The following is a 42,185-nucleotide window of genomic DNA, read 5'->3' as shown; positions in this document are numbered from 1 at the left end:
GGTGACGGGCAACGCCGAACTCGTCCGAGATACCGTTGCCACCCAGCATGTCGCGAGCCATACGGGCGATGTCCAGGGCCTTGCCGCAGGAGTTGCGCTTCATGATCGAGGTGATTTCGACCGCAGCGGTGCCCTCGTCCTTCATCCGGCCCAGGCGCAGGCAGCCTTGCAGCGCCAAGGTGATTTCGGTCTGCATGTCGGCCAGTTTCTTCTGGATCAGCTGGTTGGCAGCCAACGGGCGACCGAACTGCTTGCGGTCCAGGGTGTATTGGCGCGCGGTGTGCCAGCAGGCTTCAGCGGCGCCCAGGGCACCCCAGGAGATGCCATAGCGTGCGGAGTTCAGGCAGGTGAACGGACCCTTCAGGCCGCGCACATCCGGGAAGATGTTCTCTTCGGGCACGAACACGTTGTCCATGACGATTTCGCCGGTGATGGAAGCGCGCAGGCCGACCTTGCCGTGAATCGCCGGGGCACTCAGGCCCTGCCAGCCCTTTTCCAGGACGAAGCCGCGGATGTCGCCAGCATCATCCTTGGCCCAGACCACGAACACGTCGGCAATCGGGCTGTTGGTGATCCACATCTTGCTGCCGCTCAGGCGATAGCCGCCGTCGACCTTCTTGGCGCGGGTGATCATCGAGCCCGGATCGGAGCCGTGGTCGGGTTCGGTCAGGCCGAAGCAGCCGATCCACTCGCCGCTGGCGAGCTTGGGCAGATACTTCTGCTTCTGCGCCTCGGTACCGAATTCGTTGATCGGCACCATGACCAGGGAGGACTGCACGCTCATCATTGAGCGGTAGCCGGAATCGATACGCTCCACTTCCCGGGCAATCAGGCCGTAGCACACGTAATTCAGGCCGCTGCCGCCGTATTGCTCGGGGATGGTTGCGCCAAGCAGGCCGACTTCGCCCATCTCGCGGAAGATCGCAGGGTCGGTCTGCTCGTGACGGAACGCTTCCAGCACGCGCGGGGCCAGCTTGTCCTGGGCGAACTGATAAGCGCTGTCACGCACCATGCGCTCTTCTTCAGTGAGCTGTTGGTCGAGCAACAGCGGGTCGATCCAGTTGAAGCTTGCTTTACCGGCCATGAGCGAATCCTCGAGAAATGGGACCAGAGTTGTTGTGCATTGATCCTAGGCCCGTTCAGGCGACGAGACAAACGAGGATTGCGCATGCTCTTGTGATAATTTCTCACTTCGTAATGGTCACAAAGGCCATCTTTACGCCTTATTAGTGAGGTTGATGTACATGCGGCGCAAGATCCCCAGTACCGCGGCCCTGGTCTGCTTCGAGGCAGCCGCCCGCCACGAGAGCTTTACCAAGGCTTCCCAGGAGCTATCCCTGACCCAGGGCGCCGTATGTCGGCAAATCGCCGGGCTGGAGGAGTTTCTTAATGTCGAACTGTTTCGCCGCTCCCGCCGCGGGGTGAAGCTCACCGAAGCCGGGCTTTCCTATAGCCGCCGGGTCGCCACCCAGCTCGATGCGGTGGAGCGCGACACCTTGTCGGTGATGGGCCAGCAGGGCGCCAACGTCATCGAGCTGGCAGTGGTACCAACCTTCGGCACCCAATGGCTGCTACCGCGGCTAAAGGACTTCCAGCAGCGCCACCCCGAGGTCACGGTCAACCTGACCAACCGCACCCGGCCGTTCCTGTTTGCCGATACCAGCTTTGACGCGGCGATCTACTTCGGTGACGCCGACTGGTCGGGCACCGAGTCCCATCGGCTGATGGGCGAAAATCCGGTGCCGGTGTGCAGCCCGGCGCTGCTGGCTGACAACCAGCAACTCACACCCGAGCAGATCGCCCAACTGCCACTGCTGCAGCAGACCACCCGGCCCTACGCCTGGCGCCAGTGGTTCAACAGCCTGGAAATGAGCGTCGCCCGCGACATGACCGGCCCGCGCTATGAGCTATTCTCGATGTTGGCACAGGCTGCCATGCACGAGATGGGCGTGGCGCTGATTCCACCCTTCCTGATCCAGCGCGAACTGGCAGAGGGGCGCCTGGTAGTGGCCAGTCCGCACGCGCTGTCGAGCATCAAGGCTTACTACCTGATGATCCCCGAGCGCAAGGTGGAATCCGCTTCGCTGCGGGCCTTCCGCGACTGGTTGGTAGGGGAGGCGAGCCGCTACGCTGCAGCCCATAAGGATGACAGTTATAACCTGACCCCGTAGTCAATTAAATTGAAACCCTACAGATATAAGGAAATGTCGCATTTTCACCAACTGTTTCAGACAGCCCCGCGAAAGCCCTTAACCCTGCTGTTTATGCGGCTTTCACAGCATAAATCGCGCTTTGCGCCAGGCATTCAGCAAATTCGGCGGAAAATTTTCAATTTTTACCGTAATCTCCCTGAAGCCCGCGTTTGGCGGGCTCCAGGCCTGTTCTTGCGACATTCGGTCACAGGGTGACTTGTAGTTTGATTGCCGTCACCCTTCAAAACTGGTTGAAGCGATTCAGGAATCACCTGCAAAATGCCGCGCCCCGCCTGAATTCGGCGGGATCGTGCTGATCGGCCGCCCCAACGCACCATCCGCAGTGCGCTGGTTTACCAACAAAAGATCACGCAGGAGAAATGACGTGCACATTGGTGTTCCTCTCGAAACGCAGACGGGCGAAACACGGGTTGCTGCAACCCCGGAAACCATCAAGAAACTGATTGGCCAGGGGCATCAGGTCACCGTCCAGAGCGGCGCCGGCATCAACGCCAGCGTTCCGGACAGTGCCTATGAAGCAGCAGGCGCCACTATTGGCAGCGCTGCCGATGCGTTTGGAGCTCAGCTGGTTCTGAAAGTTGTAGCCCCTGACGATAGCGAACTGGCCCAGATCAAGAGCGGCACCGTCCTGGTGGGCATGCTCAATCCATTCAATAACGAAACCATCGCCAAGATGGCCGAGCGCGGCATTACCGCCTTTGCCCTTGAAGCCGCGCCGCGCACCTCGCGGGCACAAAGCCTCGATGTGTTGTCGTCGCAAGCCAACATTGCCGGTTACAAGGCCGTCTTGCTGGCCGCTCACCACTATCCGCGCTTCATGCCGATGCTGATGACGGCCGCCGGGACCGTCAAGGCTGCCCGCGTGCTGATCCTCGGTGCCGGTGTCGCGGGGCTGCAGGCCATCGCCACGGCCAAGCGCCTGGGTGCGGTGATCGAAGCGTCGGACGTGCGTCCGGCGGTGAAGGAGCAGATCGAATCGCTGGGCGCCAAGTTCATCGATGTCCCTTACGAGACCGATGAAGAGCGCGAGTGCGCCGAAGGTGTCGGCGGCTATGCGCGGCCCATGCCGGCCAGCTGGATGCAGCGCCAGGCCCTGGCGGTGCACGAGCGCGCCAAACAGGCCGATATCGTCATTACCACCGCACTGATCCCCGGCCGCAAGGCACCGACCTTGCTCAGCGCCGAAACCGTGGCGCAGATGAAACCTGGCTCGGTGGTCATTGACCTGGCCGCGGCCCAAGGTGGCAACTGCCCGCTGACCGTCGCTGACCAGGTGGTGGTGGAGCAGGGCGTGACCATCGTCGGCCCGACCAACCTGCCAGCCCAGGTCGGCGCTGATGCCTCGGCCCTGTATGCACGCAACCTGCTCGACTTCATGAAGCTGCTGTTCGACAAGGACGGCGCGCTGACGATCAACCTCGAAGACGACATCGTCGCCGCGTGCCTGATGTGCCGCGACGGCCAGGTCATCCGCAAGAACGGATAAGGAGCCAGACAATGGAAGACATGCTGATCTCTCACAACGTCTATAACCTGATCATCTTCGTGCTGGCGATCTATGTCGGTTACCACGTGGTCTGGAACGTCACCCCGGCGCTGCACACACCGCTGATGGCGGTCACCAACGCCATCTCCGCCATCGTCATCGTCGGCGCCATGCTGGCCGCCGCGCTGACCGTCACGCCGCTGGGCAAGACCATGGGCACCCTCGCGGTGGCCCTGGCAGCGGTCAACGTATTCGGTGGTTTCCTCGTCACCCGGCGCATGCTGGAGATGTTCAAGAAGAAAGCCCCAGGCAAGGGCGCAGCGAAGCAAGAGGGGCAGAAGTAAACATGAGCATGAACCTGGTAACACTTCTCTACCTTGTCGCCTCGGTGTGCTTCATCCAGGCGCTCAAGGGCCTGTCGCACCCGACCACGTCACGGCGCGGCAATCTGTTCGGCATGCTCGGCATGGCCCTGGCGATCATCACCACCATCGGCCTCATCTATAAGCTGGGCGCAGAGCTGGCTACCGATGGCATCGGCTACGTGATCGTCGGCCTGCTGGTCGGCGGTACCGCCGGCTCGATCATGGCCAAGCGCGTTGAAATGACCAAGATGCCCGAGCTGGTTGCCTTCATGCACAGCATGATCGGTCTGGCGGCAGTGTTCATCGCCGTTGCCGCGGTGGTCGAGCCGCAATCGCTGGGCATCGTTGCCAGCATCAGCGACCCGATCCCTAGTGGTAACCGCCTGGAGCTGTTCCTCGGCGCCGCCATTGGTGCGATCACCTTCTCAGGTTCGGTCATTGCCTTCGGCAAGCTGTCGGGCAAGTACAAGTTTCGCCTGTTCCAGGGCGCACCGGTACAGTTCAGCGGCCAGCACAAGCTGAACCTGATCCTCGGCCTTGCCACCATCGGCCTGGGCCTGATGTTTACCTTCACCGGCAGCTACAGCGCCTTTGCCCTGATGCTGATCCTGGCGTTCGTCATGGGCGTGCTGATCATCATCCCGATTGGCGGCGCCGACATGCCGGTGGTGGTGTCGATGCTCAACAGCTACTCGGGCTGGGCTGCGGCGGGTATCGGCTTCTCGCTGAACAACTCAATGCTGATCATCGCCGGCTCCCTGGTCGGTTCGTCCGGTGCGATCCTCTCGTACATCATGTGCAAGGCGATGAACCGCTCGTTCTTCAATGTGATCCTCGGCGGTTTCGGCGGCGCGGCAGAAGCGGCCGGCCCGGCTGGCGCCAAGGAAGCCCGTCCGGTGAAATCCGGTTCGGCCGATGACGCGACCTTCCTGCTCAGCAACGCCGACACCGTGATCATCGTTCCTGGCTACGGCCTGGCAGTAGCGCGCGCCCAGCACGCACTGAAAGAGCTGACCGAGAAACTAACCCACAACGGCGTGACCGTGAAGTACGCGATCCACCCGGTAGCGGGGCGCATGCCCGGGCACATGAACGTACTGCTGGCCGAAGCCGAAGTGCCGTACGACCAGGTGTTCGAGATGGACGACATCAACTCCGAGTTCGGCCAGGCCGACGTGGTCCTGGTGCTGGGCGCCAACGATGTGGTCAACCCGGCGGCGAAGAACGATCCGAAATCGCCGATTGCCGGCATGCCGATCCTCGAAGCCTTCAAGGCCAAGACCATCATCGTCAACAAGCGCTCGATGGCCAGCGGCTATGCCGGCCTGGATAACGAACTGTTCTACCTGGACAAGACCATGATGGTCTTCGGCGACGCCAAGAAGGTCATCGAAGACATGGTCAAAGCGGTCGAATAAGCCGTTCAATCCGCTGTGACAAATAGCCCCAGTGCGGTACCGGCTGGGGCTTTTTCATGCCCGGCCAGCCGACAGAAGGCTCTATTTCAGGGCTTCGCATTCGACCTTGGTCGCGGGACGAAGCCAGGCGAAAACACTAGACTGCGCATCTAGCTTTAGTAGCCCGAGATAACAATCCATGTACCGTGATCGTATCCGCTTGTCCTCCCTGCACAGCAAGGTAATGAGTGCGGCTGATGCCGCTGGCCTGATCGAGGACGGCATGACCGTCGGCATGAGCGGTTTTACCCGTGCCGGTGAAGCCAAGGCCGTGCCCCATGCACTGGCCGAACGCGCCAAGCAGTCGCCCCTGAAAATCAGCCTGATGACCGGCGCAAGCCTGGGCAACGACCTCGACAAACAGCTGACCGAGGCCGGTGTACTGGCCCGTCGCATGCCGTTCCAGGTCGACAGCACCCTGCGCAAGGCCATCAACGACGGCAAGGTCATGTTCATCGACCAACACCTGTCGGAAACCGTCGAGCAGCTGCGCAACCAGCAGCTCAAGCTGCCGGACATCGCGGTCATCGAAGCGGTCGCCATCACCGAGCAAGGCCACATCGTGCCGACCACCTCGGTGGGCAACTCGGCCAGCTTCGCGATTTTCGCCAAACAGGTGATCGTCGAGATCAACCTGGCGCACAACGCCAACCTGGAAGGTCTGCACGACATCTATATCCCGACCTACCGCCCGACCCGTACGCCGATCCCGCTGGTAAAGGTCGATGACCGCATCGGCAGCACCGCGATCCCGATCGACCCGGCCAAGATTGTCGGTATCGTCATCACCGAGCAGTCGGACTCGCCGTCCACCGTGCTGCCGCCAGACGACGAAACCCAGGGCATCGCCAACCACCTGATCAACTTCCTCAAGCAGGAAGTGGACGCCGGGCGCATGACCAACAAGCTCGGCCCGCTGCAGGCCGGCATCGGCAGCATTGCCAACGCGGTAATGTGCGGCCTGATCGATTCCCCATTCGAAGACCTGACCATGTACTCCGAAGTACTGCAGGACTCGACCTTCGACCTGATCGACGCCGGCAAGCTGAGCTTCGCCTCGGGCAGCTCGATCACCCTGTCGACCCGTCGTAACGCCGACGTGTTCGGCAACCTGGAGCGCTACAAGGACAAGCTGGTCCTGCGCCCGCAGGAAATCTCCAACCACCCTGAAGTGGTCCGCCGCCTGGGCATCATCGGTATCAACACTGCCCTTGAGTTCGACCTGTACGGCAACGTCAACTCCACTCACGTCTGCGGCACGCGGATGATGAACGGCATCGGTGGCTCGGGTGACTTCGCCCGCAACGCGCACCTGGCGATCTTCGTCACCAAGTCGATTGCCAAGGGCGGGGCGATTTCCAGCGTGGTGCCAATGGTCAGCCACGTCGACCACACCGAGCACGACGTCGACATCCTCGTCACCGAGCAGGGCCTGGCTGACCTGCGCGGCCTGGCGCCACGCGAACGTGCCCGGGTGATCATCGACAACTGCGTGCACCCGGATTACCGCGACGCGCTGAACGACTATTTCACCCGCGCCTGCGAACGCGGCGGCCACACGCCGCACATCCTGCGCGAAGCCCTGGCCTGGCACGAAAACCTGGAAGAAACCGGGCGCATGCTCGCCAGCTGACCTGCACAGTGACCCGCCGGTTGTGTGCAATGCCAACCGGCCGGGCAACTGATTTATTTATCCAGGCAAAAACTGTTCTACTGTACCGGTGATTTCACCGCCTTTTTCCGCTTCGTCATCCCTCTCTTGATCAAGAATGCACCATTTCAGTGCCGACCAGTACAGTTGCGCCTATTCTGAGTGCAACAGTCGCTTAAAACAGTTAACTGGCCCATCACAATGTAGGTGAACTGTATCTACTGTTATGGACGACAGAGGAGGATCATTGGCATCAGTTAAATCACTACCTAATGCCGCCACAAGCGGAAGGATGACATCATGGAACGTACCCTCAGTTCCGATCTGGTTTTCGAAAACACCGCCGAACAATCCAAGGCCTCGCTGCCACTGCGCCTGCTGGCCAACCTGATGCTGTGGCAACGCCGCATTGCCAGCCGCCACCAACTGGCTCGCCTGGATTCGCGTCTGCTGGCTGACGCCGGTATCAGCGAAGCACAACGCTACGAAGAGCTGAGCAAGCCGTTCTGGCGTTAATGCAGGGCTCGCCGGCCAAGGCCGGCACCTCGAATTCCCCAAAACCCGTCGCAGGTGACTGCTGACGGGTTTTGTCGTTTAAAGGCCCGGGCTAGAGCGGCTGACGCCACGACATGTACAGTTTTACATTTAAAAAATACGACCAGTACAGTTGATAAATCTTGCGATGACGTGGTCCAACCCTCAGGTTCCTATCGCGTGATACCCTTAGCGTACCCAGCTTGGTAAAAAGTAGCGCAACAAGCTGAGTGTGCGTCTGACATAAGAACCACCAAAGCCTATCCAGGAGATCGACCATGTTCCATTCACGCTTGTTTGGCGCCGCGCTGCTGCTGGCCCTGGCTTCCACTGCCAACGCCACCAGCTTTGTCGTCACCACCGATACCGTCGTTCGTGGTGTCGCCGCCTCCACTGATGCCACCTCCGACGTGTCGTCCTCCTTCCGTGACGACAAAATTGTCCAGGCCGCTCGTGACGACGCGGCCAGCTTCGTTGCCAGCCACGGTGATATCCGCGGTGCGAAACTGGAAAGCGCTTTCGCCCATATTCGCCAGCAGACCCCAACGCTGCAGGCCAGCGACGCGCAACTGGCACAGGCCATCCTGGCGCTCTGAAGTCGCTCGCTTCCGGCAGCATGTAACACCATGCAACCAAGCCGGGCCCTCTGCGCTGGTCCTCACCGGCGCATTGGGATAGCCTTTGGCGCTTGATTCAGCTGCCGTTCGAGACCCATGCGTTATCTGTCATTGCTGTTGCTCGTGTCCTGTTGGTGTGGTGCCGCCCTGGCGCTGGACCTGACCACCAACAACCTTGTCGTCAGTGGTTACGTCACCAGCAAAGTGACCTCAGTGCCCTTCGATCGCAAATTGCTGCTGGCCGCCCATGACGATGCTGCGGCCTTTGTGGCCAGCGATGGCCAGTGGCGGGGCGCTCGCCTTGAGGCGGTATTGAACCGGCTGCGTCAGGCCAACCCACAACTTCATGCCAGCGACCTTGAACTGGCGCAGGCAATTCTCGTCCAATGATTACTTCTGTTCTCCCGGAGATGCTCCATGCGTAACCCGCTGATTGCCGCCACCCTTGGCCTTCTGTTGCTGGCCGATGTAGCCCAGGCACAAACCCTGGTGGCCACCAGCAACATTATCGTTCGCGCCTTTGGCCGCTCGATCGACTTCACCTCCGACACCACCACTTCGATTCGCGATTCCAAAGTCGTGCGCGAAGCCCGTGACGATGCCGCCAGCTATGTCGCCAGCCGTGGCGAGATCCGTGGCGCGCAGCTAGAAGCGGCCTTCGACACCCTGCGCCAGCGTGTTCCAGAAGCACGCCAGGCCAGCGACCAGGTCCTGGCTGAAGCCATTCTCGCCCTGTGAAACCGCTACGTGCCTGGCTGCTGGGCTGCTTGCTGACACTGTTCGGCAGCCCGGCACTGGCCGACCTGCAGCTGGTGCTGCAGGCCGATGGCCTGAGCCCGCAACAACAGCGGGCCAGCCAGGCATTGCTGGATGAAGCCCTGCAGGCACTGCCGCCGAGCTTCAAGACCCGCCTTGACCGACGCATCCAGGTCAGCTGGAGCAGCCGCATGCCAGAGGACGCCTATGGCCAGGCGTCGCTGGTCTCCACCCTGGAGCTCAACAGCCGCCTGCTGCCAGGCCTCACCGATGGCAGCGCCGCCACGCAAAAAACCAGCCGCCCCCATGGCAGCGTACGCCAGGAACTGCTGGCCACCGTCCTGCATGAACTGACCCACATTTATGACCGCGCCCGCCTATGGCAGGGTGCGCAGCGCCGGCTGATCACCCAGTGCAGCCGGCAGCAGAACAGTCAGGGCAAAGTCGGTCTGCCCGAGCAGTGCCGTGGCCAGACCGAACGCCGCTTCACCCTCAGCGACGACCCGCGCCTGCTCGACCTGGCCGGCTGGCAGCAGTATGTAGGCCGTCGCGGCGAGCGTGAGCAGCACAACCGCCAGGTGGCGCGCAGCCCCGACAGCTATGAACTGAGCAGCCCCAAGGAATTCATTGCGGTCAACATGGAGTACTTCCTGCTTGACCCCAGTTTTGCCTGCCGGCGCCCGGCCCTGCAGGCTTACCTGAAGGGGCATTTCGACTGGGCGCCCGAGCATCCGCCATGCCCGAGCGCATTGCCATTTCTCAACGCTGGCAATGACTTTGCCAAATCGCCGCTGGGCGAGATCGACCCCGAGCGGGTCTACGCCGTGGATTACCTGCTGGCCGAAGCCAACCAGAACTGGGTCAGCCGCTGGGGCCACAGCATGTTGCGCCTGGTGATCTGCGCCCCGGGGCGCCCGCGCGGGCCGGACTGCCGCCTGGACCTGGACCAGCACCTGGTGCTGTCGTACCGGGCCTTCGTCAATGACGTGCAGCTGTCGAGCTGGGACGGTTTGACCGGCGCCTATCCGTCGCGGCTGTTCGTCTTGCCACTGGCACAGGTGATCGACGAGTACACCAAGACCGAACTGCGCAGCCTCGCCTCGATCCCGCTCAGGCTCAACCGCGACGAACTGGAAAGCCTGGTGCGCCAGGCCGCCGAGATGCACTGGAGCTACGACGGCAACTACTACTTCCTGTCCAACAACTGTGCGGTCGAAACCCTCAAGCTATTGCGCAGCGGTACCGCCAACCCACGCCTGAACGATCTGGACAGCATCGTCCCCAATGGCTTGCTCGAAGTGCTCGAAGGCCGTGGCCTGGCGGATGTCAGCGTACTCGACGACCCGCGCGAGGCCTTGCGCCTGGGTTACCGCTTCGACTCCTATCGGGACCGTTACCAGGCGATGTTCCTGGTGTTGAAGAAGCAACTGCCGATCCAGCAGAACAACGTGGAAGCCTGGCTGGAGCAGTCCGCCGAGCAACGCCAGCAGTGGTTTGCCCAGGCTGATCTGCGCACCAGCGCGGCGTTGCTGCTCCTGGAGCAAGCCAGCCTGCGCCGGCAACTGTTGCTGGCCCAGGACGAGGTGAAACAACGCTATCTCACCGGGCGTGAGCTCAACGACGCCAGCGTCGGCAAGGCTAACAACACCCTGCAGCAGATCCTCGCCAACAGCGGTTTTCTCAGCCGCCCGGCAGAACTGCTGGGCAGCAGCGGTTACGGCCTGCCCCAGGCCAGCGAGCGCGAAAAGCTGCTGAGTGCAACCAGCCAGCGGCAAAAACAGCTGCAAACCCTCAGCGCCGACCTCGACAAGGAGGTCCGAGCCTTGCTCGGCCCGGCCCGTGCGGCTGAAATCAAGGCGGTCGAGGCCAACATCAAGCAGGTGGGCGAACACTTGCGTGCGCTGCACAAGGCCGGCGGCGGCCTGCAACTGCCCTGATCACAGGGTTTCGCCGTGCTCCGCAGGCAACTGTTCATCCAGATGCAGCCAGGGCAGGCGGCTGTCGATCCAGATGTGCCGGTTCGGCGGCGCCAGTTCGGGCTGGTCGAGCGTGGTGACCGTGACATCGATGCTCTGTGGGCTCAGATCAGTGGTCAGCGCCACATGGGCACCACAACGGCTACAGAAATAGCGCACGCAACTGGCCGACGAGTCGTAGCGTTGCGGCGTGCCGCTCAACCATTGGAAATCATCGCAATCCACCGTCAACCAGGTGATCAGTAAACCACCACTGACCCGACGGCAAACCGAACAATGGCAGTGGGCAACATCCGTCAATGGACCTTGAATCCGGTAGCGCAGGGCGCCGCAATGGCAGCCGCCTTCGTACGAATCACGCATCGCTCCCTCCTGATACCTACTGGCCGATAGCCAACAATGCACCTCTCGTCGGCTTTGGGCCAGCGAAAGCTGGCTGAAAGCTTCCCGCCTTAGAATTGCCCCACTACCGGCACAAGACCGGTCAGCCAGGGCCCGGTGTGTTGCATGCGGCGCCCGGCCCAATTAACAACAACAATGGTGATACTGATGCTTTCCTACGCCCGCCTCCCAGCAGCAATCCCTCCGCTACTCCACGCGCCGCGCCCCGTGCGCTGATCCGCCCGAATCGTTCTTCCTTCGACGCGCTACGCCTGGAGTACTCCCATGCTGACCTTCCTCGGCTTTGCCATGGTCATCACCTTCATGTACCTGATCATGACCAAGCGCCTGTCGGCCTTGATCGCGCTGATCCTGATACCGATCCTGTTCGCCCTGTTCGGTGGTTTTTCCGCCAAGATCGGCCCGATGATGCTCGAAGGCATCAGCAAACTGGCGCCGACCGGGGTCATGCTGATGTTTGCGATCCTGTATTTCGCCCTGATGATCGACTCCGGCCTGTTTGACCCTGCCGTGCGCAAGATCCTCAAGCTGGTCAAGGGTGATCCGCTGAAAGTCTCGGTCGGCACCGCAGTACTGGCCCTGGTGGTGTCAATGGATGGCGATGGCGCCACCACTTACATGATCTGCGTGGCAGCCATGCTGCCGCTGTACAGCCGCCTGGGCATGAGCCCACGGATCATGGCTGGCCTGATCATCCTCGCCGGCGGCATCATGAACATGACCCCCTGGGGCGGCCCGACCGCTCGCGCCGCCAGCGCCCTGCATGTCGACCCGTCAGCGATCTTCGTACCGATGATTCCAGCCATGCTCGCCGGTGTCGTCGCCCTCCTGGCAATTGCCTATGCGTACGGCAAGCGTGAACGTGCGCGCCTGGGTGAACTGCACCTGCCGGGTGATGAAATCGATCACAGCGAAATCAGCGTTTCGCAGTTCCCGGACGCCCGCCGCCCTAAACTGCTGTGGTTCAACGGCGCCCTGACCGCTCTGCTGATGGTCTCGCTGATCATGGGCCTGCTGCCGTTGCCGGTGCTGTTCATGATCGCCTTCAGTATCGCCATGATCGTCAACTACCCGTGCCTGCAGCAGCAGAAAGACCGCATCGCCGCCCATGCCGGTAGCGTACTGGCAGTGACAGGGCTGATTTTCGCGGCGGGCATCTTCACCGGCATCCTCTCCGGCACCGGCATGGTCGATGCCATGTCCAAAAGCCTGTTGGCGGTCATCCCGGATGCGCTGGGCCCTTACCTGGCGGTCATTACCGCGATCGTGAGCATGCCGTTCACCTTCTTCATGTCCAACGACGCCTTCTACTACGGGGTCTTGCCGGTGCTCTCGGAAGCAGCCAGCCATTACGGCATCTCGCCGGTGGAGATGGCCCGCGCGTCGATCGTCGGCCAGCCCGTGCATCTGCTCAGCCCGCTGGTACCCTCTACGTACCTGTTGGTGGCCCTGGCCGGCATCGAGTTCGGCGATCATCAGCGCTTCACCTTGAAGTGGGCAGTGCTGATCTGCCTGTGCATAATGCTCGCCGCGCTGCTCATGGGAATTTTCCCCCTGTTCAGTAGCCTATAAAACAACAGAATCACCTAACCGTAGCCGCGCCCCATTGCCTGGGGCGCTCTGCTTACATCGTTCGAAGGAATACACATGGAATGGCTGACCAGCCCAGAGATCTGGGTTGCCTTTTTTACTCTGACGGCGCTTGAGATCGTTCTCGGTATCGACAACATCATCATGATCTCGATCCTGGTCAGCCGCATGCCCAAGCACATGCAACAGCGCACCCGGATCTTCGGCCTGGCACTGGCCATGGTCACCCGGATCCTGCTGCTGCTGTCGATCACCTGGGTAATGCGCCTGACCGCCGATCTGTTCGTAGTGTTCGACCAGGGCATTTCCGGGCGCGACCTGATCCTGTTCTTCGGCGGCCTGTTCCTCTTGTGGAAAAGCTCTCAGGAGATCTACCACGGCCTGGAAGGTGAAGACGAAACCAGCGACGAGCCAGGCGGCGCCGGCGGCAAGTTCTTCTACACCATCATCCAGATCGCGATCATCGACATCGTCTTCTCCCTCGACTCGGTGATCACTGCCGTGGGCATGGTTTCCCACGTACCGGTGATGATCGCCGCGATTATCGTCGCCGTGCTGGTGATGATGCTGTGCGCCGGCGCCATCAGTAACTTCATCGACAAGCACCCGTCGCTGAAGATGCTCGCCCTGTCGTTCCTGATCGTGGTCGGTACCGTGCTGATCGCCGAAGCCTTCGACGTACACGTACCGAAAGGCTACGTCTACTTCGCCATGGCGTTCTCGCTGGCAGTCGAAGCGATCAACATCAAGATGCGCACGGCCATGGCCAAGAAGAAGCAACAGAGCGATCCGGTGAAACTTCGCAAGGACATTCCGGGTCAGTAATCCCGGTGCTGTTGAAAAGGGCCCTGCGGGGCCCTTTTTTCATTAAGCGCCATGACAGTTTTGTTTCAAAGGCTGCCGTGGCTATGCGATGCTGGCGCCACGGCCGTTGGCCGACTACAGCTTAAGTGAGCACTGGGAAAAACCGCCTGGTAGCAGGACAGGCTCACAGCATTATCCATTTGCCCCGCTGGGGCGCATTACAGGGGGCCTTTTCAATGCTGACCCTGCTCAATCTGCTTTCCGCCGTGGCGTTGCTGATCTGGGGCACGCACATCGTGCGTACCGGTATCTTGCGGGTGTATGGCTCAAACCTGCGTCGGGTACTGAGCCAGAACATGTCCAAGCGGCCGCTGGCGTTTGTCGCCGGTATCCTGGTGACGGCAATGGTGCAAAGCAGCAACGCCACGGCGATGCTGGTGACCTCGTTCGTTGGCCAGAGCCTGATGGGCCTGACCCCAGCGCTGGCGATCATGCTCGGCGCCGATGTCGGTACGGCACTGATGGCGCGGGTGCTGACGTTTGATCTGTCGTGGCTGTCGCCGCTGCTGATATTTCTCGGGGTGATTTTCTTCCTTTCCCGCAAGCAGACCCGCGCCGGCCAACTGGGCCGCGTCGGTATCGGCCTGGGCCTGATCATCCTCGCCCTGCAGTTGATCGTCGAAGCGGCAGCGCCGATCACCCATGCCCAGGGCGTGAAAGTGCTGTTCGCCTCACTGACCGGCGATATCCTCCTCGATGCCCTGGTCGGCGCCTTGTTTGCGCTGATTTCCTACTCAAGCCTTGCCGCCGTGCTGCTCACCGCAACCCTGGCCGGCGCCGAGCTGATCAGCCTGCCGGTGGCCATCGGCCTGGTGATCGGCGCCAACATCGGCAGCGGCCTGCTGGCCTTTCTCAGCACCAGCATGCAAAACGCCGCCGGCCGCCAAGTGGCGCTGGGCAGTTTGCTGTACAAGCTGATCGGCCTGGTGCTGATCATCCCAGTGCTGCATCCGCTGGTGGCGTGGATGGACAGCCTGAGCCTCAGCCCACAAGAGCTGGTGATCGGCTTTCACCTGCTCTACAACACCCTGCGCTGCCTGATCTTGTTGCCCACGGTTGCCCCGATGGGGCGTCTGTGCGGCTGGCTGCTGCCCGAGCGCGAAGAAGCCAACGGCCGAGCCCGCCCACGGCACCTGGATGCCACCGCACTGACCACGCCCAGCCTGGCCCTGGCCAACGCGGTGCGCGAAACCCTGCGCATGGGCGACCTGGTCGACAGCATGCTCGATGCCATGCTCAATGTGCTGCGCGGTACCCAGACCGCCATGACCCAGCAAATGCGCGGCCTCAACGAAGACGTCGAGGCCCTGTACAACGCCATCAAACTGTACCTGGCGCAGATGCCGCGCGAAGACCTCAGCGAGCAGGACAGCCGGCGCTGGGCCGAAATTATCGAGCTTGCAATCAACCTCAAGCTGGCCAGCGACCTGATCGAGCGCATGCTGCGCAAGGTTCAGCAGCAGAAGACCTCCCAGCGCCGGGAGTTTTCCGACGTTGGCCTGGAAGAACTCACCGGTCTGCACAGCCAGTTGCTGGCCAATCTGCGCCTGGGCCTTTCAGTGTTTCTCAGCGCCGACCCGGAAAGCGCCCGCCAGCTGCTGCGGGAAAAACGCCGCTTCCGCGCCCAGGAACGGCGCCTGGCCCACGCCCATGTCAGCCGACTGCAACGTAAAGTGGTGCAAAGTATCGAGACCAGCTCGTTGCACCTGGAACTGATCGCCGACATGAAACGATTGAACTCCTTGTTCTGCAGCAGTGCCTATGTCGTATTGGGCGGTTCCGATACCGGCGGCCTACTGCTCGACAGTGTGCCGGACGACGCCCATTCACCCTGATCGCTTGACCCCAAGAACTCCCGCAAGGAAGCTCGCCATGCGTTGCCTGATATTCATTTGCCTGCTGCTGGGCTGCGTGCCCGGCTTTGCCCTCGACCGCTCCCAGGTCGAAGGCTACCTGCTGCCCAACGGCCTGCAGGTAGTACTCAAGTCAGGTTATGAACGCAACCATGTGTCGATCCGCCTGGTGGTGGGTGTCGGCTTCGATGACTTCCCGTGCGAGCGCCAGGAGTTGCCCCACCTGCTCGAACACTTGCTGTTCAGTGGTATCGACGACCGCGGCGAGGGTGGCCTGGAAGAACGCATGCAGGCGCTGGGCGGGGAGTGGAACGCCTACACCAGCAGCGCCGATACCACCTTCGTCATCGAAGCGCCGGCGCGCAACCAGCGCAAGGTGCTCGACCTGCTGCTGGCCATGATCAACGACACCCGGATCGATGAAAAAGCCCTGGAACTGTCCAAGCGCATCGTCGAACGCGAAGACGGTGGCCATTACTCCCACCTGCAACGCTGGCTCGACCGCCAGGACCTCGGCCACCGCGCCAGCGACCAGTTGGCGGTGGAACTGGGGCTCAAGTGCGCCGAGCGCTCCTCCATCGAGGACATGACCCTGGAGGAGGTCAACGACCTGCGCCAGCACTGGTACGCCGCCAACAACATGACCCTGATCGTCGTTGGCGGCCTCGACCGCCTGCTACCGGCCTACCTGGAGCGCACCTATGGCGAGCTGCCCGCGGTCGAGCCAGGTGAGCGGCGGGTGCTTGACGGCGTTACCCACAAAGCCGAACCCCGCCGGGAACTGACCCGCGGCTGGCTGGGCGACAGCGCACGCTTGCACTGGCTGTTCCTGGAGCCGGTGCTGGACCATGACCATGGTCAGACCTACGACCTGCTGCAGCGCTATCTGGACTGGGCGCTGTATGACGAGTTGCGGCTCAGGCACGGCTTTTCCTATGGCCCGTCCAGCCAGCGCGAAAGCTTTGGTGACACCGGGTTGATGGCGCTCAATGCCGACCTGGACCGTGCCGATGTCGATGCCGCCGAGCAGGCCCTGGCCGCCATGCTTGAGCGCTTGCGCAAGGATGGCCTGGACCCGGTCACCTTCCAGCGCATCAAGCAGGCTGCCATCGACCGCGAAACCTGGGCCACGCAGGGCGATAGCGCCTTGGCTGATTATTACTGGGGGGCCCTGAACAGCTACAGCGACGGGCGCTTTACTGATCCGGGGCGGGCGTTGCGCAGGATCAGCCTCGACGATGCCAACCGGGCCCTGAAGCAGTTGCTGGCCGAACCTGGCTATGTGCGGATCGAGAAGCCGCTGCTCAGTTATGACGAGCTGTATGGATGGGTGGCGCTGGCGGTGGCGGTGTTGTTGGCCGGGGTGCTGATCTGGGGGCGGCGCCGCCGCTAGAACCGATCAGCAAGGCTTTGCCCTAGATGGGTGGGCGCCCGCAGTAACAGCACAAGGCCAGCTCAAACCAGAGTATCCTGTGCCAGTTTTTACCTGACCTTGCGAACACCTTCATGCCTCTCTACCTCCAGCGCCTGATCGAGCTGATCAAGCGCTACCCCGGGGTCATCGCCCTCGGCGGTTTCATCTCCGGTGTCGGCAGCTTCATCCTGGTCGATCGCCAGGAAAGCCTGGCCAGCTGGATTGCCATCGTCATGCTCATCAGCTGGATCTGGCTGATGATGGAGAACACCTTCACCAAGGTCTTTGCCAAGGTCTTCAAGCGCGAAATTCCCCAACCGCTGCTGCGCTACGCGACGCAGATGATCCACCAGGAAAGCCTGTTCTTCGTCTTGCCGTTCTTCTTCGTGACCACCACCTGGAACAGCGGCCAACTGGTGTTTACCGGCATCCTGGCCGCCGCCGGGCTGATCTCGATTATCGACCCGCTGTACTACAAGTGGCTGGCCCCACGGCGCTGGCTGTACCTGGCGCTGCACACCCTGACCCTGTTCGCCGCGCTGCTCACCGCGCTGCCGATCATCCTGCACCTGACCACCTCGCAAAGCTTCAAGCTGGCCCTGGGCATCGCCATGTTGCTGTCGTTCCCGAGCCTGGCCAGCAGCTTCCCGATCAGCCACTGGCGCCGAGGCCTGATGCTGGTGGTAATGACCCTGGCGGTCGGCGCCGGCGGCTGGATGCTGCGTTCCTGGGTACCGCCGGCAACGCTGTGGATGGCCGAAGTGGCGGTCAGCACCCAAGTCGAGAACCGCACCCCGGGCAACAGCCTTAAGCAGATCAACGCCAGTGAAATACGCGCTGGCCTCTACGCGTTTACCGCCATCAATGCCCCTCGCGGGCTGAACGAGCGGATCTATCATGTCTGGCAGTTCGAGGGCAAAGAGGTCGACCGCATCGCCCTGGATATCCACGGCGGGCGCAAGGAAGGCTACCGCGCCTGGACCCACAAGCAGAACTTCCCCGGCAACCCGGTGGGGCGCTGGCAGGTGCGGGTGCTGACCGAAGACGGCCAGGTCATCGGTGTGCTGCGCTTTCGGGTGGTTGACGATGGTCAAGCGCCCGCAGCCGAGTAACGCTATGCTCTGAGGCTGCGAACCGTTGGTCGGACAGCATGGAGCCTATGACTACACACGCTAGCGCCACCCTGGATACTGCAAGCAGCCCGCCACGGCTGCACATCGCCGGTGACTGGACCCTGGCCAACTACGCCAGCCTCAAGCGCAGCAGCGACAGCCTGGTGGGCCAGTACGATTCGTCCACCGAAGTCGACCTCGACCAGCTCGGCAAACTGGACACCGCCGGAGCGGCGTTGCTGGTCGAGCTGCTCGGCGCCGAGCGCCTGGCGCGGCTGACCGAAACCGCCACGCACCTGCCCGCCGCCAGCCAGGCATTGCTCAAGACCGTGTATTGCTCGGTGCAGGACTTCTGCATCCCGGAAAAACAGACCGAATGCTCGGTGCTGATTCAACTGCTCAGCCGTATCGGCCGTGCGGTCGACACCCTGTGGCAAGACACCCAGCAGATCCTCGGCTTCGTCGGCCTGATCCTGCAAACCCTGTTCCTGCGCCTGTTCCAGCCTAAGCGCTGGCGGGTTACCTCGGTGGTCGCGCATATCGAACAGACCGGCCTGGACGCCGCGCCCATCGTCGCTTTGCTGACCTTCCTGGTCGGTGCGGTGGTGGCCTTTCTCGGCGCCACGGTACTGGCCAGCTTTGGTGCCAGCATCTTTACCGTCGACCTGGTGGCATTCTCGTTCCTGCGGGAGTTCGGCGTGCTGCTGACCGCGATTCTGATGGCCGGACGCACCGCCAGTGCCTTTACCGCGCAAATCGGCTCGATGAAAGCCAATGAAGAGATCGATGCCATCCGCACCCTGGGCCTCGATCCGGTGGAACTGCTGGTGGTGCCACGGGTGCTGGCGCTGCTGATCGCGCTACCGTTGCTGACCTTTGTCGCCATGCTCTGCGGCATTATCGGCGGGGCGGTGGTCTGCGCGCTGTCGCTGGGTATCTCGCCGGCGATGTTCCTGTCGCTGCTGCAAAGCGATATTGGTGTGCAGCACTTTCTGGTCGGGCTGGTCAAAGCACCGTTCTTTGCGTTCTTGATCGCCGCCATCGGTTGCCTGGAAGGCTTCAAGGTCAGCGGCAGCGCCGAATCGGTCGGCGCCCACACCACCTCCAGCGTGGTGCAGTCGATCTTCGTGGTGATCGTTCTGGATGCCGTGGCGGCGCTGTTCTTCATGGAGATGGGCTGGTGAACGAAGCCAACAGCAACGCCCGCAAGGCGGTGATCGAAGCCCGTGGCATCTGCAACCGCTTCGGCACCCAGAGCGTGCACGAGCAACTCGACCTGGACCTGTACCGCGGCGAGATCCTCGCCGTGGTAGGCGGCTCGGGCAGCGGCAAGTCGGTGTTGCTGCGCAGCATCGTCGGCCTGCGCCGGCCCAATGAAGGCCAGGTGCAGGTGTTCGGCCAGGACCTGAGCAGCGCCAGCGACGAGCAGCGTTCGCGGGTCGAGCGGCGGTTCGGCGTGCTGTTCCAGAAGGGCGCATTGTTCTCCTCGCTGACCGTCACCGAGAACGTCGCCTTGCCGCTGATCGAGCACGCGGGCCTTAGCCGCGCCGATGCCGAGCACCTGGCCGGGGTCAAGCTGGCCCTGGCCGGATTGCCGATTTCCGCAGCAGATAAATACCCCTCATCGCTGTCCGGCGGGATGATCAAGCGCGCGGCATTGGCCCGGGCGCTGGCCCTGGACCCGGACATCCTGTTTCTCGACGAACCCACTGCCGGCCTCGATCCGATTGGCGCGGCGGCCTTCGACCAGCTCATCCTGACCCTGCGCGACGCCCTGGGCCTGAGCGTGTTCCTGATTACCCACGACCTGGACACCCTCTACACCATCACCGACCGCGTCGCCGTGCTGTCGCAAAAGAAGGTGCTGGTGGCCGGGCCCATTGCCCAGGTCGAAGACACCGACGACGCCTGGATTCACGACTACTTTCATGGCCCGCGTGGCCGCGCGGCGTACCAGGCCGCTACAGCGCCCAAGGAGCTCTGAGATGGAAACCCGTGCACATCATGTCCTGATCGGCCTGGTCACCGTGCTGGTGGTGGCGGGCGCCATGCTGTTCGGCCTGTGGCTGACCAAATCCAGCGTCGACAGCACCTTCAAGGACTACGAAGTGGTATTCAACGAAGCCGTTTCCGGGTTGTCCCGGGGCAGTTCGGTGCAGTACAGCGGCATCAAGGTCGGCGACGTCACCAGCCTGCGCCTTGACCCCAATGATCCGCGCCGGGTACTGGCCCAGGTGCGCCTGAGCGCCGATACCCCCATCAAGGAGGACACTCAGGCCAAACTGACCCTCACCGGCATCACCGGCACCTCGTTCATCCAGCTCAGCGGTGGTACGCCGCAAAGCCCGGAGCTCAAGGGCAAGGATGGCAAGCTGCCCGTGATCATCGCCTCGCCGTCGCCGATTGCCCGCTTGCTGGATGACGGCAGCGACCTGATGACCAACATCAACGCCCTGGTGCACAACGCCAACGCATTGTTCTCCCAGGACAACGTCGCCCGCCTGAGCAACACCCTGAACAACCTCGAACAGACCACCGGGGCTTTCAACGACCAGCGGGGCGACATTCGCGAGGCCATCCAGCAACTGGCCCAGGTCGGCAAGCAGGCCGGGGCCATGCTCGAGCAGACCAGCGAACTGATGCGCAACGCCAACGGCCTGCTCAGCAACCAGGGCAAGCAGATGTTCGGCAGCGCAGAGCAAGCCATGCAGTCGCTGGCGCAAAGCACCGCGACCATCAACAGCCTGCTCAATGACAACCGCGAAGCCATCGACGGCGGTGCCCAGGGTTTCAATCAACTGGCGCCGGCAATCCGCGAGCTGCGCGATACCCTGACTTCGCTCAAGGCCATCTCTCAACGCCTGGAAGCCAACCCCAGCGGCTACCTGCTGGGCCGTGACAAAAACAAGGAGTTCGAGCCATGATCCGTACCTGCCGCTACCTTGCCCTGGCCACCGCGCTGAGCCTGAGCAGTGCCTGCTCGATCCTGCCCCAGGCCGAGCCTGCCGACGTCTACCGTCTGCCTTCGGCGCAAAGCACCCGGACTGTGACGCAAAGCGCGCTGTGGTCGCTGCGGGTGAACAAGCCGATCGCCAGCGAAGCCTTGAACAGCCCACGTATCGCCGTAGTGCCGCAAGGCAACCAGATCAGCAGCTACAAGGGCGCACGCTGGAGCGACCCGGCGCCAACCCTGCTGCGCAACCGCATGCTCGATGCCTTCCAGCGGGATGGCCGGGTACAGCGCCTCAGTGCCGACGACAGCAACCTGCAAAGCGACTATGAAATTGCTGGCGAGCTGCAGGCGTTCCAGAGCGAGTACAGCGCCGACGGCCTGGTCGTGGTGGTCCGCTATGACGCCCGCCTGGTGCAGGGCCGCAGCCAGCGCATCCTCGCCAGCCGGCGCTTTGAGGTACGCCAGCCGCTAAGCGACAAACAGGTTTCAGCGGTGGTCAACGGCTTTGGCACGGCCAGTGACCAGTTGATGAAACAACTGGTCGATTGGACGGTGAGCCAGGCTAGCCAGCTTCAGGCGAAGAACCAGTAGCAGACGAAGATTGCCGAGACCACCCCGGCCAGCTCCGCCAACAGGGCGCAGCCCACCGCATGGCGGGCGCGCTGGATACCGACGGCGCCGAAGTACACCGCCAGCACGTAGAAGGTGGTTTCGGTACTGCCCTGGATAGTTGCCGCCACCAGGGCCGGGAAACTGTCCACGCCGTGGGTCTGCATGGTTTCAATCAGCATCGCCCGCGCTGCGCTGCCGGAGAACGGTTTGACCAGCGCCGTCGGCAGGCCTTCGACGAAGCGGGTATCCCAGCCCAGCCACTCGACCGCATGGCGGATGCCATCCAGGGCCAGCTCCAGGGCCCCTGAGGCGCGTAGCACGCCGACCGCGCAAAGCATGGCAACCAGATAGGGCAACAGGCTCTTGGCGACGTCAAAGCCCTCCTTGGCGCCTTCTACGAAGGTTTCATAGACCTTCACCCGCTTCAGCGCGCCGATCACCAGGAAGACGATGATCAGGCCGAACAGGGTCAGGTTGCCGAGAATCGACGACAGGCCCGCCAGCGCAGTGGCCGACAGGGTGCCGAGAAACGCCATGAAACCGCCCAACAGCAAAGCGCCGGGAATCAGGTAAGCCAGCACCACCGGGTCCCACAGGCGCAGGCGCTGCATCACAGCCACCGACAGCAGGCCGACCAGGGTCGAGCCACTGGTGGCGAGCAGGATCGGCAGGAACACCAGGGTTGGGTCCATCGCTCCTTGCTGGGCGCGGTACATGAAAATGGTCACCGGCAGCAGGGTCAGCGACGAGGCATTGAGCACCAGGAAGAGGATTTGCGCGTTGCTGGCGGTAGTCGAGCTGGGGTTGAGCTCCTGTAGCGCACGCATGGCCTTGAGGCCGATAGGCGTGGCGGCATTGTCCAGGCCCAGGCCATTGGCGGCGAAGTTGAGGGTGATCAGGCCCAGGGCCGGGTGGCCGGGCGGGACTTCCGGCATCAGGCGGGCGAACAACGGGCCGAGGACCTTGGCCAGCCATTCGACCACGCCGGCCTTTTCGGCGATCTTGAGAAAACCGAGCCACAGGGTCAGGGTGCCGAACAGCAGGACCATGACCTCGACCGAGAGCTTGGCCATGGCAAAGATGCTCTCAACCATTGCCGCGAAGATCCCGGCGTTACCGCCCACCAGCCATTGCACCAGCGCCGAGACGGCAGCGACAATGAAAAATCCAAGCCAAAGGCCGTTGAGCATCCGTTGTTCCCCCCAAAGATGGCGCAAATGATAGCGGGCCGGGTTGGCTTCGCGCCATAAACCTTGATGTTTGTAACGCCCTCATCGCGGGTCAAGCCCGCTCCCGCACTGTAGGAGCGGGCTTGACCTGCGATTGGGCCAACAAAAAAGCCCCGACCAGGTCGGGGCTTTTCGTGCAGCCAGGTTGGCGCTTACTTGCTGGCAGGCTTGCCAGCCGGTACGGCTTCCTTGCTGCGCCAGTGCGGCAGCGAGTTCCAGTAGCGCTGACCCTTGGCGTCGTCGTACATGCCTTCCCAACGCGCGATAACCAGGACCGCCAGGGCGTTGCCGATCACGTTCAGGGCGGTACGGGCCATGTCCATGATACGGTCGACACCGGCGATGAAGGCCAGGCCTTCCAGCGGGATGCCAACGCTGCCCAGGGTGGCCAGCAAGACCACGAAGGACACGCCCGGGACACCCGCGATGCCTTTGGAGGTGACCATCAGGGTCAGCACCAGCAGCAGCTGCTGGCTCAGCGACAGGTCGATACCGTACAGCTGGGCGATGAAAATTGCCGCGATGCTCTGGTACAGGGTCGAACCGTCAAGGTTGAACGAGTAGCCGGTCGGTACCACGAAGCTGCAGATGGCTTTCGGCGCACCGTAGGCTTCCATCTTCTCGATCACGCGCGGCAGCACGGTCTCGGAGCTGGCGGTGGAGTAGGCCAGGACCAGTTCGTCCTTGAAGATACGCATCAGCTTGATCACCGAGAAGCCGAACAGGCGGGCAACCAGGCCGAGGACCATGAAGGCGAAGAAGGCGATGGCGAAGTACACCAGCAGCACCAGCTTGGCCAGCGGCAGCAGCGAGGCGAAGCCGAAGTTGGCGACGGTCACGGCGATCAGCGCGAACACACCGATTGGCGCGTAGTTCATGATCATGTGAGTGACCTTGAACATGGCTTCGGAGACGCCCTGGAAAGTTTTCACCAGCGGGTCGCGGATCTCTGCCTGCAGGCTCGACAGGCCAAGGCCGAACAGCACCGAGAAGAAAATGATCGGCAGCATCTCACCGCGCATCAGCGCTGCAAAGATGTTCGACGGGATCAGGTTGAGGATGGTCTCGATGAACGCATGCTCATGCTGGACTTCGGCCGCCGTAGCCTGGTACTTGGAGATATCGACGGTACCCAGGGTGCTCATGTCGATGCCGGCGCCCGGGTGGAACAGGTTGGCCAGCACCAGACCGACGACGATGGCGATAGTGGTCACCACCTCGAAATAGATAATGGTCTTGAGGCCGATACTGCCGAGTTTTTTCGCGTCGCCAACCCCGGCGATCCCCACGATCAGCGACGAAATCACGATCGGGATGACGATCATCTTGATCAGGCGAATGAAGATGTCACCCGCAGGTTGCAAGACGTTGCTGATCCACCATGCCTTTTCTGCACTGAAATGGTTCAGTAAAGCGCCGATTGCAATCCCCAGTACCAGACCGATGAGGATCTGCCAGGCGAGGCTTAGCTTTGCCTTCTTCATGTCGTTACCTTTTCTTCAGGTGGAAACGGCCACCAGACGGATAACCGCGACCCAGAGCCATTGCCAGCGATCCGCATCGTTTTTGTTATCTGCCGATGACATCGTAAAAGGTCACCGCAAGCGAGCGTAATAACGCTCAGGCCAGCGAAAAAAGGCGCAACTATTCCGACGTGGGGGGGCTCCGTCTAATGCCGTAAACGACTACCCCATGCCGAATCGGCATGAGGTTTATCGGCCAAAACGTACGTCACAATGGGTCATTCGTCGGCCGTTCGGAATTCCGACGATGGCCAAAGCGCCATAATCCGGCCGATATAGAGGTATCCACCTGCGGGTCAAACGCCCTTGTTCGACAATCCGAATGCGTGAAATTGCTGCGACTTTGGTAGCGCGCAGGGGTGAAAAAATATCGATGTACGGTCGGGCAAAAATATGCGTCGACAGCTTCGGTAGGAAAAACGAATTTGTTGCGAGGGAAAGGCGCTTGCCTCAAAGAGTGCTACGGAAGTCCGGTCGGACACCTCTGCCTGAAGGCAGTTGTCCGACCCGCAACTTCCGTTACCGCTTCACCTGACCCGGCCCTCATCGGAGGTACTCCCTGTACCCCTAGGCCCCTCCGATCCTGAAACAATCAGAGCAGCCCGGCCCCCTGGTCATACACCTGCCTTCCTCGGGCGGTGCAGCATAGAAGCCTGAAATGGAAAAAGGTTCAGCCTCTATATATGTACCAAGGTGTGAGCAGCGCCTCAGTACCTGTTCGGATCACGCTTGAGTTGCTCCTTGAGCAGGGCTTGCCTGCCTTCGTCCCAACTGAAGGCAACGATCAGGCGTTGGTTCAGGCACTTCTGCCCGGACTCGCACAACGGCCCGCCCCGTGGAACTGTCCCTTGGCAGCGGACGCCAAGAATCTGGTTGGCCCGAACCTGGCCGCCATTGCCGCTGCGCTGCCACCCATCATCAGAACGGCAACCAGGGCTCTGCCTAGCGTTGTGCTCATACTCAGCCCCTACCGCGGCGACCAAAGAAGAAGGACACCACGAACAGCACCAGGAAGATAATGAACAGAATCTTCGCGATGCCAGTAGCGGCGCCGGCGATACCACCGAAGCCCAGCACGGCAGCGACAATGGCGATAATCAGGAAGGTAATGGCCCAACTCAACATGGTGATTCTCCTTGCTGTTTTTCGAAGAAGTCCTTGGGCGTTCGCTCAGAACACCCAGCGATCTCGTGGGGCAGCGGTGTCAACAACGGCTGCAGTGGTCCCTGGCGAAGACAGTGCGACCCGGGCCTGCAGCGGCGCAACCGAGCGTTGCGCCTGAACCTGCGCCACCATTGCCGCCTGGGCAGCGAGCTGCTCGGCACTGCGCGCGGTTTCCCAGCTGTTATAGAGCTGCCCGGCAATCAGGGTCAGCAGCAACGCCAGGCTGAAGAACAGGCTCTGGCGCAGTTGAAGCGAAGAAACCTGCATTAGGGTGGCGGGGTAGCGGTTCATGCCGTGCTCCTCCTGCTGCGTTTATTGCTGACTTTGATGTAGTCATTGCAGCCTGCATGCCAGCCCTTGAAACGATTTTTTATCTTTAAAAATCAGATAGTTAAATAAAATTATCGATATCAACCGAAACGTATCCTGCACGATCGGGCTCAAGCGTTCGTGCGTTTTGCATGATCAGCCCTGCACCTTGTCGTTGATTCAGGCGTCACTGTGCGGCGGATTGGTAACCAGAGCGCCTTGGCTTCGGCGCTGCAGCCCAACGGCAGCAGCAGGACGCCCGCCACAGCGCCTTCCCGGCAAGCAATCGGTGATTTTTCAGTGGGTTAGATAACTGCTGGGCGAGGCACTACCATGCAGGTAACGGAATGAATCAGAATGAACCATGCAACTTGCCCGATTTTTCCGACACTAACCTAGATCATTCTTAAAGGAGCGTAGGAAATGGAGCCAGCTCAGGAGCATCAAGGCCGTATTCTGCTGGTCGACGATGAGTCCGCCATCCTGCGAACCTTCCGTTACTGTCTTGAAGATGAAGGCTACAGCGTTGCCACTGCCAACAGTGCGGCGCAGGCCGAAACCCTGCTGCAACGGCAAGTCTTCGATCTGTGTTTCCTCGACCTGCGCCTGGGCGAAGACAATGGTCTGGATGTACTGGCGCAAATGCGTATTCAAGCGCCATGGATGCGCGTGGTGATCGTCACTGCGCATTCGGCGGTCGACACTGCCGTTGACGCAATCCGGGCCGGCGCCGCCGATTACCTGGTCAAGCCCTGCAGCCCGGACCAGCTGCGTCTGGCCACCGCCAAGCAACTGGAGGTACGCCAGCTGTCGGCGCGTCTTGAAGCGCTGGAAGGTGAAGTACGCAAACCCAAGGACGGCCTCGACTCGCACAGCCCGGCCATGATGGTGGTGCTGGAAACCGCCCGCCAGGTTGCCAGCACCGACGCCAACATCCTCATTCTCGGTGAATCCGGTACCGGTAAAGGCGAGCTGGCCCGCGCCATTCACGGCTGGAGCAAGCGCGCACGCAAGGCCTGCGTCACCATCAACTGCCCGTCGCTGACCACCGAGCTGATGGAAAGCGAGTTGTTCGGCCACAGCCGCGGCGCCTTTACCGGCGCCAGCGAAAGCACCCTGGGCCGGGTCAACCAGGCCGACGGCGGTACCTTGTTCCTCGACGAAATCGGCGATTTCCCGCTGCCCCTGCAACCCAAACTGCTGCGTTTTATCCAGGACAAGGAATACGAACGCGTCGGCGATCCAGTCACCCGCCGCGCCGATGTGCGAATCCTGGCCGCAACCAACCTCAACCTCGAGGATATGGTCCGCGAAGGACGCTTCCGTGAAGACCTGCTGTACCGTCTGAATGTCATCACCCTGCACCTGCCACCGCTTCGCGAACGCAGCGAAGACATCCTCACCCTGGCCGATCGCTTCCTCGCCCGCTTCGTCAAGGAGTACTCGCGCCCGGCACGGGCGTTCAGCGACGACGCCCGCGCCGCGCTGCTCAACTACCGCTGGCCAGGCAATATTCGTGAACTGCGCAACGTGGTCGAACGAGCCAGCATCATCTGTGCCCAGGAGCGCGTCGAGATCAGCCACCTGGGCATGGCCGAACAGCCGGCCAGCAACGCCCCGCGCATTGGCGCGGCGCTGAGCCTGGATGAACTGGAACGTGCCCATATCGGCGCGGTGCTGGCCACCAGCGAAACCCTCGACCAGGCCGCCAAGACCCTGGGTATTGATGCCTCGACCCTATACCGCAAGCGCAAGCAGTACAACTTATGAAACTGGCGATGAAACTGCGCACGCGGCTTTTCCTCAGCATTTCGGCGCTGATCACCGTTGCGCTGTTAGGCGTGCTGCTGGGCCTGGCCAGCGTGCTGCAGATGGCCAACGCGCAACAGGCGCTGGTGCGGGAGAACGCGCTGACCCTCGACCTGGGCCTGAAACTGCGGCAAAACCTGGGTGAACAACTGTCCCTGCTGCTTGACGATACCCTGGACAAACCGGCTCTCGAAGCGTTGCAACACCAGTTCCAGCAATTGCTGGAGGAGGGCGTCAACCATGACGATGACAGCCCTGGCGATCAGGGCTTTGCCAAGGCCAGCATCGATTATCAAGCGTTCCTGCAGGCCTATCGCAGTAGCAGTTCACCGTCGCAAAGCCTTGGCGCAGGCCAGCCGCTGGGGCAGGCCTTCAATCTGTTGCGGGCCGACCTGGTCGAATCGCACCGACGTGCGTTGCAGCACATTAGCGAAAGCGAACAGCAAGCCCATGACCGCGCCCTGTTGATTGGTGGCTTGTTGGGCCTGGTGGGCCTGGCAGTATTGATTCTCGGTTTTGTCACCGCGCATGGCATCGCCCGCCGGGTCGGCCAGCCGATCGAAGCGCTGGCCAAGGCTGCCGACCAGATTGGCCAGGGTAACTTCGACGTCACCTTGCCGGTGTCCCACGCCTTGGAATTGAACCAGCTGACCCGCCGCTTTGGCCTGATGGCCGAAGCCCTGCGCAAACATCAAGCGACCAACATCGACGAAGTGTTGGCCGGCCAACAGCGCCTGCAAGCGGTGCTCGACAGCATTGACGACGGCTTGCTGATCATCGATCGCCAAGGCCATCTGGAGCACCTTAACCCGGTCGCCCAGCGCCAGTTGGGCTGGGAAGACGCCCGTCTGGGCACCGGCCTTGGCGATGCCCTGCAACGCCCCGAGCTGGACGAGCAACTGCGTCTGGTACTGCGCGGCGGCACCCTGGACCGGGTGCCTGACGACCTCAGCCTGGAAATAGATGAAGAAGCCCGGCTGCTCTCCTACAGCCTGACACCGGTATACCACCCACAAGGGCAAATCCTCGGCGCGGTGATGGTGCTGCACGATGTCACCGAACAACGGGCGTTCGAACGGGTGCGCAGCGAGTTCGTGCTGCGCGCCTCCCATGAGCTGCGCACGCCCGTGACCGGCATGCATATGGCCTTCGGCCTGCTGCGTGAACGCCTGAGCGTTGCCCCCGGTTCGCGGGAAGCTGACCTGTGCGAAACCATCAGTGAAGAAATGCAGCGCCTGAACCAGCTGATCAATGACCTGCTGAACTTCTCCCGTTACCAGAGTGGCCTGCAAAAGCTTGAACTGGCCCCCTGTGCGATCGACGAGCTCCTCAATCGTGCGTGTCAGCGCTTCGCGGCCGTAGCAAATGACAAACAGATCGAGCTACAGGTCGAGCTCACCACCCCCTTGCCGCATATCCAGGTTGATCCCGCACAATTGGACCGGGTCCTGGACAACCTGCTCGACAATGCTGTGCGCCATACGTCGACTGGCGGCCGCATCCGCTTGCACGCACGTCGCCACGCCGAGCGGGTGATCATCAGCATCGAAGACAACGGTGAAGGCATTGCCTATGGCCAGCAGGGCAGGATCTTCGAACCTTTCGTCCAGGTCGGACGCAAAAAGGGCGGGGCCGGCCTTGGGCTGGCGCTGTGCAAGGAAATCATCCAGTTGCATGGCGGACGCATGGGCGTGTATTCACGGCCCGGTCAGGGCACGCAGTTCTATATGGCCTTGCCGGTCTGAAGCAACCGCGGCTCAAGCCTCATCGTCGATGCGACGTGGCCCGAGGCGGCGGCCACGGGTGATCAGCTCGATGAACTGCCGGGCATTGAGCGGATGGGCAAACAGCCACCCCTGGCCGTAATTGACCCCTTCACTGTTAAGCAACAGCGCCTGGTCTTCATACTCGATGCCCTCGGCAATGACCCGCAACTGCAGAGCGTGGGCCATGCGGATGATGTGCGGTGCCACCCCACTGCTGGCCGCGTCATGGCCCAGGGCGTCGATAAAGGCCTTGTCGATTTTCAGACAATCGACCGGCAGGGTTTGCAGGTAAGCCAGGCTGCAATAGCCGGTGCCGAAATCATCGATCAACACCTGATGGCCTACAGCGCGCAAAGCTTGCAGGTTATCGCGGGCCACCACCACATCGATCAGCCCGCGCTCGGTGACCTCAAAGGCTATCTGGCTGGCCGCCACATGATGCAGGGCCAGCAAGCGCGCCGCCACCCGGCCGATTCTCGGCACCATGACATCGCACGCGGCAAGGTTCACCGAGATGTACAGCTGGCGATTGGCGCGCAGCAGTTGGCCCAGTTGCTCCAGCACCCGCTGCAGGACGAAATCGGTGATCTGGCGGATCTGCCCGGTGTTCTCCGCCAGCGGGATGAACAGGTCCGGGCTGGTCAGCGTGCCATCCGAACGACGCCAGCGCACCAGGGCTTCGGCACCGACACAGCGGCGGCTGGTGAGCTCGAAAATTGGCTGGTAGAGCACCTGCAGCTCGCCACGACGCAGCGCCCCCTGAAGCTCCACACTCATCGAGCTACGCTGTCGAATCAGTTGTAACACCAACCAGCCAATGCACCAGGCCAATACCAGACTGCCCGGGAACAGCAGCCAGAGAATCCCGCTCATCTTGAGCGGCATGCTGGCCCGTGGCGCGATCAGCACCAGCTGATAGTCCGGTGACTTGGTCGGCATGCGGTAAATCAGCCGATCAGGCAGCTCCAGCAGCGAACCACTGGAGGTGGGCGGCCAATCGGCAGACGGCGGCCAGACCTGCGGCGGGCCAAGTACCGGTATCGCTCGCGTGCCGTTGTCGAGCACCACCAACAGGCTGCCTTCCGGCGGCAGGTCAACCACGTCGGTTATGTGCCCGCGGGAAGTGGCCACCAGGAACTTGCCACGGCCAAGCATCAGCGCCGCCAGGTTGTCATCGGGTTCGGTGGTTGTGTTGAGCCAGTAGCTGTAGGTCGGCCCCTGGATATCGGCAGGACGCAGTGGATTGATGGTGCGCTCGCCAACACGATTGGAGCAGGCGACATTGCCATCGACGTAAGCGGCCTCATAGACGAAACGATATCGGAAGGCGACCTGCTGCAAGGCCGCCAGCATGCGGGCATCGCAACCTCGCAACGGTTGCAACTGCAGCTGGTCGACGCCTTCGCGCAGCTGGCCGAAGATCTGCTCCAGGCGCGCGAGAAAGCGCTCGCCCTTGGCGTTCATCTGCTCGATTTCGCTTTGCTGCAGCTGATGCATGGTCACGCCCACACTGGCCATGAGCAGCAGGATCGCGCTGGCCGTAGCCGCGAGTGTGGCCAGTAACCAGGGACGATAGAGCAGGTGGCGCAACACGGAGAGGGCAGCAGACATCAAGAATTATCCAGTTGAATACCAAGAGGTATAGCAACTGCCAATCAAGTCAGCCTGCCCGTTGGGCAGTGGGTGTCAACGACGGCCGTTGAGCACCTGCAACATGGCGGCCGTCTGGGCATCCGGCACGCCATCGAATCGCTGCGGGCGAAAGCGCATCTGAAAGGCCGCCAGCACATGTTTGGTGCTGACATCGTACTCGCCAGTCTGCTCGATGGCATAGCCAAAGCGCTTCAACTGCTGCTGGTACCAGGTGATGCTCGGCGGGTTGATGCTGAAGTATGCCTGCTGCTGAGCCACAGCTTGTGCGTTCGGCCAGACCCCAAGACCTGCATCCGCCAGGCGCTTCCAGGGGAACATCGGGCCGGGGTCGAGTTTGCGCAGCGGCGCGATATCACTGTGGCCGATGATGTAGCGGGGCTTGATGTTGTTGCGCTTGACGATGTCCTTGAGCAGGACGATCAGCGCCTGCACCTGCGCCTCGGTATACGGGTGCCAGACCCGGCCGGTTGGCGTATCGGTAAAGCCCGGGTTGACGATCTCGATGCCGATGGAGGTGGAGTTGAGCCAGGTGCGGCCATCCCACTGACTGTCGCCGGCATGCCAGGCGCGGCGGCTCTCGTCGACCAGTTGATAGACGGTCGCCGGTGAGTCGCCGATCAGGTAATGGCTGCTGACCTCGCCATGGGTCAGCAAATTCAGCGAACGCTCGAGCGAAGCGTTGGTGTAGTGCAGGACGACGAACTGGATACGTTCATCCTGGTTGACCGAAGTATGGCTGCGATCGATTCGCAAGCCGGTGGCGCAACCTGCCAGCGTCAGCAGCAGGAGGGCAGTGAAAAACGCTTTCATGGAGAGGGCACTGTGGTGAGAAATTGCAAAGCGTAAGCTTAACGTATCCTCGCTATTGCCACTCAGCCCTGTTCAACACGATTTCGACCAAGATGTTTCGCCCGGTACAGCGCCTCGTCCGCGCGCTTGAGCACCACCTCGCTACGCTCACCGCTGCGAAATGCACTGATGCCAATGGACAGGGTAATGGTCACCCGCTCGCCCTTGAAGTGGAAAGGGCAGGCCTCGATGGCCGCGCGCAGGGTTTCCGCCAACTGGCAGCCAGCAGGCATGGCCGTCTGCGGGATCAGCAGAACAAACTCCTCACCACCGAAGCGGGCGATGAAATCACGACTGCGCAGGCGTTTGCGCAGTACGCTGGCGACTATCTTCAGCACTTTATCGCCTGCCAGGTGGCCGTAACTGTCATTGATACGCTTGAAGTGGTCAAGATCGAGAATCGCCATCAATAGATGGCCGCCGTTCTCCTGCCATTCCAGCACTTCCTGATCGACCCGCTCTGACCAGGCCGCACGGTTGGGCAAGCCGGTGAGGGGGTCGATGAGGGCTTTCTGGCGCTGCTCCTCAAGGTGCTCGCGGTAGCCCAGGGCTTCCTGCTCCATGCTTGCCACCCGCTCGGCCAAGCCTTGCAGGCGGTTGGCCATGTCCTGTTCGCGCTGGTCACGCTGCTGCTGGTGCTCGTCCATGGTGCCGAGCAAGCCTTCAAGGCGGTTTTCCAGAATGTGCTTGAGACTGCCCAGGTCGGCAGCGCCCTGCACACTGCTTTGCAAACCGTCGACCTGCTCACGCAACTGGCTGTCGAGGTCGCGCGCCGCCGAGGTGTTGTCGGCATGGCCTTCGCTGGCTTCGTGCAGGTGGCTCTGGAACGACTCCAGACGCTCATTGAGTTGCTGCAGGTAGACTTCGAACTCGTGCTGGCCGCTGTCGTTGATTGCCAGCATCAGCACGGCCAGGTCATCCAGCACCGGCAGCAGTTCATACCAGTTCAGGCCGTGCTCCAGGCGTTCGCGCATGGACTGCGCCTGGGCCTTGTGGCGTTCGGGCAGGGTCAGGTCGTCGAGCAAGCCGAGCAGGGTATCTTCAATATGGTCGGCGACTGAGCTGTAGGTGGGCTCGGTGCCATCGGGCAGGGCGTAGTGGGCGTGCTCATCGTCCAGAGGCCCGGCTTCAACAGGCTCGGCTTCTGGCCGGTCGGCCTGCGGCTCGTCGGGGCTGTGTTCGAGTAACGCCAGGACATCCTGCTCAGAGTCCAGAGCATCGGGCTCGACCGGCGCTGCTGGCTCGGCTGCAGTTGCAGGCGCTGTTGGCAGCTCTGCAACCGGCTCAGGCTCGGGTGCAGGTGCAGGTGCAGGTGCAGGTGCAGGTGCAAGCTGCGGTGCTTCGATAACGTCAGCCTCGACCCTTGCAGGCTCGATCGTCTCGGGCCCAATCGCTCGAGCCGTCGGCAAGGGCTGAAGCTCATCGACGTCGGCGAGTTCATGCGCGGCCGTCTCGACAACAGCGTGCAGCATGGGCGCAGGCTGCTCTCTGGCCTCAGCTACAACCGCTGCTGTCCCTGTGAGCGCCGGCTGCATGGCTTCTGCTTCTGCTTCCCGACCACCGAACAGACGCTGCAACAAACCAGGCCGCTGCGCCTCTTCAGGCCGCTCCATTGCCGACAGCGCCTGGCCCTGCAGTCCGCTCAACTCGCCCAGCAGCAGGGGCATTTCCCGGGAATGGCTGGCGCGGGCCTCGACCTGCTTGGCAAATTTTTTCAGCGGACGGCTGACTTCGCTGGGCAACGGCAGGGTCTGCAACTGGCTGACCAACGCGTTGAGGGCGGTGGTGACCTGGACGACACGGGTTGCCCGGCGCTGCTCGGAATCGAGCACGGCCTTTTCCAGGCGTGGAATCAGACCGGCAAGTGCGGCGTCCATGTTGTCGGTGCGGATCACCTCGCGCATTTCCTTCATGCACAAGTCCACCGCCCGGTCGCTGCCTTCAGCGGCCAGGGTGCTGCGCACAAGACCACGGCGCAACAGGTCGAGACGAGCCTCCCAACGGCGCTCCAGCTTCTCTTGCTGCTCGATACTCTTGAGGTATTTTTCTTTCCAGCGCTGGGCTTCGTCGGTCATGCCTGGGTCCGCAGAGGGTAATGGCAATTAGCTCAAAGCGGGCAGCGTATCCACAGCAAGGGCATCAGGCAAACGAATCTCAACTGCGACCGGAAGATGATCGGAAATAGGCTGGGCCAGAACCTCGACCCGCTCCAGGGTCAGGCTCGGGCTGAGCAGAATATGATCAAGGCAGCGCTGCGGTCGCCAACTGGGGAAGGTGGCTTGAACCTGGGGTGCAATCAGGCCCAGATCGCGTAGCGGCGAATGTTCGAGCAGGTCGCGGGCATGGGTGTTCATGTCCCCCATCAGCACCTGGTGGCGATAGCCGCCAATCAGTTCGCGAATGTAGGCAAGCTGCCGGGCGCGGGTCTTGGAACCCAATGCCAGGTGCATCATCACCACGACCAGTGCGTCTTCACCTTCGCCGAAGCGCACCAGGATCGCCCCGCGGCCAGCCGGGCCGGGCAACGGGTGATCTTCGAGCAGGTGCGGCTTCAGGCGGCTGAGCACGCCATTACTGTGCTGGGCCAGGCGCCCGAGGTTGCGGTTGAGCTGCTGATACCAGTAAGGGAAGGCGCCAAGCTGAGCCAGATGCTCGACCTGGTTGATGTAGCCCGAACGCAAGCTGCCGCCATCGGCCTCCTGCAGGGCGACCAGGTCGAAGTCGGCGAGCAGGTCGCCGATCCTCTGCAGGTTGCCGGCCCGTCCGGTGTGCGGCAGCAGGTGCTGCCAGCCACGGGTCAGGTAATGGCGGTAACGCTCGGTGCTGATGCCAACCTGGATATTGAAACTGAGCAGCCGCAGCCGGCCGTCATCTGGCAGGCTGTTGGCCTGCAGGTGATGTTCGTTGACCTGCGGATCATGCAGGCCAACGCCACGCTCGGTTCTCCAGCGGCGCATGGCTGGCGCCGCTTACTTAGCGGCGCGCTCCTTGGCGATCAGGTAGTCAGCAACGTTCAACACCCCTTGCGGCCCCTTGGCGGTGCCAAGGTCGAAGCGGTACTTGCCGTTGACGACCATGCTCGGTACGCCAGTGATCTCGTACTTCTTGGCCAGTTCGCGCGCCTGGTTGACCTGGCCCTTGATGGCGAAGGAGTTGAAGGTGGAGAGGAACTTGTCCTTGTCGACGCCTTGGGTCGCAAGGAAGTCGGCCATTTCTTCCGGCTTGGTCAGGCGCTTGCGCTGAACCTGAATGGCTTCGAACACTGCAGCATGAACCTTGTGCTCAACACCCATGGCCTCGAGCGTCAGGAACATCTGGCCGTGGGCATCCCAAGGGCCGCCGAACATGGCCGGTACCCGCTTGAAGTTGACGTCCTTCGGCAGTTTTTCGACCCATGGATTGACCACCGGCTCGAAGCTATAGCAGTGCGGGCAGCCGTACCAGAACAGCTCGACCACTTCGATCTTGCCCGGTACCGACACCGGAACCGGGTTGCTCAGCTCGGTATACTGGTCAGAGGCTACCGGTTCGGCGGCCTGGGCCGTCATGCCGAAGAGGCTGGCAGTGACCAGCGCGGCGCCGAGAATCAGATTACGCATGCTTTACTCCTGAGCAGTCTATTGAATCGCCTTGACGCGACCGGTCATAGGACAGGTCGAGGCAGGCCCGAGTTCGTTAGTGTAACGGCAGCGGGCACAAAAAAGGGCAGCCGAAGCCACCCTTTTCATCTTTGCGCCGCAGTATTAACCCAGCGTTAAAGCGCGGATCAATGCAGACCCTGGATGTAGCTGGACAGCGCTTCGATGTCCTTGTTGCTCAACTTGGCAGCGATGGTGCGCATGGTGGTGGCGTCGCCATCGTTGGTACGGTTGCCTTCGCGGAAGTCGGTCAGCTGTTTGGCCACGTAGGTGGAGTGCTGGCCACCCAGGTGCGGGAAGCCGGCCAGGGCAATGCCAGCGCCATTAGGCGAGTGGCAACCGGTGCAGGCCGGCAGGCCTTTTTCGACGTCACCGCCGTTGAACAGCGCGCGGCCACGTTCGACCAGCTTCGGATCAGCGGCGCCGACGCTGCCTTTCTGACTGGAGAAGTAGGTGGCGATATCCGCCAGGTCCTGGTCGCTGAAAGCGGCCAGCATGCCGGTCATCTCCAGCACGGTGCGCTTGCCCGACTTGATGTCGTGCAATTGTTTTTCCAGGTACTTCTCACCCTGGCCTGCAAGTTTCGGGAAGTTCGGCGCCAGGCTATTGCCGTCCGGATTGTGACAAGCGCCACATACAGCAGTTTTGGCCTGACCAGCAGCGGCATCCCCTTTGATAGGCTCTGCGGCATTGGCTGCACCGGTGATGCCCAAGGTCAACAGCAGACTCACGAGTAGTTTGTTCATCAGCTAATCCAACTACGGCTAAGGGTGAAAGAGTTATGTATCGGGACTCCGGCTCATCCACTGGATGACTGCCTGGTAGTCCTCGGCACTGCAGTCCATGCACAATCCACGCATTGGCATAGCCTTGAAACCCTGGGTGACATGCACCACCAGCATCTCCATACCCTTCGCCAGTCTTGGCTCCCAAGCCGCACGATCACCCGCTTTCGGTGCCTGTGGCAGCTGCCCGGCATGACAAGCCGCACACGTGCGGTTGTACAACGCCTCGGGATCCTGTGTAGCCTGAGCGCTGAATAACGGTATCAAGACACCGACAACAAGCAGCCATTTCGTCATGCGAACGACCTTTCAGGGTTGGGGGCTGCACTGCGTTCTAATGCGCAAGCTTGAATCCGATGCCCCCGTGCACATCCTCCTACGCTGGGATAATGCGCACACAAAATCTGGGGCATTATATACTCCCGTTACTGAAACGGAAACGACACCGCTTGCCGAGCCCGTCTCTGGCAACGCCCATACCGGATATCCCATGCAAGTCAAAAACCCCATCCTCGGCCTCTGCCAACAGGCCAAATTCGCCATCAGTGCTGCCAAGGTCGACCAGTGTCCGCCCGATCAGGGCTATGAAGTAGCCTTTGCCGGCCGCTCCAACGCTGGCAAGTCCAGCGCCCTGAACACCCTGACCCACGCCAGCCTGGCGCGGACCTCGAAAACCCCGGGGCGCACCCAGCTGTTGAACTTCTTCAGTCTGGACGATGAACGGCGTTTGGTCGACTTGCCAGGCTACGGTTATGCCAAGGTACCCATCCCGCTCAAGCAGCACTGGCAGCGCCACCTGGAGGCCTACCTGGGCAGCCGCGAGGCCTTGAAGGGCTTGATCCTGATGATGGACGTGCGCCATCCGATGACCGACTTCGACATGATGATGCTCGACTGGTCGCGCGCCTCGGGCATGCCGATGCACATCCTGCTGACCAAGGCCGACAAGCTGACCTTCGGCGCAGCCAAGAACACCTTGCTCAAAGTGCAGGCGGAAATTCGCAAAGGGTGGGGCGACAGCGTCTCGATCCAACTGTTCTCGGCACCCAAGCGCCAGGGCCTGGAAGAGGCCTACGGGGTGCTGGCACGCTGGATGGAACTGCCGGACAAGCCCGCGGAATAAGGGCCGCCCGGTAAACGCCGGGCAAAAAAAACCCCGGACTTCGTATGGGGAGGGGGAAGTTCGGGGTTCAAGTTCCGGACCGCTAGGGCGGGGTCCAGAGATCTGCCAACACTTAACACAACATAGGAGCATCGAAGGGCTTCACCAGCCATTCAGATACTCTGAGTCGCCGTTCACCGGTTTAGTTCCGGGCGTTTAAAAACTATTTGCGATAGATGGGAAATTTCCGGCAATAGCAGCATCAGGCCGCCAAAAAGCCGCGACGATATGCCGCAGCTTTTCCCCGAATTTCAGCGCATTTTTAGTGCGCTTCGTCCCAATTTGCCCCCACTCCGACCTCAACCAGCAGCGGAACATCCAACTGGGCAGCGCCGCTCATGTGTGGACGAATTTGCTCACGCACCTGCTCGACCAGGTCTTCGCGCACCTCCAGCACCAGTTCGTCGTGTACCTGGAGGATCACCCGGGCATCCAGGCCCGAAGCAGTCAGCCAGTTGTCCACAGCGACCATGGCGCGCTTGATGATATCGGCGGCAGTGCCCTGCATCGGCGCGTTGATTGCAGTGCGCTCGGCGCCTTTGCGCAGGGCCGGGTTCTTGGCGTTGATCTCCGGCAGGTACAAGCGCCGGCCAAACAGGGTCTCGACATAGCCTTGCTCGGCAGCCTGGGCGCGGGTGCGTTCCATGTAGGCCAGTACGCCTGGGTAGCGGGCGAAGTAACGATCGATGTAGGCCTGGGACTGTTTGCGGTCGACGCCGATCTGCTTGGCCAGGCCAAAGGCGCTCATGCCGTAGATCAGGCCGAAGTTGATGGCCTTGGCGCTACGCCGCTGGTCGGTAGTGACCTGTTCCAGCTCAACGCCGAACACTTCGGCAGCGGTGGCGCGGTGCACGTCCAGGTCGTTGCGAAAGGCGTGCAGCAGGCCTTCGTCCTGGGCCAGGTGGGCCATGATCCGCAGCTCGATCTGCGAATAGTCCGCCGCCAGCAGTTGGTAGCCCGGTGCGGCGACAAAGGCCTGACGGATGCGCCGGCCTTCGGCGGTGCGGATCGGAATGTTCTGCAGGTTCGGGTCGCTGGACGACAGGCGTCCGGTCGCCGCCACCGCCTGATGGTAGGAGGTGTGGATCCGCCCGGTGCGCGGGTTGATCTGTTCCGGCAGGCGATCGGTGTAGGTGCTCTTGAGCTTGCTCAGGGAGCGGTACTGCATCAGCACCTTGGGCAGCGGGAAGTCCATGTCGGCCAGTTCCGCCAGCACCGCTTCGGCGGTGGAAGCCTGGCCCTTGGCGGTCTTGTTGAGCACTGGCATGCCCAGCTTGTCGTAGAGGATCACGCCCAACTGCTTGGGCGAACCGAGGTTGAACTCCTCACCGGCGATCTCGAACGCCTGGCGCTCCAGCTCGAGCATCTTCTCGCCCAGCTCCACGCTCTGCACGCCCAGCAGTTTGGCATCGACCAGCGCGCCCTGGCGCTCGATCTTGGCCAGCACCGGCACCAGCGGCATTTCGATGTCGCTGAGCACCGCTTGCAGGCTCGGAATCAGCGCAAGCTTCTGCTGCAGGGTCTGGTGCAGGCGCAGGGTGACGTCGGCGTCTTCGGCGGCATAAGGGCCGGCCTGCTCCAGGGTGATCTGGTCGAAGGTCAGCTGCTTGGCACCTTTGCCGGCGATGTCGGTAAAGCCGATGGTGGTGTGGTTCAGGTACTTGAGCGCCAGGCTGTCCATGTCATGACGGGTGGCAGTGGAGTCGAGCACGTAGGACTCGAGCATGGTGTCGTAGGCCACGCCCTGCATCTGGATGCCGTTGGCAAAGTCCCCACCGATGGCGCAGTTGGCCAGGATGTTCATGTCGTACTTGGCGTTCTGCGCCACCTTGACCTTGGCCGGGTCTTCCAGCAACGGCTTGAGCGCCAGCAACACGCTGTCGCGATCGAGCTGCTCGGGCACCCCCATGTAGGAATGGGTCAGCGGCACGTAAGCGCCTTCATGGGCCTGAACGGCGAACGACACACCCACCAGTTGCGCCTGCTGGGCATCGAGGCCAGTGGTTTCGGTGTCGAACGCGAACAGCCGTGCCTGGCGCAGCTTCTCCAGCCAGGCATCGAATCGGGCCTGGTCGAGGATGGTTTCGTACTGGGCCTCGACCACTTCCTGCGGCGCTTGGACCGCGACGTCCTGGCCAGCGCGCTTGGCATCGCGCTGAACTTCGTCGATCCAGCTCTTGAATTCCATTTCGGTGTACAGCGCCAGCAGCGCGTCACGGTCCGGCTCGCCGCAGACCAGCGCTTCGACTTCAACGTCCAGCGGCACGTCGATCTTGATGGTGGCCAGCTCATAGGACAGAAACGCCGCGTCACGGTGCTCTTCAAGCTTCGCCGGCAGGGTCTTGGCGCCGCGAATGGCCAGCGCCGGAACCTTGTCGAGATTCTGGTACAGGTCGCTCAGGCCCCCGCCGATTCCGGTCAGCAGGCCCACCGCAGTCTTTTCGCCCACCCCCGGCACGCCCGGGATGTTGTCGACCTTGTCGCCCATCAGGGCAAGGAAATCGATGATGTGTTCAGGACCGACGCCGAATTTCTCGTGTACGCCAGCCACGTCGAGCACGCTACCGGTCATGGTGTTGACCAGCGTAATGTGGCCGTCGACCAACTGCGCCATGTCCTTGTCGCCCGTGGAGATGATCACCGGACGCCCGGCGGCGGCGCTGCTGCGGGCCAGAGTGCCGATAACGTCGTCGGCTTCCACGCCTTCGACACACAGCAGCGGGTAGCCCAGGGCACGCACGCTGGCGTGCAGCGGCTCGATCTGCACCCGCAGGTCGTCGGGCATGCTCGGCCGGTTGGCCTTGTACTCGGCGAACATTTCGTCGCGAAAGGTGCCGCCCTTGGCGTCGAAGACCACCGCGAACAGGCTGTCCGGATACTGCTTGCGCAGGCTCTTGAGCATGTTCAGCACGCCCTTGACCGCGCCGGTCGGCAGGCCCTTGGAGGTAGTCAGTGGTGGCAGCGCGTGAAAGGCGCGGTACAGGTACGAGGAACCGTCCACCAGGACGAGGGGAGCTTGGCTCATGAGCAGAATCAACCTTTTCGACGGGCCCGGCGCTAGAATGTCCGGAACATTGACGACAAAGGGACAAGGTTATCATGCGTACACTAAATCGCCTGTTGCTGCTCAGCCTGTTGGCAGTCACTCCGGTCGTCACAATGGCAGCGGATGACGCGCCGTCGGCTGATCCGGATGTAACCATTCGCACGGAAGGCGACAAAACCATCCAGGAATACCGGCAAAATGGCTTCCTGTATGCAATCAAGGTGACCCCGAAAAACGGCAAACCTTACTTCCTGGTACGCGCTGATGGCTCGGAGGGCAATTTCATCCGCTCCGACCAACCGGACATGCTGATCCCGTCGTGGAAAATCTTCGAGTGGTAGGCCGTACCCTTTACATCAACCTGGCACTTCCCTGCTGAAGTGCCCGTATGGGCAATTTTTGATCATGTCAGTCTTCACCCCCCTGACCCGGCCTGAGCTGGAAACCTTTCTGGCACCGTACGGCCTGGGCCGCCTGCGGGACTTCCAGGGCATTGCCGCCGGTACCGAGAACAGCAACTTCTTTGTCAGCCTGGAACAGGGGGAGTACGTGCTGACGCTGGTCGAACGCGGGCCGATCCAGGACCTGCCGTTCTTCATCGAACTGCTCGATGTGCTGCATGAGGCCGACCTGCCGGTACCGTACGCCTTGCGTGGCAACGACGGCGTGGCCCTGCGCGAGCTGGCCGGCAAGCCTGCGCTGCTGCAGCCACGGCTGCCGGGCAAGCACATCAAGACCGCCAACAACCAGCACTGCGTGCAAGTGGGTGAGCTGCTCGGGCACCTGCACCTGGCCACCCGCGACAGAGTGCTGGAGCGCAAGACCGACCGCGGCCTGGACTGGATGCTGGAAACCGGTGCCGAGCTGATGCCGCGCCTGAATGCCGAACAACGCCAGTTGCTGCAGGCGTGCCTGGACGAAATCGTCGAGCACAAGGCGCAGATCATGGCCCTGCCACGGGCCAACCTGCACGCGGACCTGTTCCGCGACAATGTGCTGTTCGAAGGCACCCACCTGACCGGCCTGATCGACTTCTACAACGCCTGCTCGGGGCCGATGCTCTACGACCTGGCGATCACCCTGAACGACTGGTGCTGCGATGACGCCGGGATCATCGACGGCCCGCGGGCACGGGCGCTGCTGGGGGCTTATGCGGCGCTGCGGCCGTTCACCGCGGCGGAGGCACACCTGTGGCCGGTGATGCTGCGCATTGCTTGCGTGCGCTTCTGGTTGTCGCGCTTGATTGCCGCTGAATCATTTGCCGGGATGGACGTACTGATTCACGACCCGGCTGACTTCGAAGTGCGCCTGGCGGCACGCCAGCAGGTGGAGATTGCATTGCCGTTTGCGATTTGAAGCATCGCGGGGCAAGCCCGCTCCTACAATAGGTTGGAGCG

At 61.9% G+C, this 42,185-nt stretch carries 38 protein-coding genes and 1 pseudogene (1 of these 39 only partly in view); 24 read left to right on the top strand and 15 right to left on the bottom strand.

Annotated features, from left to right (window positions below; genetic code table 11):
* Positions 1–1,084, bottom strand: partial view of an acyl-CoA dehydrogenase gene (locus BV82_RS01295; RefSeq protein ID WP_010222582.1) — the 5' portion only. It extends 98 nt beyond the left edge of the window; the window shows 1,084 of its 1,182 coding nt (coding positions 1–1,084); the start codon lies at positions 1,082–1,084; its stop codon lies off the left edge, out of view.
* A gap of 160 nt (positions 1,085–1,244) precedes the next feature.
* Here BV82_RS01295 and BV82_RS01290 point away from each other — a divergent pair, with 160 nt between their 5' ends.
* The 10 genes from BV82_RS01290 (at position 1,245) to BV82_RS01245 (ending at position 11,016) form a co-directional block, all read left to right on the top strand.
* A complete protein-coding gene (locus BV82_RS01290; protein WP_036995333.1) occupies positions 1,245–2,171 on the top strand; it encodes a LysR family transcriptional regulator in 927 nt (308 codons plus the stop codon).
* 406 nt (positions 2,172–2,577) lie between these two features.
* Complete coding sequence (locus BV82_RS01285; protein WP_010222584.1) at positions 2,578–3,699, top strand: Re/Si-specific NAD(P)(+) transhydrogenase subunit alpha; 1,122 nt, start codon at positions 2,578–2,580, stop codon at positions 3,697–3,699.
* An 11-nt stretch (positions 3,700–3,710) separates the two neighbouring features.
* Positions 3,711–4,043: an NAD(P) transhydrogenase subunit alpha part 2 gene (locus BV82_RS01280; RefSeq protein WP_010222585.1), complete on the top strand. Its 333-nt coding sequence runs from the start codon at positions 3,711–3,713 to the stop codon at positions 4,041–4,043.
* A gap of 2 nt (positions 4,044–4,045) precedes the next feature.
* Entirely contained in the window at positions 4,046–5,482 is a 1,437-nt protein-coding gene (locus BV82_RS01275) for an NAD(P)(+) transhydrogenase (Re/Si-specific) subunit beta (protein ID WP_010222587.1), read from the top strand.
* A 178-nt stretch (positions 5,483–5,660) separates the two neighbouring features.
* A complete protein-coding gene (locus BV82_RS01270; protein WP_010222588.1) occupies positions 5,661–7,154 on the top strand; it encodes an acetyl-CoA hydrolase/transferase family protein in 1,494 nt (497 codons plus the stop codon).
* Positions 7,155–7,472: 318 nt separating this feature from the next.
* On the top strand, positions 7,473–7,688 hold the full coding sequence (locus BV82_RS01265; RefSeq protein WP_010222590.1) for a DUF1127 domain-containing protein: 216 nt from the start codon (positions 7,473–7,475) through the stop codon (positions 7,686–7,688).
* Positions 7,689–7,984: 296 nt separating this feature from the next.
* Positions 7,985–8,302, top strand: a complete 318-nt coding sequence (locus BV82_RS01260) for a DUF2388 domain-containing protein (protein WP_010222591.1) — start codon at positions 7,985–7,987, stop codon at positions 8,300–8,302.
* 117 nt (positions 8,303–8,419) lie between these two features.
* On the top strand, positions 8,420–8,713 hold the full coding sequence (locus tag BV82_RS01255) for a DUF2388 domain-containing protein (RefSeq protein ID WP_010222592.1): 294 nt from the start codon (positions 8,420–8,422) through the stop codon (positions 8,711–8,713).
* Between the two features lie 27 nt (positions 8,714–8,740).
* The gene (locus BV82_RS01250) at positions 8,741–9,061 is read left to right on the top strand and encodes a DUF2388 domain-containing protein (protein ID WP_010222593.1); all 321 of its coding nucleotides are present in this window, start codon (positions 8,741–8,743) and stop codon (positions 9,059–9,061) included.
* Positions 9,058–11,016: a DUF7844 domain-containing protein gene (locus tag BV82_RS01245; RefSeq protein ID WP_010222594.1), complete on the top strand. Its 1,959-nt coding sequence runs from the start codon at positions 9,058–9,060 to the stop codon at positions 11,014–11,016. The genes BV82_RS01250 and BV82_RS01245 overlap by 4 nt, the downstream gene beginning before the upstream one ends.
* Here BV82_RS01245 and BV82_RS01240 read toward each other — a convergent pair whose 3' ends face one another.
* Positions 11,017–11,418, bottom strand: coding sequence for a GFA family protein (locus tag BV82_RS01240; protein ID WP_036995323.1), 402 nt, complete (start codon positions 11,416–11,418; stop codon positions 11,017–11,019). It lies immediately after the preceding gene.
* A 303-nt stretch (positions 11,419–11,721) separates the two neighbouring features.
* On the opposite strand from BV82_RS01240, the gene BV82_RS01235 reads away from it, so the two are divergent.
* The 9 genes from BV82_RS01235 to BV82_RS01195 all read left to right on the top strand — a co-directional run bounded on the left by BV82_RS01235 (position 11,722) and on the right by BV82_RS01195 (position 21,834).
* A complete protein-coding gene (locus tag BV82_RS01235) occupies positions 11,722–13,029 on the top strand; it encodes a CitMHS family transporter (protein ID WP_010222596.1) in 1,308 nt (435 codons plus the stop codon).
* Between the two features lie 75 nt (positions 13,030–13,104).
* Positions 13,105–13,872: a TerC family protein gene (locus BV82_RS01230; protein ID WP_036995322.1), complete on the top strand. Its 768-nt coding sequence runs from the start codon at positions 13,105–13,107 to the stop codon at positions 13,870–13,872.
* A 215-nt stretch (positions 13,873–14,087) separates the two neighbouring features.
* Positions 14,088–15,746, top strand: coding sequence for a Na/Pi cotransporter family protein (locus BV82_RS01225; RefSeq protein ID WP_010222598.1), 1,659 nt, complete (start codon positions 14,088–14,090; stop codon positions 15,744–15,746).
* A 37-nt stretch (positions 15,747–15,783) separates the two neighbouring features.
* On the top strand, positions 15,784–17,157 hold the full coding sequence (locus BV82_RS01220) for a M16 family metallopeptidase (RefSeq protein ID WP_036995320.1): 1,374 nt from the start codon (positions 15,784–15,786) through the stop codon (positions 17,155–17,157).
* Positions 17,158–17,270: 113 nt separating this feature from the next.
* Positions 17,271–18,290 carry a DUF5924 family protein gene (locus BV82_RS01215; RefSeq protein ID WP_010222601.1) on the top strand — a complete coding sequence of 340 codons (1,020 nt, stop codon included), beginning with the start codon at positions 17,271–17,273 and terminating at the stop codon, positions 18,288–18,290.
* Between the two features lie 38 nt (positions 18,291–18,328).
* Positions 18,329–19,474, top strand: a complete 1,146-nt coding sequence (locus BV82_RS01210; RefSeq protein ID WP_036995319.1) for an ABC transporter permease — start codon at positions 18,329–18,331, stop codon at positions 19,472–19,474.
* Between the two features lie 29 nt (positions 19,475–19,503).
* Positions 19,504–20,274 (top strand): ABC transporter ATP-binding protein, encoded by a 771-nt coding sequence (locus BV82_RS01205; protein WP_374045291.1) that lies wholly within the window; start codon positions 19,504–19,506, stop codon positions 20,272–20,274.
* 1 nt (position 20,275) lies between these two features.
* Positions 20,276–21,214, top strand: coding sequence for an MlaD family protein (locus BV82_RS01200; RefSeq protein ID WP_036995318.1), 939 nt, complete (start codon positions 20,276–20,278; stop codon positions 21,212–21,214).
* Complete coding sequence (locus tag BV82_RS01195; RefSeq protein WP_036995317.1) at positions 21,211–21,834, top strand: ABC-type transport auxiliary lipoprotein family protein; 624 nt, start codon at positions 21,211–21,213, stop codon at positions 21,832–21,834. Before BV82_RS01200 ends, BV82_RS01195 begins: the two co-directional genes overlap by 4 nt.
* Here BV82_RS01195 and BV82_RS01190 read toward each other — a convergent pair.
* From BV82_RS01190 to BV82_RS01175, 5 genes and pseudogenes are all read right to left on the bottom strand, one after another.
* Positions 21,816–23,045: a nucleoside recognition domain-containing protein gene (locus BV82_RS01190; RefSeq protein ID WP_036995316.1), complete on the bottom strand. Its 1,230-nt coding sequence runs from the start codon at positions 23,043–23,045 to the stop codon at positions 21,816–21,818. The two genes, BV82_RS01195 and BV82_RS01190, sit on opposite strands and share 19 nt — an antisense overlap.
* 191 nt (positions 23,046–23,236) lie before the next feature.
* Positions 23,237–24,568, bottom strand: a complete 1,332-nt coding sequence (gltP, locus tag BV82_RS01185; RefSeq protein WP_036995315.1) for a glutamate/aspartate:proton symporter GltP — start codon at positions 24,566–24,568, stop codon at positions 23,237–23,239.
* A 746-nt stretch (positions 24,569–25,314) separates the two neighbouring features.
* Positions 25,315–25,437: pseudogene (locus BV82_RS26830) on the bottom strand (inhibitor of vertebrate lysozyme family protein); the annotation flags it as partial.
* A gap of 130 nt (positions 25,438–25,567) precedes the next feature.
* Positions 25,568–25,732, bottom strand: coding sequence for a DUF1328 domain-containing protein (locus BV82_RS01180; protein ID WP_010222609.1), 165 nt, complete (start codon positions 25,730–25,732; stop codon positions 25,568–25,570).
* A 45-nt stretch (positions 25,733–25,777) separates the two neighbouring features.
* On the bottom strand, positions 25,778–26,062 hold the full coding sequence (locus BV82_RS01175; protein ID WP_036995313.1) for a hypothetical protein: 285 nt from the start codon (positions 26,060–26,062) through the stop codon (positions 25,778–25,780).
* A gap of 441 nt (positions 26,063–26,503) precedes the next feature.
* Between BV82_RS01175 and algB the strand changes: the two genes are divergently transcribed.
* Together algB and BV82_RS01165 are read left to right on the top strand one after the other, a co-directional pair.
* Entirely contained in the window at positions 26,504–27,850 is a 1,347-nt protein-coding gene (algB, locus tag BV82_RS01170; protein WP_036995312.1) for a sigma-54-dependent response regulator transcription factor AlgB, read from the top strand.
* 8 nt (positions 27,851–27,858) lie between these two features.
* The gene (locus tag BV82_RS01165; RefSeq protein ID WP_085989517.1) at positions 27,859–29,634 is read left to right on the top strand and encodes a KinB sensor domain-containing domain; all 1,776 of its coding nucleotides are present in this window, start codon (positions 27,859–27,861) and stop codon (positions 29,632–29,634) included.
* A 12-nt stretch (positions 29,635–29,646) separates the two neighbouring features.
* Here BV82_RS01165 and BV82_RS01160 read toward each other — a convergent pair whose 3' ends face one another.
* The 7 genes from BV82_RS01160 to BV82_RS01130 all read right to left on the bottom strand — a co-directional run bounded on the left by BV82_RS01160 (position 29,647) and on the right by BV82_RS01130 (position 36,877).
* A complete protein-coding gene (locus BV82_RS01160; RefSeq protein WP_010222613.1) occupies positions 29,647–31,266 on the bottom strand; it encodes an EAL domain-containing protein in 1,620 nt (539 codons plus the stop codon).
* A 75-nt stretch (positions 31,267–31,341) separates the two neighbouring features.
* Positions 31,342–32,118, bottom strand: a complete 777-nt coding sequence (locus BV82_RS01155) for an N-acetylmuramoyl-L-alanine amidase (protein ID WP_036995311.1) — start codon at positions 32,116–32,118, stop codon at positions 31,342–31,344.
* A gap of 62 nt (positions 32,119–32,180) precedes the next feature.
* A complete protein-coding gene (locus tag BV82_RS01150; RefSeq protein WP_036995310.1) occupies positions 32,181–34,232 on the bottom strand; it encodes a GGDEF domain-containing protein in 2,052 nt (683 codons plus the stop codon).
* Positions 34,233–34,259: 27 nt separating this feature from the next.
* Positions 34,260–35,114 (bottom strand): endonuclease/exonuclease/phosphatase family protein, encoded by an 855-nt coding sequence (locus tag BV82_RS01145; protein WP_010222616.1) that lies wholly within the window; start codon positions 35,112–35,114, stop codon positions 34,260–34,262.
* Positions 35,115–35,126: 12 nt separating this feature from the next.
* Entirely contained in the window at positions 35,127–35,756 is a 630-nt protein-coding gene (dsbA, locus tag BV82_RS01140) for a thiol:disulfide interchange protein DsbA (protein WP_010222617.1), read from the bottom strand.
* 167 nt (positions 35,757–35,923) lie between these two features.
* The gene (locus BV82_RS01135) at positions 35,924–36,541 is read right to left on the bottom strand and encodes a c-type cytochrome (protein ID WP_010222618.1); all 618 of its coding nucleotides are present in this window, start codon (positions 36,539–36,541) and stop codon (positions 35,924–35,926) included.
* 33 nt (positions 36,542–36,574) lie between these two features.
* On the bottom strand, positions 36,575–36,877 hold the full coding sequence (locus BV82_RS01130) for a c-type cytochrome (protein ID WP_010222619.1): 303 nt from the start codon (positions 36,875–36,877) through the stop codon (positions 36,575–36,577).
* Positions 36,878–37,070: 193 nt separating this feature from the next.
* Here BV82_RS01130 and yihA point away from each other — a divergent pair, with 193 nt between their 5' ends.
* Positions 37,071–37,703 carry a ribosome biogenesis GTP-binding protein YihA/YsxC gene (gene yihA / locus BV82_RS01125; RefSeq protein WP_010222620.1) on the top strand — a complete coding sequence of 211 codons (633 nt, stop codon included), beginning with the start codon at positions 37,071–37,073 and terminating at the stop codon, positions 37,701–37,703.
* A 301-nt stretch (positions 37,704–38,004) separates the two neighbouring features.
* On the opposite strand, the gene polA is transcribed toward yihA, so the two are convergent.
* Positions 38,005–40,767, bottom strand: a complete 2,763-nt coding sequence (gene polA, locus BV82_RS01120) for a DNA polymerase I (protein WP_036995308.1) — start codon at positions 40,765–40,767, stop codon at positions 38,005–38,007.
* A 74-nt stretch (positions 40,768–40,841) separates the two neighbouring features.
* On the opposite strand from polA, the gene BV82_RS01115 reads away from it, so the two are divergent.
* Both BV82_RS01115 and BV82_RS01110 read left to right on the top strand, forming a co-directional pair.
* Entirely contained in the window at positions 40,842–41,129 is a 288-nt protein-coding gene (locus BV82_RS01115; protein ID WP_010222622.1) for a DUF2782 domain-containing protein, read from the top strand.
* Between the two features lie 64 nt (positions 41,130–41,193).
* Positions 41,194–42,144 carry a homoserine kinase gene (locus BV82_RS01110; protein WP_010222623.1) on the top strand — a complete coding sequence of 317 codons (951 nt, stop codon included), beginning with the start codon at positions 41,194–41,196 and terminating at the stop codon, positions 42,142–42,144.
* Positions 42,145–42,185 lie beyond the last annotated feature (41 nt).

Origin of the sequence: Pseudomonas donghuensis (assembly GCF_000696345.2) — a bacterium.
In the GTDB taxonomy this organism is placed as follows: Bacteria; Pseudomonadota; Gammaproteobacteria; order Pseudomonadales; family Pseudomonadaceae; genus Aquipseudomonas; species Aquipseudomonas donghuensis.
This window is presented reverse-complemented; position numbering and strand designations above follow the sequence as displayed.

Coding starts and splice junctions, on each gene's coding strand:
- BV82_RS01290 (WP_036995333.1), top strand. CDS start 1,245: ATGCGGCGCAAGATCCCCAGTACCGCGGCCCTGGTCTGCTTCGAGGCA.
- BV82_RS01280 (WP_010222585.1), top strand. CDS start 3,711: ATGGAAGACATGCTGATCTCTCACAACGTCTATAACCTGATCATCTTC.
- BV82_RS01275 (WP_010222587.1), top strand. CDS start 4,046: ATGAGCATGAACCTGGTAACACTTCTCTACCTTGTCGCCTCGGTGTGC.
- BV82_RS01270 (WP_010222588.1), top strand. CDS start 5,661: ATGTACCGTGATCGTATCCGCTTGTCCTCCCTGCACAGCAAGGTAATG.
- BV82_RS01265 (WP_010222590.1), top strand. CDS start 7,473: ATGGAACGTACCCTCAGTTCCGATCTGGTTTTCGAAAACACCGCCGAA.
- BV82_RS01260 (WP_010222591.1), top strand. CDS start 7,985: ATGTTCCATTCACGCTTGTTTGGCGCCGCGCTGCTGCTGGCCCTGGCT.
- BV82_RS01255 (WP_010222592.1), top strand. CDS start 8,420: ATGCGTTATCTGTCATTGCTGTTGCTCGTGTCCTGTTGGTGTGGTGCC.
- BV82_RS01250 (WP_010222593.1), top strand. CDS start 8,741: ATGCGTAACCCGCTGATTGCCGCCACCCTTGGCCTTCTGTTGCTGGCC.
- BV82_RS01240 (WP_036995323.1), bottom strand. CDS start 11,418: ATGCGTGATTCGTACGAAGGCGGCTGCCATTGCGGCGCCCTGCGCTAC.
- BV82_RS01235 (WP_010222596.1), top strand. CDS start 11,722: ATGCTGACCTTCCTCGGCTTTGCCATGGTCATCACCTTCATGTACCTG.
- BV82_RS01230 (WP_036995322.1), top strand. CDS start 13,105: ATGGAATGGCTGACCAGCCCAGAGATCTGGGTTGCCTTTTTTACTCTG.
- BV82_RS01225 (WP_010222598.1), top strand. CDS start 14,088: ATGCTGACCCTGCTCAATCTGCTTTCCGCCGTGGCGTTGCTGATCTGG.
- BV82_RS01220 (WP_036995320.1), top strand. CDS start 15,784: ATGCGTTGCCTGATATTCATTTGCCTGCTGCTGGGCTGCGTGCCCGGC.
- BV82_RS01215 (WP_010222601.1), top strand. CDS start 17,271: ATGCCTCTCTACCTCCAGCGCCTGATCGAGCTGATCAAGCGCTACCCC.
- BV82_RS01210 (WP_036995319.1), top strand. CDS start 18,329: ATGGAGCCTATGACTACACACGCTAGCGCCACCCTGGATACTGCAAGC.
- BV82_RS01200 (WP_036995318.1), top strand. CDS start 20,276: ATGGAAACCCGTGCACATCATGTCCTGATCGGCCTGGTCACCGTGCTG.
- BV82_RS01195 (WP_036995317.1), top strand. CDS start 21,211: ATGATCCGTACCTGCCGCTACCTTGCCCTGGCCACCGCGCTGAGCCTG.
- BV82_RS01190 (WP_036995316.1), bottom strand. CDS start 23,045: ATGCTCAACGGCCTTTGGCTTGGATTTTTCATTGTCGCTGCCGTCTCG.
- gltP (WP_036995315.1), bottom strand. CDS start 24,568: ATGAAGAAGGCAAAGCTAAGCCTCGCCTGGCAGATCCTCATCGGTCTG.
- BV82_RS01180 (WP_010222609.1), bottom strand. CDS start 25,732: ATGTTGAGTTGGGCCATTACCTTCCTGATTATCGCCATTGTCGCTGCC.
- BV82_RS01175 (WP_036995313.1), bottom strand. CDS start 26,062: ATGAACCGCTACCCCGCCACCCTAATGCAGGTTTCTTCGCTTCAACTG.
- algB (WP_036995312.1), top strand. CDS start 26,504: ATGGAGCCAGCTCAGGAGCATCAAGGCCGTATTCTGCTGGTCGACGAT.
- BV82_RS01165 (WP_085989517.1), top strand. CDS start 27,859: ATGAAACTGCGCACGCGGCTTTTCCTCAGCATTTCGGCGCTGATCACC.
- BV82_RS01160 (WP_010222613.1), bottom strand. CDS start 31,266: ATGTCTGCTGCCCTCTCCGTGTTGCGCCACCTGCTCTATCGTCCCTGG.
- BV82_RS01155 (WP_036995311.1), bottom strand. CDS start 32,118: ATGAAAGCGTTTTTCACTGCCCTCCTGCTGCTGACGCTGGCAGGTTGC.
- BV82_RS01150 (WP_036995310.1), bottom strand. CDS start 34,232: ATGACCGACGAAGCCCAGCGCTGGAAAGAAAAATACCTCAAGAGTATC.
- BV82_RS01145 (WP_010222616.1), bottom strand. CDS start 35,114: ATGCGCCGCTGGAGAACCGAGCGTGGCGTTGGCCTGCATGATCCGCAG.
- dsbA (WP_010222617.1), bottom strand. CDS start 35,756: ATGCGTAATCTGATTCTCGGCGCCGCGCTGGTCACTGCCAGCCTCTTC.
- BV82_RS01135 (WP_010222618.1), bottom strand. CDS start 36,541: ATGAACAAACTACTCGTGAGTCTGCTGTTGACCTTGGGCATCACCGGT.
- BV82_RS01130 (WP_010222619.1), bottom strand. CDS start 36,877: ATGACGAAATGGCTGCTTGTTGTCGGTGTCTTGATACCGTTATTCAGC.
- yihA (WP_010222620.1), top strand. CDS start 37,071: ATGCAAGTCAAAAACCCCATCCTCGGCCTCTGCCAACAGGCCAAATTC.
- polA (WP_036995308.1), bottom strand. CDS start 40,767: ATGAGCCAAGCTCCCCTCGTCCTGGTGGACGGTTCCTCGTACCTGTAC.
- BV82_RS01115 (WP_010222622.1), top strand. CDS start 40,842: ATGCGTACACTAAATCGCCTGTTGCTGCTCAGCCTGTTGGCAGTCACT.
- BV82_RS01110 (WP_010222623.1), top strand. CDS start 41,194: ATGTCAGTCTTCACCCCCCTGACCCGGCCTGAGCTGGAAACCTTTCTG.